This window comes from Xanthobacter sp. DMC12 (assembly GCF_056314105.1).
The window spans coordinates 280,587-330,902 of the sequence record NZ_JBQUYZ010000006.1 but is presented as its reverse complement, the minus strand read 5'-3'; the positions used below and the strand labels follow the sequence as shown (position 1 = coordinate 330,902).

Here is a 50,316-nt window from a genome sequence, read left to right as displayed (position 1 = left end):
ACCGCGGACCTGTTCGGCTTCCTCACCACCGAGCCGAGCGAGCCGGTCGCCAGCATTCACCCGAAGGCGATGCCGGTCATCCTCACGGAGCCCGAGGAAGTCGAGATCTGGATGAGGGCGCCGTGGCAAGAGGCGAAGGCACTCCAGCGCCCGCTCCCGGCCGGCGCGCTACAGATCGTGGCGCGGGGTGTTCAGCAAGACCGCGCCTAGCCTATATGAATGGCGGGCACTCTTCAGCGTCAGAGATTCTGTGTTTGCTGGCAAATTCGGCCGGCTAGCTAGCGCTGGCGGCACTGCGCACGACACGCCTCGATGCAGACCTAGTTACGGCCTTTTTCTTTTTTTGCCGTTCTCCCTTCCCGACAAGTATAATGGGTACCCAATTTGTATCAGCTTTAACCCCCCGAAACTCAGCCTCAAGTTTGTCTTGGTGCACCAATGCGTCAGTCGTATATATTACTGCAAAGAATGTCCGCCAATCATCGTGTCCGCCATACCCCTTCATATCTGCGTAGATCTCATCGAGAGCTTTTTTGACTTCCGACATCGTCTCGGCAAATTTATATTCTGCCGCAGCCATTAGAGAGCGGACACCCATGTCCGGCTTATACACTTTCAGCACCTGGGCGACCGGAATTTCGCGCACCGCATCATGGAAGGCGAACTCTAAAACTTGATATACCGCAGCGCGCACCTCCGCCTCATTGCGAGGCTCAATGTTTTTTTCTCGGATTATACTCGGTGTATTCTTAAGCAATGTCTCGAATACGCTTATACCCGTGACCGCCCCGCCTTCAGTGATCGTTGCCAAAGACTGATAGAAACCACGCGCCCTGCGGAGGGTAGAGCTATAAAGCAATGGATCGTCTGGAGAATTCTCCATACTTGATATATTTTCTACAGGAGAGCCATCAACAATACGCTTGGTAAGTAATGGTAGTTTTAAAAGCTCGGCAAGAATTGCGAGATCTGCGTATATTTTACTCACCCAATAATCTAACGTATCAGTTGCTTCTATTAATTCGTAATTATCAGGATCATCTATTGTTTCAGATGCCTGCCCGGCCATTATGTGAGCCAGTTTATGCTCGGCGACTGCAGAATTTCTAAATGATTCACTAATATATCTTGATAGCAAAAGATCTTCTCTAGCCATTTATACCACTCCCATTGCGTAGTGTAAGTAAATTTCGCAATACGAAGCAAAAATATTCATCATAATCAATAAATTTAATGTCTACACTTTCGGCTGTACCTTAAATACAGGAAGAGGAGGGAGCCTCAGTTCGGCCCCCCAATCTAAAGTAGAGAAAAGAGACCTGAAGTAAGCATAAGACGCCGGACGCGCAACGCTATCAGCGAAAGTATCAACCACGTCAGCGCAGTCTGCCGAAAAGCCATTGTAAATGACATCGTAATCTGCGACGCATTTCGCATAGCTTTTGCGTTTACACTTTATATTAACATCCCACTCTATGCGGGCAAAAAGAGCTCCCTTTTCTGCATCAAAATGCAGGCGAGAAACTTCTCCATTATACTGCATATTGAAGGATGAAAGATCTCCATCCCAGTCTACATCACGATTTGCCCCAAACTTCACCGAAGTCAGCAGAATTGCAACAAGTCTCGCCTGTCTGACGGCCTTGTTATAGCGCCGACGCCTCGCCTCGCCATCATCTGGATCGGAGGCTGTGGGGGCGGAAATATTGGTGCCTTTCGGTTCCATCAGGCTACCTGCAAATCACTGCGGCGCTTATCGCTGTAGTCGTCGTTGCACGACGGGGCAATCTCAACTCCCCTCTCAACTTTGACGCACAGGAGCCTGCTCAGATGGCGAACCTGCCCCTTGGCGAAGGACGAGGCAAAAACGGATTTTTGTTCGGGAGCAGGTTCAAGGCCCCACCCCCCCCTCTGCCGATATGGCAGACTGGGAGCGCTCCAAGCGGCAAACATCGATGGGCTCCCCGAGAGCGTAGAAGAGCCCCGCAATGGTCCGCAGGGTAGGGTTGGCCTCAGCGCGCAGCAACTGCGACAGACGCGCCCGGCTAAGTCCGGCGCGGCGCGCGAGCTCGGCCTGCGTCACGCCTTTTTCAGACATCACATCCAAAAGAAGGAACTGGGCATTCAGCACCAGGTCTTGCTCAGCCTCCGCCCTTTCCCGAACGCCCTTTGCGGCCTTGCTTTCCATCGCTCTTGTCTCCCACTCCCCGCCCGCCCTGCTGACCCGGGTAGATCGACAAGGCCCCCACTTCCTTCGCGGCCAGCTCCAGAAATTGCTGGTTGGCTCGGTCCTGCTTCTTGTCAGGATCCACCCTTACGCCCACAAAGGTTTTTGTTCCGTTGACATTCAATGCCGACCCATACAGGCGCCACGCGAAGGCTTTAAATTCCCAGATATCTACCTTTCCTCCGACGCCGTCAGAGTAGGTTCCGAGCTTCTTGAATTGCTGATTTGAGAGATTGTGGCGCTCTATATCGCAATATCTTCGAATATAGCGATTGATCGAACGCGCACGCTGCACGTCTCTCTCTTGATCACTATCGCAAATCCTTCGATATTCCTCATGGGCACGCGGGGTCACCAAGACCCAAGCTGCCGCTCCAGATCCCACCTCAATCAGTTCTCGTTTCGGCTGCGGCACGAAGCCTATCCCCGCGCCGACGCCACGTTGTTAATATATATGTTAACACCGCTGCAAGAAAAGGGTTGCAGGAGGCATTTCGCGTTTTGGTTACTGGAGTGCGACAAAATTGCCCCCTCAAGCGATTCGGTTGCATTCTACGAAGCCGGCTCGACCATGGGAATGGTTCCAGCGCAAACCCAGTGACATTAGGGGCGCTGGAGGTACAACCGGGGGGGCACTGATTGGCCGTTGCTTTCGATGGCATCTTGGCGCGTTCGCCCTTGCCCTGACACTGAGGCGGACGAGAGTCGGGCGATCTGCCACCCATAGATCGCCCGGCCCATCCCTCATTTGAGGGGTATTCCAATGCCACGCTCCCGCTAGAAGCAAAACGTCTGCCTCGACCTCCATTCGGTCAGACCCAGAGCCGGGCGCCACCTTCCCGCATGTGCGCCCGGATCTTGCTGCTCTGCTTTAGGTTGCGCTAGCGTACCGCGCCTACCACTGTCCAAGTTTCACACCGGGGGGCGGTGGACCGCAATCGCCGTCCGGCCCTCCCTCAGCAGCTTCGCCGTCGCGGACTGAGAGCGGCCTCGCGCTAATGGCTCGGGCCGACGGTGTCGGCCATCTCTGCGTCGCGAGCACCCAAGGGAAGCGGTGCACCAGTCGTGGTGTCGCGGGCCGTTTGTTGCTCAATTTCGGCGTTCAGCTCCGCGCCAAGCAGGATGACGCTGAACGATAGCCACAGCCACGTCATGAACCCGATGACCGCGCCGAGCGAGCCATAGGTCTCGTTGTAGCTGCCGAAGCGGCTCACATACCAGGAGAAGCCAGCGGACATGGCGAGCCACAGGACTGATGCCGCCATACTGCCCAAGCTGAGCCACTTCCACCGCGCTGGCGCCCGGCAAGGGCCGTAGCGATATATAACGGCGACGAGCGCAGCCACGATCAGCGCGAGGATGGGCCAGCGCAGCAGCGAGACGAACCATTCCGCAGCAGCATCGAGATAGAGTGCCTTCAGCAGCAGCGGCAGCGCCACCACCGCCGCGAGCGCAATGCAGGCGAACACCACAGCCGCAAGCGTAAAGCCGAGCGTCAGGAGCGTGAGCCCGACCAGGGAGCGGGTCTCCTCTTCTTCATAGGCGATATTGAGCGCCTCGATCATCGCTTTGGTGCCCGCGTTGGCGCTCCACAGGGCCACCCCGAAGCTCAGAACGAAACCGAAGCCTAGGGTCGCCGAGCCTTGCGACATGACGCGCAGCGCCTGATCCTTCATGACGTCGATTGCTCCCGACGGAAGGAACCACGATGCCGCGTCGAGCTGGTCCCGCAGTGCCGCGGGGTCGAGGAACAGGCCATACAGGGAGACGAGGGCGCTGATAGCCGGAAAGATCGCGAGCAGCGCGTAGAAGGCAACGCCTGCCGACAGGCTCAGGACCCGGTCGTCAAAGAATTCGTGGAGGACCCGTATTAGGATGTCGCGCCAGCCCCGGCGCTGGATTTGAAGTGGGCTGTCGGCCTCCCGGCCGCGGTCATGCCCCCATTGATCCGTATGGGTGTCCACCGCAGCGCCCTCCACATCTTGCCGCTTCGTCCCCGTCGGCGGGAACGTGCTGCCTCCGCACCTGACAACCCATCAGCAGGGCGGCGGTTTCAGCACCCTCTCGTCTTAATTCAACGAAGTTGGCGCAGCAGCCATGGCCTCTCGATCGGCGCAATCGACCGGCGCGCGGCAGACGAGATCAATACCGATTGCCGTCCATCATTATGGCCCGGGCTAGCTCGTCGCGGCTCACGGCCGCGGCGCGCTGCGCAGCGTTGGGCGACGGAACGGCCGCCGCGCGGGTGCCGCCGGCGCGGATAATGCGAACAAGCTCGTCGGCGTTCTGCGCAGTCATGCGGTCAGCTGAGCGCTTCGCAGCCCAGCCGACTGCAGGCACGACCACCGCGCCGAGCCCGGCGCCCACCGGGCCGCCGATCATGCCGCCGAGCTGGCCACCCACGCCGAGCCCCATACCGCTGCTGACGACGCCCGTCGGCGCGAAGGCGCCCACGGCCCGCAGGGTGTTCTGCGTGGCGCTGGGCATGATGACCCGCCGGAGCGCCTCGAGTTCATCGGCCGTGAAGCCCCGCGGGTTCTGCGATAGCCGCAGCATCTCCTGCCGCGTGGCGTTGTCGACGTTGCCGCCCTTGCCCGTCACTGCGGCCCGGTCCCGTGCGTGATCTATGGCCCGCGCTGCCGTCTCCGACTTCGCCAGCCGCCCCCATAGCCCGCGAGCTTCCTGGAGCGCCGACAAGCCGCGCGTAGCGTCGCCAGCGAGCACGTCGCCGGCCTGCGGATTGGCAATCGCGTCGTCCAGTGCCCCGATCAGCATGTTGACGACGCTGTTGTTGGACCGGTTATCGGGCCGATAGCCGTTGCTGGCGATCTTGCGTAGCTGATCGAGCCCTTTCAGCGAGACATTCTGACCGGCGAGCGCATCCAATTCGCCGAGGGCCACCCGCGCGCCCGGCTGCAGCTCGGGATGGTAGCCGTAATTCGCAAGCTCTCCCGTCACGCGTTGGCGGATGCGATCGACCATCTGCGGCGTGAAGACGACGCCGGCGTTCTCCGACGCGTGGTAGGCCGCGTCCGCGGCCTGGCGGAGTTGATCGGGCGTCGGAATGTTCGGCGGGCGGTTGAGCGCGCCGAACATGTTGCCCACCAATCCGGTGGCCGCCTGGGCGACGGGCTGCGCCGCTGCGCCGAAGATCGCGCCGGCGATGGCCCCGTCCGACAGGTTCTGGTCGTGACCGGCCGCACTCAACGCGCCGTAGCCAGCGCCCTCAGCGGCGCCGAGCCCCATGCGCGCCGCCAGCCCGCCGGCGCCCTGCATCGCGCCGGTGCCGAAGCGGCCCACCAGCGTGGCGCCCGCGCCCATCGGCACGGCCATGGAACCGCCGACTTCGGCGGCCGTGCCGGCCCAGCCCGACCGGTCGCGCGCTTCCTGCGTGCGGGCGCGCTCGGCGTCGGCGCCCTGCCCGCCCATCGCACCGGCCAGCTTGTCGGCATAGCCGAAGGTCATCCCGTTCGCGAGCAACCGCACGACGTCGTCCGCCGCCTGCCCGGCCTTGGCGTACCACGGCTTGGCGTCGTACTCGGCCTGGACCGTGGCGGCCGGGCGCGGGCCGGCCGGGGCCGGCGCAGGGGCCGGGGTGTCGAACTGATCGAAGACATTCGCGGCGGGCGCGGTGGACTGCGCTGGCCGAGCGGAGGCCCGCGGCTGCTGGACGAAATGCAGAAAGGGGTTCGGCTCCGCTGCGCCCACCGGCAGCGCAGGGGCTGGAGTATCGAACTGGTCGAAGACATTTGCCGGCGCCCGCACGGGAGCGGACGGAGGTGCGTCCAAAACGAACCCGGGCGGCAGCGCCGCGGAGGGCGCCGGGACGGCCGCGCGGCGCGGCTGCTCGACGAATTGCGCGAATGGGTTCGGCTGCGTGGCCGGAGGCGGATCTAGGACAAAACCGGGCGGAAGCAGCGCGGGGCCGGACGCGGGGGCCGACGGCCGGGGCTGCGGCCCAGACAGCAGGTACGGATCGGGCGCGCCCGTTCCCGTCCGCGGCGGGTCAAACTGATCGAACGGGTTCGGGTCAGCCGGCGGCCGCCGTGGCGGAAGAGGCGCGAACGGTGCAAAGGGGTTCGTCGTTGCTGCCGAACTCGGCTGCGTCATGGCTGCTTCCCCTCTTCAGGCCGCGAAGCGCGGCGACGCTCCTCACGGCGCTCCATTTCGTGAATGATGATGAAATTGCGGGCGGTGTTCTGGCCGAGTCGCATGATTGCGATCAAATCGGCCTCGTCATCCGATGCCCGGACACGACATTCGCGAGGCAGAGCGAAATGGACGACAAGTTCCTGGATCGAGCGAACGGCAGGAATGAAGAACTCCCGCGCGCGCCCTGAACAGTTCAAATTGACGCTGAGGTGGGCCGCGCTGAGCCCCTTCAGCAAGGCATCGCGTTGCGCATTGGTGAACTGCAGACGGCCCTTGCTCGCGTTCCGAAGCTTCTGGAAACTTTCAATCGCTTCGTTGAGATAATAGGCGATGTCAATCTCACGATGCATCTTGAGAGCGTTCCCGAAGTGGATCGCACACCACTCCGCCTCTTCATCGAAGTCGAATTCCGGGTTGGGGTAAGCGCTCACGCGGCTGGCCTCTTTCATTCTCCGATGCAAACATAGCCCATAATTCTCGAAATCGGAATTGAATTCGCGGCGGGGCACGTTCATTTTATTGAATTTTGCCGTGTATTTATTAGAACACATGACCTAACTGGTGACATACATACAGTGTATGTCGCTTTTATGGGGTCGCACGTCGGACGATTTGTCCGAAAAGTTGGGAAGGGCGCAAATTTGTACGAGCGTCGCCAGCTGCTGCCGAACAGGCCGGCGGAGTGCCCCCGGGGGGCGGGCCGGGGGTGGCTTCGCCGAGTTTCGCGCCAACGCCACGGGGGAGGATCGACATGCTCGCCGATATCGATCTTGGGCCGGCGACCTCGAGCGGTCGAAGCGGCGCCGCGGACGTTTCGGAAGGGCTGTCCGGTTCGGTTTTTCGGGCGGAAATTTGTACGGGCGTCGGCAGCTGCTTCTGCCGCAGCGCGCGGACTGACCCCAGGGGGCGGGGGCGGCCGGGTGCGGCACCGGGTGGCGACGCGCGTCACCCCACCACCACCACCACCACCACCACCACCACCACCACCACCACAGGGAAAGACTGACATGCGCGCTGATATCAACCTTGAAACGAACCGCCGTTGCGCCCTGGCCGCGCTCGCTGTCCTGGCGGACGAAGTGAAGAGCGCCGGCTGCACGCCCGCGAAGGCGGAGCGCCTGCGCCTCCTCGCCGAGATGGCACGGGACCATGTCGCAGCCCCGGTGGCGGAGAAGAGCCGCCGGGCACCGCTACCGCAGCAAATGGCCCGGCCGAGCGGATCGGCGGTCGTGATCCCGTTCCCCGTCCGGCCCCGGTGACGCTTCGATGGGGCCCGGCACGGGCGGCTTCGGCTGGCGTCCTACATGCCGCGGCGCCCGTCCATCCCCGGTTCGATTTGGGTATGCCCATATCAAACCGGCCCAAGTTTGGTTCACTAAATAGCCCTTGATAATTCAAAGTGAACCAGTCATATATGAACCATCCAAAATGAACCATTGGGTGGCCCAGTGCTCGCTCGCCTCTACCTTCGCGCCTCCACCGATGAACAGGACGCATCGCGCGCCCGTGCGGATCTGGAGGCATTCGCCGCCGACAAGGGGCTTCGCGTCGCCGCGGCCTATGTCGAGAACGAGAGCGGCGCCAAGCTGGCCCGGCCGGAGCTGTTCCGGCTCCTTGGCGACTGCAAACCGGGCGACGTGCTCCTGATCGAACAGGTGGACCGTCTGTCCCGCCTGACGACGGCGGATTGGGCTCGACTTCGGTCAGAGCTGGACGCGCACCAGGTCCGGGTAGTGGCACTGGACCTGCCCACGTCGTGGATGCTGGCGGTGCCGGCCGACGACTTCACGGGCCGCATGTTCGCTGCCGTCAACGGGATGATGCTGGACGTCCTCGCCGCGGTGGCGCGCAAGGATTACGAAGACCGGCGCCGGCGGCAGGCGAAGGGCCAGGCGAAGGCCAAGGCCGAAGGGCGATATACGGGACGGCCCGAAGACGCGAAGCGGAACGCCAGCATCGCGGCGATGCTGGCAAAGGGCTTGTCATGGTCGCAGATCCAAGACGCGACCGGGTGCAGCCGGGCCACGGTGGCGAAGATCGCGAAGCGGCAGGCTGCGCCTGACGCTTCACGACAGTTGCGCAGGCCGTAGCTCTGTAGGCTACGACCTGTCCGCAACCTCGTAGATGGCGGCGATCACGTCAGGCGCCCGCTCCCTCGGCACAAGGGCCTCAACGATCGCCCATTTGTGCGTATCTGTGCCGTGCAGAATTTCCGCCTTGGTGCGAAAGCCACCCTCGGCGATCGGCATGCGCCGAATGCGGACGGTTAGCGGCTCGCGGTTCGGAAATGGAATGACTTCGCCCATTGCGTGCGCTCCTGTATGCCGTTTTCGACGGCGCTGGTCCGGGGCCGAAAAAGCCACACAGTCGGCCCCGCACGCCTTTAGGCTCGCGCCCTGGACATGCGCGTGCGGACCCCGGACAAGCCAGGAGATGGTCAATCGACCACAATTGACTATGCACTGTGATGGCTTTTCGAGCCGAAAATAAACTACTGAGCAATGACTTCTCATGTCAAACAAAGTTATTTCGACTTTGTCGGCTGACGTCGATCGACAATATAAGACATTTTCGCCGAATATTTTCTATTGACGAATCACCATACTACCTCCTCGATGTTCCCAACGATCACCGCGAGAGGGGACGCCGTGGCGGGCGAAACGCCGTCCGCCGACCAATCGACCAGTCGACGACAAATCCGGCGCCAGCCCGGACAAGGCGACCGGCAGGGCCGCTCGGCAAGCGAGACCGCGCCCGCAGGCTGGAAATCGAGCGCCCGCGCGGGCTGGCTGCAGCCAGGATCGCCGGCGAGTGCAGCCACCCCACAAGTCAATCCGGCCATCGCTACCAAGTTGTCAGTCGTTTTCAGAGACCGAAGGCGCAATTCTGTCGACATTGTCGATACCGTATGTCGACTAAGTCATTGATGACATACAGATATTTTCCATGCAAACACCTTCACTGTCCAAGTCGAAACTGTGGGCGGGACCATGGAACTAGCAAAGGCCACCACCGAGACGGAGCGGCGCTTCATCAATGAAATCGCCGCCGAGCTGAAAGAGCCCATCACGCCACGCGCGCGGCGTCAGGCGCGTGAGGAACTTCTAGCGATTGCTCTGCACACCGACAGCGCGGAAGTGCGCGCCCTCGCTCTCGACGCGATCGCCCACAGTCCTGAGGAGCCGGCGGCGCGGGAAGCGCCGCGCCCCCGGGCCGCGCGCCATGGGTAAGCTGCTCCTTGAGGCGGAGGTTGCCGACCTACTGCGATGCTCAACCGCGAAGGTGAAACGCCTCCGTCTATCGGGGCGGCTTCCATTCATCCCGGGCCGGCCCGTCCTGGTCGACGAAGACGATCTGAACGCCTTCGTGGCCGCGGAGAAGTCAAAGCGCCCGCCGGACCCGGGAACACCGGAGCACGACCAACAGCAGCTCGAGGCGGCAAAGCTCCGGGCACGGCGGATCTGGCTGGCGCGGAAACTTCGAACGCGGCACACCTAATCAGCCAGGCGGGAACGTCCCCGCCGGAGCGCGCCACTCAATCGAAGACGGCCTGTCGTCCTCTTCGCCTAGAGCCGCGGCGGCGCGCGCCGGAGCGGGTGCCTTTGGGTCTCGGCAAACCGCAATGAGCCCCGACGGCCGCGAGCACGCCGGAGCGCGCACTAGCCGGGCGGCTGGCGCGCGGCAAGCCGTAGACGTTGGGCCCGAATGGCTTCCAGCGCGCCCATCCTGCAAAGGGCAGCGCCCGCGCTTCGATAAAGCCAGCGTCGGCCTATCGACCTCGACCCAGCCCGGCGACGCGCGAGAATTTGCCGCCATTGCGCGCTGAACACACGGAGACGCCCCGAGCTTTTTTCCCTTCTTCGTGCGGGTAGCCTTCCAGCTAGCCGCCCAGCAAGCGGACGGATGGACGATAGCGATTGCCGGTGCATTGTTCGGCGGCCCGGCCGGACATCATGTCCGGCCCACGCCCTCGAAATGCCGAGGGCGACCCGGCAGATTGCTAGTTGGAGCGCGTTCGACATTCCCGTCGAGAGGCGGAGACACGCTTCCCGACGGGAGCCCCTGCACTACCGCGGAATTGGCCTCCGCCGACATAGGTTCTGCAACTGCAACCGGTTCAATTGCCTTAAGGCTCAAATGATTGGCCAACCCAAGATATAAGCGCGAATTTGGCCGTTCTCATTCGAGCGGACAATTGGTCCGCCTCTAATGCTTATCCATCCATTCAGCTCCCGTTTCCTGGGCTGGTGCTAAGCGCCATCGCTGCGCGGCGCATTGGCCTTCTCTGGGAGCGGGGTTCTCCGGCCCGGGTTGTCCTGTCGAAACCCGCGCGCGAACAAGCCGGACGATTTGTCCGCCCGCCCGCACGCGGTGTGGCCTGACGCCGTTTCCTGTCTCGCGGCCGCAGGACGCCGGCCATTACGCCCGGGGGGAACTGGGAGCGCTTGGACGCTCCCACGTGTCCCCCGTAGGGGGTCCAAGCTGTCCGAGCGTCCGAGCATTGAAATTGCAGGCGTTTTTCCCTTGGACGGACAGAGTAGCCATGTCCATCTTGTCCGAGCATGGGGAAAACTTGAATACTATTTGGAATCAATGACTTGCGCTTGGACATATAAGCTTTGTCCATGCTCGTCCGACCTGTCCGACGCGTTCGTTAGGGCATCAGACTGCCCGCCTCGATCTGCCGCCTTCGCGTAAATGCACCACGGCGCTTTCTCGCCGGTCCCGGCCTGCGCGACCGACAGATTGACAATTTGTCCGTCCCGTTCGATCGCCACGCCCTGACCAGCAAGGACCAACTTCAGCTTTTCGCGCACCCTCCTCTCGGAGGTCAGTTGCAGCAAGGCGTCCCCGGCCCGCTCCCGGACGCCTGGCCAGATCTCAGTAATTCTCGCAACTGACCGACCCGCGAGAGCATCGTAGGCAGCGTGGGCAATAACCTCGCGCTCGCCGCGCATTTTGTCCTGCCGCATCGTTTGCACAGTGCTTGTCAGCGCGCCGACGCGGACGACGACGCCGACGCTATCCCCTCCGAGAAAGCGCTCGGCGCCTTCGCCTGGTCCATTTCCAAGCGCGACGCCTTCGAGCCGCATCCAATCGTCGGACCCGCCGGCCGGAGGTCCGAGGTTCCCCTGTGCATCGGAGAAGTGGAACAGCCGCCAAGCATTGTCGGGCTCGACGCCGTAGCGTGGCGCCTGTTCTTTGCTCATTTGGGACAGGGCTCGGGCCGAACGCGCGGCCGAAATGAGCGCGCTCGCGCCGCGTCCGGCTTCGATGGTCGCTTCGGCGCCGCTCAGCTTGCGGGTGTGGTGCACCAACTCAACTGATGCGTTGCTTCGTCCCGCGATGCGGTTCCATGCCTTGACCACCTCATTGACTGCACCGTTGTCGTTCTCGGGCACCGAGTGCGAATTGACGAACGGGTCCACCACCACGACGTCGATCTCGTGTTGGCGGATCTGGTCGACAAGGGTGTCTTCGGTCTCCCTGGAGATCTCAGCGCCGGACCGGCCCGCTCTCGCCAGCATTATTTCCATGTCGCGGCCGCTGTCTCGCAGGAGGCGAGACTTGCCGTCAGTGCCGGTTAAGTCGCGCCTTGTAAGGCCATAGTGCATCATGGCCGCGGTGATGCGCCGGTCTACCTCGTCGGCGGGGTCTTCGCCGTTCCACAGCCAGACGCGATGCGGGCCTTCGTGGACGGGCACACCAAGGAGCGGCCGGCCGGAGGCCATTGCCAGCGCTTCGGCGATGATGAGCGACGTCTTTCCGACCTTGGTCGGCGCCAAGGTGGTGGACACGTAGCACCGAACGTAGTGGGTGCCGTACACTTTCCGACGCGGCGCAATTGACGGCGGGGCCGGGAACTCGAAATAGGTCGGCTGGATCCTTGCCGCGGGACTGACAGACTTCGCCTGTGGCTCTTCCGGGAAAAGCGGCTCTCCGCCAGCGGGATCGAGCCATAAGGCCGCCGATGCAGCGGCAGCGCTGAATACGCCGCCGCTGAAGCGCTCGGCCTGTTCGAAAAGCCAGGAAGCGCCGACCTTGAATGGCGGCTTCATGCGGCGCCAATCTCCGGCGACCACCTCCGGCTCGTTGTCCTGATCGCGCTCACTCTCCCACCGGGCGCACCACTCCGCGAAGATCGCGAAGCCGTCGGCCTCGTGGTTCGGGCCGCATGCCCCCCGGATGGCGTAGCCTATCTTCAGATAGTCCTCTCGGGCTTCGAACTTGCCTTCATTATTCGGGATGACGGCCACTGCAGCGCGCACCGCGTCCAGTTCACCGAGGAGGCTCCCCTGTGGTGGGGCGGCGGCCCCGCCCTCCCGATTGACCGCACTCGCGGCGGGAAGGAGGTGCCGTAGCGCTTCGAGGAAGGCCAGCAGCTGCGCCGCTGTGGCGGACGGCACATCGGCCAGCGCCGGCATACCCTCGGGCCAGTAGTAGGGCTTGTTGGTGAAGGGGTGGATGCCGTGGGCGACGAACTGCCGGCCCTCGTACAGGATCTCTACCCGATCGCGCCCGCCGCTCTGCTTGGCTGCACCGAACTCGATGCGGGCGTATTGAAACTCGTCTTCCACCCGGATCAGATAGCCGGCCTTCGGGGGGCGGCCGATGCGGGCCGGCAGATGGCCGAAGTGCTCTTTGATGGCAGCCGCGATGATGGCAGCTGCGGTCGGGTCGGTGGCGTCGGCGTCAATCAGTGCGAGCCCCCGGCCCGTCTTGACGCCTACGCCGGCGCCCATGGCTTGCCAGCGCGGCAGATCGGCGGGCGTGCTCTCGTGGGCAACGAAGTCGAAACCCGACCAGTTGCCGTCGGGCCACTTCACGCCCGGCATCTTGCCCCGGGCGTCGTCGCCCCTGGCCAGCCGACTGGAGAGCGACGACCGATTGCTGATGGGCGCGCCTGGCGGGATTATTGGACAGAGGCGATGATAACCGAGTGCCCAGATACGCGCGAAAGCGTCGCCATCTGGAAGTCTTGCCGGCAGCGGAAATGGCACAACGGCCGTGGTGGTCGCCTTTTCGCTGCGGAGGGCGGTCACAGCCTCGTCGAACGACGGCTGGACTTTCTTGTCCCTTTCGCTCATCATGATCTCACTGCTGAAGGTTTTATTTAGAAGCCGGTGCGCTTTGTCCGAGCGCGCCGGCTTCATCTTTCTCGATGCTGTAAAGCCGCAGCCCTTCCGCGCCAGGAAGGCGAGAGCATTACGCCGCGGGGCGTGCGCATTCCGCAGAATTGGCCGCGGGCCGACGGGCGTCCTGCGGCTCTGCAACGGCGTGCGGCATCTGCCGCCAGCCCGGCGCCGCAGCGATCAGGGCGGCGAGGGAGGCCGTTTCCACGAGGGTTTTCTTGCCGAGCTTGCGCAGCTGCAGCTCGCCGCTGTGCGCGAACTTGTACAGCGTCGCTCGGCTCACGCCGGCGATGCGGGGCGCCAGTCTTCACCGGCCAGCCTCCAGCAACGCGTCGAGGTCGGCGTAGCGCACGAGGGTCCGGTTCCGAAGGCGAACCTTCGCAAGCTGCCCATCCCGGAGCATCCGCCAAAGCGTCGGCTCCGAAACGCCGAGGTATTTTGCACCATCTGCGACGGAGCAGGCGCGCGCGCTGCCGGGCGCCTGGTTCGGTGGCTGCAGCGTCCGGGAGGGGGTCGAAGCGGTGGCCGGGGGCTGGACTTCACGAACGCCGAGCATGCCAAGTTCCTCCTATCAGGAAAGGTCCCTTGGCTGCTCACAAAATCCCCTGCGCGCGAACGTTAATAGCGCAAAATTTAATGTCCGCTCGCATTCTCCGGCGGATCAAGCCATATGCGCGGATATCGCCTCAGCGCCCTCCTGATGCTGGCTTCAGTAAGTGGCGCTGGAGGGCTATGCCTGTTGTGCACGCCCAAGGTGAGTAGTTTTCTCGGCGCGGCCTTTATCGCCTCTGCCCTGCTCAACCCTCGGTCCATCGCTTCGGAGACGACACGGTTGATCAGGTGATCGCGGCCGAAGTCTTCGGGCGCCCCCCTCTTTTTCGGTGGAGGTGGCGATACGGGCCGAAACTTCTGAAATCCCATCAGGCGCGCCACCGCGACGGCTAAAGGGCCACCGCGTTCAACATCGGCCTGCATTTCGGCCACGTCGACCCCGGCCAGATAGGCAAGCCAAGCAACGATTTCATCGTCGGGCGGGTGCGGGGCGACGGGGTAATCGAATAGCGACGCCAAGCTCCCCGCGCCCGCCTTCTCTGCCCCGCTCATGGCTGACCACCCTTCAGCCGGTCGAGATGGTCGGCCCACCACTGCATAAGTTCGACGCGTTCCGGCCAATACTGCGCCCGGTTGTAGGCGCGGCGGATTTCGTTGTCGTCCTTGTGCCCGAGCGAGGCCTCGATCACATCGGAGCGGAAGCCGGTCTCGTTCAAGATGGAGCTGGCACTGGACCGGAAGCCGTGCGCGGTCATTTCCGCTTGGGTGTAGCCCATGCGACGGAGAGCAGCGTTCATCGCATTCTCGGACAGCGGCCGGGCATTCGAGCGGATGGACGGAAAAACCAGCGAACTCGTGCGGGCGACCAGCTTCACCTCGCGCAGCACCTCGATGGCCTGTCGGGAAAGCGGGACGTCGTGCGGCCGGCGGACCTTCGTTCGCCTGCCGTCGATGTGCCAGACGGCATCCTCGACGTCGATTTCATCCCAAATTGCACCTCTTACCTCGCCGGGCCGGGCGAACGTGAGGGCCACGAACTGGAGAGCACAGCGCAACGTCGGCCAGCCATCATAGGCGTCGATCCCCGCCAGGAGCGCGCCGAGGCGCTTTTCGTCAGTGATCGCAGCTCGGTGCTGCACCTTGGGCGCCTTGAGGGCGCCACGGAGCGCGAACGTGGGATCGCCGCTCGCGCGCAAGGTGGCAACCGCCAGCCGAAACACCGCGCCGATCATGCTGCGCAACCGGCGAGCTGTTTCCCTCCGGCCGCTGCGCTCGATCTGCTGGAGAACCGACAACACTTCGGCGGGAGTGATTTCAGCAATGGGCCGCAGCCCTAGCGACGGCCCAGCCAGGTCAACAAGCATCCACTGGCTTTTCTTGATCGTGGCGGCAGCCGCTCCCTCATCCTCGAGCCGAGCCAGATATTCCGCCGCCAGGGTCCCGAAGGTATGTTCCGCGGACATCACCGCAGCGAGCTTGTTGGCCTTTTTAGTGACCTGGGGGTCAACGCCCGAGGCCAACAGCTTCTTGGCCTCCTCCCGCCGTTCCCGCGCATCAGCGAGTGAGACGGTGGGATATGATCCGTGCGAGAGCTTCTTCTGCTTACCGGCGAAGCGATAGGCCTGATTCCAAAGGCGGGCGCCGTTCGGCTTCACCAGCAGATAAAGCCCGCCGCCATCGGAGAGCTTGTAATCGCGCTCTCGCCCTTTGGCGGTCCGGCACGCGGTATCGGAAAGAGGCATGTCGAGCGCCTGATTGTTGGCCTCGGAGGAGCTGATTCTCCGATGAGGCCAACGTCAAGGCCAACAAATTAGCGATATGGCCTGATCGGAATAGCACCTGCCAAGCACCCACAGATGGGGAGACGCACGAAATTCCGACGTGATTTCAACGCCGTTATATGCTACAAGATCGCGGGTGATTGGAGCTGACAGGAGGCAAATGGTGCCCAGGGGCGGAATCGAACCACCGACACTGCGATTTTCAGTCGCATGCTCTACCAACTGAGCTACCTGGGCATCCGCCGGGCCTAGGCCCGGGTCCGGAAGGCGTCAGCGCTTCCGGAGCGGCGAGTGTATAGGGAGGAAATCGGGCCGTGTCCAGAGCCGGCGCGCTGTCGCGGCGGCGGTGGGCGGGGGCTGTGGACAAACAGCTCCGGCGGTCGGCGCGAACCCTGCGGGGCAAAGGGTTTGTCCGTGCCGAGCGGAAGCCGCGGACGCGGGTTTGCGGCGGAACGGCCGGTTGGCAGGGCGCCGGGCGCGGCGTCTTTTTCCCCTTCCGCTTGCCATGGCGTGCGCCGCCAACGGCGCGGTGCATTCTTGCGCGGAAACTGGCACAATGGCCGGCAAAGCACCGTCAGGGCGCAGATCGCGGCCGTCGGGAGCAGCCGGGACTGACGGGGGGTGGCGTGGCCGAGCGGAAGATGAAGAGCGTCGCCGAGGTGAAGAGCACCGAACAGGAGGCCGCGGACTACGCCACCGGCTCCGGGGCGCCGGCGGCCGAGGCGGTCACGCTGGAAGAGGCGCTGGGCGTGCAGGTGCGCTCCATCCGCCGCGAACTGGACCTCACGGTTTCCGATCTCGCGGGCGCGGCCGGCATCTCGGTGGGCATGCTGTCGAAGATCGAGAACGGGCAGATCTCGCCCTCCCTCGCCACGCTGCAATCCATCTCCAAGGCGCTCAACGTGCCGCTCACCACGCTCTTCTCCGCCTTCGAGGAGCGGCGCGACTGCTCTTTCGTGAAGGCGCAGCAGGGCGTCATCATCGAGCGGCGAGGCACCAAGGTCGGGCACCAGTACGAGCTGCTGGGCCACGGCCTCGGCGGGGACATCGTGGTGGAGCCCTATCTCATCACCCTCACCGAGGAGGCGGCGCCCTATACCGGCTTCCGGCATGCGGGCGTGGAGTTCATCTACATGCTCTCCGGCGAGGTGCTCTACCGCCACGCGGACCGCACCTATCACCTGCGCCCCGGCGATGCGCTGATGTTCGATTCCGGCGCGGCCCATGGCCCGGAAGACCTCATCAAGGCGCCCATGACCTACCTCTCCATCATCGTCTACGGCCGCGACCGGCACTGAGCCGGCGGGTCCGTGCCCCTGGCGATCGCGAAAGTTTTCCTCCAGAGAAAATTATATTCCCTTCCAATTGACGCCCCCGGCGAACGGGCGTACTCCTTGTGACAAGGCCGCAGCGGCGGCCCGCAATGGAGTAAAATCGAACGCCATGTGCGGCATCGTCGGACTTTTCCTCAAGGACCCGAAGCTCGAGGGCGAGCTGGGTGCCATGCTCGCGTCCATGCTCTGCGTGATGACAGATCGCGGCCCCGACAGCGCGGGCTTCGCGGTCTACGGCGCAGGTGGCAAGGACAGTGTGAAGCTCTCCCTGCGCGCCGCACGGGGCTATGATTTCGAGGGCCTCGCCGCCGGCCTGTCCGGCCCGGCGAACGGCATGCCCGGCCTCGTTCTCCATGGCACCCACGCGGTGGTGGAGATCCCGCAGGTGCGCGAGGCCGCCGTGCGCGCCTTCCTCGCCGAGCGCCATCCCGAGGTGGCGGTGGTGGGCACCGGCTCGCGCATGGAAATCTTCAAGGAAGTCGGCCTGCCCTCCTCCGTGGCGCAGACCTTCGGCCTGGCACAGATGCGGGGCACCCACGGCATCGGCCATACCCGCATGGCCACCGAGAGCGCAGTGACCACCGCCGGCGCCCATCCCTTCTCCACCGGCGCCGACCAGTGCCTCGTGCACAACGGCTCGCTTTCCAATCACAATGCCCTGCGCCGTCAGCTGAAGCGCGAGGGCATCGCCATCGAGACCGAGAACGACAGCGAGGTGGCCGCCGGCTATCTCACCTGGCGGATGCGGGAAGGCGCCTCCCTCGGGCAGGCTCTGGAAGCCGGCCTCAAGGACCTCGACGGTTTCTTCACCTTCGTGGTGGGCACCGAGAGCGGCTTCGGCGTGCTGCGCGATCCCATCGCCTGCAAGCCCGCCGTGATGGCCGAGACCGACCAGTATGTGGCCTTCGGCTCGGAGTATCGGGCTCTGGTTGACCTGCCCGGCATCTCCAAGGCCAAAGTTTTCGAGCCCGAGCCCGCCACCGTGTACTTCTGGGAGCGCGCACAGTGAACGCCATTGCGCCGGACGTGACCTTCGACCTCGCCACCACGCCGCTGCGCGAGCTGAACGAGGCCCTCCACAAGGCCACCGCCGAATCCAACGCCCGCCGCTGGCGGGTGCTGAACCCCAACGGCCGCCACGCGGTGGCAGTGGGGCTGGCCATGCCCCTGACCGTCGAGATCGAGGGCAACGTCGGCTATTACTGCGCCGGCATGAATGCGGAAGCCTCCGTCATCATCCATGGCAATGCCGGACAGGGCGTCGCTGAGAACATGATGAGCGGCTTCGTGCATGTGCGCGGCGATGCCAGCCAGTCGGCCGGTGCCACGGCCCACGGCGGCATGCTCGTGGTGGATGGCAATGCCTCCGCTCGCTGCGGCATCTCCATGAAGGGCGTGGACATCGTGGTGAAGGGCTCCATCGGCCACATGAGCGCGTTCATGGGCCAGTCCGGCTCCCTGGTGGTGCTGGGCGATGCCGGCGAGGCGCTGGGCGACAGCCTCTATGAGGCGAAGCTCTTCGTGCGCGGCACGGTGAAGAGCCTCGGCGCGGACTGCATCGAGAAGGAGCTGCGGGACGAGCACAAGGCGCTCCTCGCCCAGAAGCTGAAGGCCGCCGGCCTCGAAGGCACGGTCGATGTCTCGGAGTTCAAGCGCTACGGCTCCGCCCGCCAGCTCTACAACTTCCACGTGGACAACGCGTCCGCCTACTGACGCGCGCCGCCGTCGCCCCCGCCACGGGCGGGACGCACCGACCGCATTCGAACTTTTCCGGGTGAGGACCCCATGACCGCCCACAACAATACGCCGCGCACCCCGCCGCGCTTCTCCTCGACCTTCGATCCGGCGACGCTGGCCGAAATCCGCCGGGCCGCGGCGACCGGCATCTATGACATCCGTGGCGGTGGCACCAAGCGCAAGCTGCCCCACTTCGACGACCTGCTCTTCCTCGGCGCCTCCATGTCGCGCTACCCGCTGGAGGGCTATCGCGAGAAGTGCGGCACCGAGGTCACCCTCGGCACCCGCTTCGCCAAGAAGCCGATCACGCTGAAGACCCCCGTCACCATCGCCGGCATGAGCTTCGGTGCGCTCTCCGCGCAGGCCAAGGAAGCGCTGGGACGCGGCGCGTCCACGGTGGGCACCTCCACCACCACCGGCGACGGCGGCATGACGCCGGAAGAGCGCGGGCAGTCCAAGACCCTCGTCTACCAGTACCTGCCGTCCCGCTACGGCATGAACCCGGTGGACCTGCGCAAGGCCGACGCCATCGAGATCGTCATCGGCCAGGGCGCCAAGCCCGGCGGCGGCGGCATGCTGCTCGGCCAGAAGATCTCCGATCGTGTGGCCGCCATGCGCACCCTGCCCAAGGGCATCGACCAGCGCTCGGCGTGCCGCCATCCCGACTGGACCGGCCCGGACGACCTTGAGATCAAGATCGAGGAGCTGCGCGAGATCACCGATTGGGAGAAGCCGATCTATGTGAAGGTCGGTGCCTCGCGGCCCTATTATGACACCGCGCTGGCGGTTAAGGCGGGCGCCGATGTGGTGGTGCTCGACGGCATGCAGGGCGGCACCGCGGCGACGCAGGACGTGTTCATCGAGCACGTGGGCATCCCGATCCTCGCCGCCATCCGCCCGGCCGTGCAGGCGCTCCAGGACCTCGACATGCACCGCAAGGTGCAGCTCATCGTCTCCGGCGGCATCCGCACCGGCGCGGACGTGGCCAAGGCGCTGGCGCTCGGTGCGGACGCGGTCGCCATCGGCACGGCCGCCCTCGTCGCGCTCGGCGACAACGATCCCCAGTGGGAAGACGAATACCAGGCGCTGGGCTCCACCGCCGGGGCCTATGACGACTGGCACGAGGGCCGCGACCCCGCGGGCATCACCACCCAGGATCCCGAGCTGTCCAAGCGGCTCGATCCGGTGAAGGCCGGCCGCCGCCTCGCCAACTATCTCTCGGTGATGACGCTGGAGGCGCAGACCATCGCCCGCGCCTGCGGCAAGAGCCACCTGCACAATCTGGAGCCGGAAGACCTCGTGGCGCTGACCGTAGAGGCCGCCGCCATGGCCGGCGTGCCGCTGGCGGGCACCACCTGGGTGCCCGGCAAGACCGGCGGATACTGATCCGAACCCTCAGGCCGCGCCGCTCGACCGGCGCGGCCTTTTTCAAAGAATACCGCTTCCAAATTCCGGGGACTTTCGCATGGACCACTTCCGCTATCCGCTCCGCGAGGCCGAAGGCCGCGCTTCCGCCGCCGCGCAGATCGACCTCGCCAAGGTCGCCAAGGAACGCGGCATCAAGTATTTCCTGATTTCCTACGTGGACCTCTTCGGCGGCCTGCGCGCCAAGCTGGTGCCCGCCGCCGCCATCGGCCCCATGCAGAAGGAAGGCGCGGGCTTTGCCGGCTTCGCCACCTGGCTCGACATGTCCCCGGCCGATCCGGACCTTTTCGCCGTGCCGGACCCGACCAGCCTCATCCAGCTGCCCTGGAAGGAGGAAATCGGCTGGCTCGCCGCCGACCTTTACATGGACGGCAAGGAAGTGGAGCAGGCGCCCCGCACGCTGCTGAAGCGGCAGCTCGCCGCCGCGGCGCGCCTCGGCTACGAGATCAAGACCGGCGTCGAGTGCGAATACTTCCTCATCACCCCGGACGGCAAGGGCATCTCGGACACCGCCGACACCGCTGAGAAGCCCTGCTACGACCAGTCCGCCCTCATGCGCCGCTACGATGTCATCAAGGACATCTGCGACGCCATGCTGAAACTCGGCTGGGGCGCCTACCAGAACGACCATGAGGACGCCAACGGCCAGTTCGAGATGAACTGGAACTACGACAACGCGCTCCTCACCGCCGATCGGCACGTCTTCTTCAAATACATGGTGAAGACCATCGCCGAGCAGCACGGCCTGCGCGCGACCTTCATGCCGAAGCCCTTCATCAACCTCACCGGCTCGGGCTGCCACGCCCATGTGTCCATGTGGCAGAAGGGCAAGAATGCCTTCTCCGATCCCAAGGGCGAGCTGGGCGTCTCGGAGCTCGGCTACCACTTCATCGGCGGCCTCATCCACAATGCGGACGCACTCTGCGCCCTCACCAACCCGACGGTGAATTCCTACAAGCGCATCAACGCCCCGCGCACCATCTCGGGTGCCACCTGGGCGCCGAACACCGTCACCTACACCGGCAACAACCGCACCCACATGATCCGCATCCCCGATGCGGGCCGGTTCGAGTTCCGCCTCGCCGACGGCGCGGCCAACCCTTACCTGCTGCAGGCGGGCCTCGCGGCCGCCGGCCTCGACGGCATCGAGAACAAGCGCGATCCGGGCAAGCGCCTCGACATCAACATGTACACCGAGGGGCATAAGGTGAAGGGCGCCAAGCGCCTGCCGCTCAACCTGCTCGATGCCATGCGCGCGCTGGAGAAGTCCAAGGTGCTGACGGAACGCCTCGGCAAGCCGTTCGTGGACGGCTACCTGAAGCTGAAAAACGAGGAGTGGAACGCCTTCTCGCGCCACCTCACCCAATGGGAAAGGGACAACACCCTCGACATCTGAGCCCTGCTCTGTCGGTTGTCCCCGGGAGCCCGGCGCATTCCCCGCGCCGGGCTCTCACCTTTTTTGAGCACCTCACTCCGGCGCGGGCGTCGCCAGCGGCTTGTCCTTCTCGACGATGTAGGTGATGGCAAGCTTGGTCTTTTCGCCGCCCACCTGGAAGGCGTGCGGCACCTCCGGCGGGATCTGGAAGCCGTCGCCCGGCGCCAGCGTGCGGTCGGGCTGGCCCTTCACCGAGAGCACGCCGCCGCCGGCGATGAGATAAGTGCTCTCGATGCCGGGATGGGTGTGACGCGCCACCTTCAGGCCGCCGTCGAACTCCGCCTCCATGAGGATGGCGACGTATTTGTCCCCCGGCACGTCGGTGCGGCCGAGCACCTTGCGCGTGATTCCGGTTGGGGCGGGAGCGGGGGCGGCTTGTCCCTGTGCCATGGCCTGCGTGCCGCCGACCTCAATCGCGGCGAACCCCGCCAGCGAGCAGATGGCGCAGGAGATGAACCGGCGTCGAGCGAGCATGATTTGTCCTCCCAGCTTTGGCCCGCGCGCCGCGCAGGCGCTTCAGGATAGTGGGATTTCCGCCCGCGGCGAGAGACGCGATCACCGCCAACAAAAAAAGGCGCCGCCCCACGGGACGGCGCCCCTCTCCAAGGGGTATTGGCGTGCGTCAGCGCTGGGCGACGTAGGGCGCGAGGCGGCCCACGGTGAAGATCTGGACGCGCCGGTTGATGGGATCGGTCGGCTTCTTCGGATCGAGCAGCACTTCTTCGCCGAGGCCCACCGCCTCCAGCCGCGTGGGATTGATGTTGAACACGCTGACCAGCGCGCTCACCACCGCGTCGGCGCGGGCCTGGCTGAGCTTCAGGTTCACGTCACGCGGGCCGGTGACATCCGTGTTGCCGGTGACGATGAACTTGTAGCCGTGCAGGATGGGGTTGTGCATGGCGTCTGCGATGGCGCCGAGCGTGCCGTAGGACGACGGCTCGATGATCGCCGAGCCGAGGCGGAACTGGATCTGCACGTTGATCTGCGGCAGCTGGTCCAGCTTCAGGGCCAGCGACGGGCGGGAAAGCTGCTCACCCGGATTCTGAGCCATGTGGGTCTGGACCATGCTGCGCAGCTGCTGCGCGGTGATGGTCGGGGCCTTTTCGCTCAGGCCTTGCAGACCCTGGAGGATCTGGCCATCGGAGAGCGCGGTCTGGGCATGAGCGGGGGTGATCGCCGGCACGGCGGCAGCGAGCAGCGCGACCAGTGCAAGGCGGGTCAGAGGCGAGGTCATCGCGAAGCGTCCTTCGTTCGGGTGCGAGGATGTGGAGAGGACGCTCAGCGGTAGCCGGCGTTGGTGATGGCGGCGTTGCACTTGTCGCTCACGACCCGCGTCGCCTGAAGCAGGCAGGAGAGCAGATTGCCGTCCTGCGGCACCATGCCGGGGCACAGGCGGGCCGTGTCGGCCGAACAGACCTCCTGAATGGAATCCTGCGCCGCATCCCGCTCGGCGATGGAGGCCTTTGCGGTCGCGTAGTCGGCTTTGCACTTGGCGCTGACCTGATTGATCTTGCCGTCCATGCAGGCGAGCAGCTTGCCCTCGCCCAGATTCACGTTGGAGCAGAACTTGTTGATGTCCGCCCCGCAGCTGCGTGCCAGGAGCGCGCCGGCCTGCGCATAGCTCATGGTCTGGGCGCCTGCCGCAGAGGCAGACCCAGCCAGGATTACCGCTGCAAATAGAACCCTGCCGATCTTCATGATTTTCCCCAGCCCGTCTCAAGTGAAGTCTTCAAGACGACGTAGGGGTATCATCAAACGGTATCGGCCGACAGCGGGCATGGACATGACCGGCACCGGACTTTTCGGGACAAACTTAACGGCATGAGGAAAGCTTGACTGTTTCCGTACAAACGGGATGGCGTCATTGAGCTTGGCCTTGAGCGTTGGAAAGCACGCCTGCGCGGCTACTCGAGCGTCTCGCCGAGCCACGGCAGCTCGGCACGCAGGGCCGGCAGCACATCGTTCTCCAGCGTCTGCCGGCAGAAGCGCGCCACGTCGTGCGGCAGGCGGCCGAGTTCCTGCCGCCGGCCGATCAGCGTCAGGCTGCGGGAAAAGGCCGGCCCCGGCAGCGGCGCGTACTGGAGCCGGTCGCGATCGAGCCCCGCCTCGAAGATGCAGAGCGGCGTCGTCACCGCGAACCCCTCCCCCGCCGCCACCGTGGCGGAGACGCCGAATGGCGTGTCGAACTCGAGGCGCCGCGGCAGGTCGAGCTTGAGACGGCGCAGATGCCGGTCCACCTCGATTCCGGTGCGCGAGCGGGCGGAGAAGCGCACCAATGGCAGGCGCTGCGCGAGGCGCCCCATCTCCTCCACCCGCTCGGGCGCCCTCTCGCCGGCGGGCAGCAGCAGCACATAGGGCTCGGTGAGGAGCGGGAAACGCTCCAGCCCCTCGATGTCGGCCAGTTCGTCCACGCCCACCAGCAGATCGAGCTGGCGCGAGAGCAGCGCGCTGGCGTGGGCCGCCGTGAGGCCGGCGAGGAGCGACACTTCCTCCGCCACCGCGCACAGCCGCCCGGCGAGGGGCGCGGAGAGCGCGCGGGAGAGGGAATCGACGAGGCCGGCGCGGATCAGCGGCAGGCGGCCGTGCTCGGTCTCCTTCAACGCTGGCACGATCTGCCGGGCCTCGGAGAGCAGCGCGCTCGCCTTCTGCCGCAATACGCCGCCCGCCGCCGTGAGCCCCAGCGGGCGGACGCTCCGGTCGAACAGCGCGACGCCCATGCGCGTCTCCAGCTCCGCCACCGCCTGCGACACCGCCGGCTGGGTGAGGCCGAGCCGCCGCGCCGCGCCGGCCATGGCACCAGCCTCGCAGACGGCGAGGAAGATCTCCAGCGCCTTCAAATCGAACGGCAGAAGCTCGCGCACCGGCACCCCCGCAGAATAAGCAGGATTTATATTACCTGTGGTTTCGGGCGGGGCTATATCTTTTCCAAAGGGGTGCATCGGCGTCCGCGCCGAGGGGTTCCCAAGGGTCCCGAGGGGTTCAATGTCCCGCTATTCCGTATTCAGCCTGATCGCCAACGCGCTCAACGGCCAGAAGGGCTGGACGCCCGCCTGGCGCGATGCGGTGCCGAAGCCCTCTTATGACGTCATCATCGTCGGCGGCGGCGGTCATGGCCTCGCAACGGCCTATTACCTCGCCAAGGAGCACGGCATTCGCAACGTGGCGGTGCTGGAGAAGGGGCATATCGGCTCCGGCAACGCGGGGCGCAACACCACCATCATCCGCTCCAACTACCTGCTGCCGGGCAACGAGCCCTTCTACGAGTGGTCCATGAAATTGTGGGAGGGCCTGGAGCAGGACCTCAACTACAACGCCATGGTCTCCCAGCGCGGCATCATCAATCTCTACCACTCGGACGGACAGCGCGACGCCTATGCCCGGCGCGGCAATGCCATGCGCCTCGCCGGCGCCGATTCCGAACTGCTCGACCGCGAGCAGGTGAAGGCGCTCTGCCCCTTCCTCGATTTCGACAACTCCCGCTTCCCCATCAAGGGCGGGCTCATGCAGGCCCGCGCCGGCACCGCGCGCCACGATGCCGTGGTGTGGGGCTATGCCCGCGCCGCCGACCAGCTGGGCGTGGACATCGTGCAGAATTGCGAGGTCACCGGCTTCATCCGCGAGGGTGACGCGGTGGTGGGCGTGGAGACCAATCGCGGGCCCATCCGCGCCGGCAAGGTCGGCCTCGCGGTGGCCGGCTCCACCTCGCGGCTGACGAAGCATCTCGGCTTGCGCCTGCCCATCGAGAGCCACGTGCTGCAGGCCTTCGTCTCGGAAGGGCTGAAGCCGCTGGTGCCGGGCGTCATCACCTTCGGCATGGGGCATTTCTACGTCAGCCAGTCGGACAAGGGCGGCCTCGTCTTCGGCGGCGACATCGACGGCTACAATTCCTACGCCCAGCGCGGGAATCTCCCTGTGGTCGAGGACGTGGCCGAGGGCGGCATGGCGCTGATGCCGCTCATCGGGCGGCTGCGCATGCTGCGCTCGTGGGGCGGCCTCGTGGACATGTCCATGGACGGCTCGCCCATCATCGATGTGGGGCCCCTGCCCGGCCTGTTCCTCAACACCGCGTGGAACTACGGGGGCTTCAAGGCGACGCCCGCCTCCGGCTGGTGCTTCGCCTGGACCATCGCCAAGGAAGAGGCCCACCGCTTCAACGCCGCCTTCCGGCTGGACCGCTTCCGCACCGGCCATGTGATCGACGAAAAGGGAGTCGGCGCCCAGCCGAACTTGCACTGATGGGCGCGAAGACAACATCGGTCGTCGTGCTCCGGCTTGACCGGAGCACCCATCTCTCCGCCAGGCACAGCGCCCGGCCCCAGCATGGACCCTCCGGTCAAGCCGGAGGGCGACGGCGGAAGGCGGGCGCAACGCCGGCTCTGCCGCTCCCCCCTCACCCCTCCACCCGGACCTGACCCATGCGCATCACCTGTCCCTATTGCGGCGCGAGGTCGTCCCATGAGTTCGCCTATCTCGGCGATGCCGCGCCCACCCGGCCGGACCCGGCCGCGCCCGACGCCCCGGATGCCTTCAACACCTACGTCTACGAGCGCGACAACGTGGCCGGCGTGATGGACGAGCTCTGGTACCACTCCGGCGGCTGCCGCCGCTGGCTCACCGTGACGCGCGACACCCGCACCCACGCCATCACGGCCGTGCGCTTTACCCGGACGGAGGCGGCCGAATGACCCGGCTTTCCGCAGGCGGGCTGATCGACCGCAGCCGCACCCTCGCCTTCAGCTTCGACGGCAAGCGCTACACCGGCCATCCCGGCGACACGCTGGCGTCCGCGCTGCTCGCCAACGGCGTGCGGCTAGTCGGCCGCTCCTTCAAGTATCACCGGCCGCGCGGCATCGTCACCGCCGGCTCGGAGGAGCCGAACGCGCTGGTGGAACTGCGCTCCGGCGCCCGGCGCGAGCCCAACACCCGCGCCACCACGGTGGAGCTGTTCGACGCGCTGGAGGCCACCAGCCAGAACCGCTGGCCCTCCCTCGACCACGACCTGCTGAGCATCAACCAGCTCGTGTCGCCCTTCCTCGGCGCGGGCTTCTACTACAAGACCTTCATGTGGCCGGCCGCCTTCTGGGAGAAGGTGTACGAGCCCATGATCCGCCGCGCGGCCGGCCTCGGCCGCGCCGCCGATGCGGCGGACCCGGACCATTACGAGAAGGCCACCCATTTCTGCGACGTGCTGGTCATCGGCTCCGGCGCGGCGGGGCTCGCGGCGGCACTCGCGGCCGGGCGGAGCGGCGCGCGGGTGGTGCTGGCGGACGAGGACTTCCGCCTCGGCGGCCGCCTCCTCTCCGAGCAGGCGGAGATCGACGGCGGCAGCGCGGCGGATTTCGTGGCGCGGGCGTTGGCCGAACTTTCGAGCCTGCCCAACGTCCGCCTCATGCCGCGCACCACCGTGTTCGGGGCCTATGACGGCGGCGAATTCGGCGCGGTGGAGCGCGTGAGCGACCATCTTGCCGTCCCCGCCCCCTTCCAGCCCCGCCAGCGGCTGTGGCGCTTCATCGCCAAGCGCTCCGTGCTGGCGGCAGGCGCCTTCGACCGGCCCATCGTCTTCCCCGGCAATGACCGGCCCGGCGTCATGTCGGCGCTGGCGCTCGCCACCTACGCCACGCGCTTCGGTGTCGGCGCAGGGCCGCGCACGGCGGGCTTCACCAACAACGACCACGCCGTCGCCGCCCTCCTTGATGCGGCCGCGGCGGGCGTCAAGCTGGAAGCCATCGCCGACGTGCGCGACGCCGTGGCCCCGGCCCTCGCGGCGCGGGCGAAGGCGCTGGGCGTCGATCTCCTCGCCGGCAGCGAGGTCATCGCCACCTCGGGCAAGTGTTTGTCGGGCATCACGGTGCGCACGCCCAAGGGCATCCGCACGCTCTCCGTGGAGGCGCTGGGCGTCTCCGGCGGGGCGACGCCGAATGTGAACCTCACCTGCCACCAGGGCGGCAAGCCCATCTGGCGTGAGGAGATCGCCGCTTTCGTGCCCGGCGCCGTGCCTGTGGGCATGGCGGTGGCGGGCGCCGCGGCCGGGCACCTCACCCTCGCCGAATGCCTCGCGGACGGAACGGCGCTGGGCGCCGCAGCGGCGGAAGATGCGGGCTTTGCCCCCGTCGCCGCGCCCGCTCCCGTCGCAGCCGATGCACCGAACGGGCTCAAGGCCTTCTGGCAGGTGCACGCCAAGGGCGCCGCCTTCGTGGACCAGCAGAACGACGTCACGGCCAAGGACGTGGCCCTCGCCCATCGTGAAGGCTTCCGCGCGGTGGAATTGCTGAAGCGCTACACCACGATGGGCATGGCCACCGACCAGGGCAAGACCTCCAACATGGCGGGCCTCGCCATCATGGCGGCGCTCACCGGCAAGGGCATTCCCGAGACCGGCACCACCGTGTTCCGCCCGCCCTACACGCCCGTGGCCCTCGGCGTGCTCGCCGGCCACCATCGCGGCGTGGACTTCAAGCCCACCCGCCCGACACCCACCCACAAGTGGGCCGAGGAGCAGGGCGCGGTCTTCGTCGAGACCGGACAGTGGCTGCGCGCGGCGTGGTTCCCCAAGGCCGGCGAGGACTGGCAGGCGGCGGTGAACCGCGAGGTGAAGGCGACGCGCGAGAGCGTCGGCGTTATCGACGTGTCCACCTTCGGCAAGATCGACCTTCAGGGGCCGGATGCCGGCGTGCTGCTGGATCGCGTCTACATCAACATGTTCTCCACCCTCGGCGTGGGCAAGGCGCGCTACGGCGTGATGCTGCGCGAGGATGGGATCGTGATGGACGACGGCACCACCGCCCGTCTCGCCGACGACCACTATGTGATGACCACGACCACTGCCAACGCCGCCAAGGTGTTCCAGCATCTGGAATTCTGCCTGCAGGTGCTGTGGCCGGAACTGGACGTGTGCCTCGCCTCCATCACCGAGCAATGGGCGCAGATCGCCGTTTCCGGCCCGCGCTCCCGCGATGTGCTGGCGAAGCTGGTGGACGGCGCGGATGTCTCGAATGCCGGCCTGCCCTTCATGGGCGCGCTCCAGACGACCGTGATGGGCGGCGTCGAGGCGCGCATCTTCCGCCTCTCCTTCTCCGGCGAACTCGGCTACGAGATCGCGGTGCCCGCCCGCCACGGCGACAAGCTGATGCGGGCGATCATGGCGGCCGGCGCGCCCTATGGCATCACGCCCTACGGCGTCGAGACGCTGGCCGTGCTGCGCATCGAGAAGGGCCATGTCTCCGGCAGCGAGCTGAACGGGCAGACCTCCGCCCGCGATCTCGGCCTCGGGCGCATGGCCTCCACCAAGAAGGACTTCATCGGCCGCGTGATGGCGGGACGCCCCGCCTTCACCGATCCCGAGCGGCCCACCTTCGTCGGCTTCCGCCCGGTGGACCGGAGCGCGCGGCTCAAGGCCGGGGCGCATTTCCTGGCGCTTGGCGCGGCCGCGACCACCGAGAATGACGAGGGCTACATGACCTCCGTCGCCTGGTCGCCCATCCTCGGCCACTCCATCGGCCTCGGTCTCCTCAAGCGCGGCCCGGAGCGCATCGGCGAGAAGCTGCGCGCCTATGACCCGGTGCGCGGCGGTGACATCGAGGTCGAGGTGTGCTCTCCCCACTTTGTCGATCCCGAAGGGGAGAAGCAGCGTGTCTGACCTCTTCCAGTCCCTCTCCCCCGCCCACCTCGTTCCGGCCGGGCATTATGGCGTTGCAGGCGCCACCGGCGTGACCGCGCAGGTGGTGACGAGCCTTGCCGCCGCGACGCTGGTCGCCCGCAAGGGCAAGACCGGCACGCTGATCGCCGCCGTCACCGCCGCCGGCCTGCCGCTGGTGGATGCACCGAAGGCGAGCGTTGGCGCCGGCCTTGAAGCCGTCGGCACTGGCCCCGGCAAGTGGCTGGTGTTCGCCGAAGGATCGGACGGCGCCGCGCTGCGCCGGCGTCTGGAAGAACTGGCGGCCGGCCTTGGCGCCGTGACCGATCAGAGCGACGCCAATCTCGTGCTCGACATCTCCGGCCCCATGGCGCGCGAAGCGCTGGCGAAGGGCGTGGCGGTGGACCTCGATCCCCGCGCCTTCCAGCCGGGCGATGCGGCGACCACGCCGGTCTCCCACGTGGGCGTCACCTTCTGGCAGCGCGACGACGCGCCGACCTATCGCTTCGCGGTGGGCAACACCTTCGCCCCGGCCTTCCTGCGCTGGCTGGCGGCGAGTGCGGCGGAATACGGCTTCGCCCTTTCCGGCACCGACCGAGGTTGACGGCAGCGCGGCGCGCGCCTCCTCTCCGCACCGAATTCATCTGAGACCGGCGCCCGGCTGCGTCACACGCGCGGCGCCATAAAAGGACCCATCATGACCAGCCCCAACGAGCCGTTCATTCTCGCCTTCTCCTGCCCCAACCGGCCGGGCATCGTCGCTGGCGTCTCGACCTTCCTGTTCGAGAAGGGCTGCAACATCCTTGAGGCGCAACAGTTCGACGACACCGAGACCCGGCGCTTCTTCATGCGCGTGGTGTTCAACGTGGTGGAGGGCGAGGCCAGCCTCGCCGAGATCCGCTCCGGCTTCGCGGCGGTGGCGCAGACCTTCTCGCTGAGCTTCACGCTCCGGCCGGTGGCCGAGAAGCGCAAGGTGCTGCTGCTCGCTTCCAAGTTCGACCACTGCCTCGCGGACCTGCTCTATCGCTGGCGCATCGGCGAGATTCCCATGGAAATCGCCGGCATCGTCTCCAACCATCCGCGCGAGACCTATGCCCATCTGGATTTCGACGGCATCCCCTTCCACCATCTGCCGGTGACCAAGGCCACCAAGCTGGAGCAGGAAACGCAGGTCTGGGAAATCTTCCAGTCCTCCGGTTCGGAGCTCGCCGTGCTCGCGCGCTACATGCAGGTGCTGTCGGACGGGCTGTCGGCCAAGCTCTCGGGCAAGTGCATCAACATCCACCACTCGTTCCTGCCCGGCTTCAAGGGCGCCAAGCCCTACCATCAGGCCCATGCGCGGGGAGTGAAGCTCATCGGCGCCACCGCCCATTACGTGACTTCTGACCTCGATGAAGGCCCGATCATCGAGCAGGACGTGGAGCGCATCTCCCACCAGGATTCGCCCGAGGATCTCGTCCGCAAGGGCCGCGACATCGAGCGCCGCGTGCTGGCCCGGGCCATCTCCTGGCACCTTCAGGACCGGGTGCTGCTGAACGGTTCCCGCACGGTGGTGTTCCGCGACTAACCTCAAATAAGGGAACCCGGCACCGGGGCCGGGGCGTTGAGGGGGCGATATCCACGACAAGGAGAGCCCCATGCAACGCCAGGGCATGCTCATCGCCGCGGCCTTCGTGCTGGTCCTCGCGCTGGTCGCGGCGAACATGTTTTCCAACCGCGGCACGCCCGCGCCGAGCGAGACCGCGCCGGAGAACATCACCGTGCCGCGCGGCAATCCCCCGCCGCTGACCACGGCGCCCGATGCCCCTCCCGGCCGCACGCTCGCGCCGGCGGAGCAGAATGGGACCCGCCCGTGAACGACGCCTAATTTCTAGGCATTGATCCCATTTCCTGCGCCCCGCTGCGGCAAATCCAGCCGCAGCGGGGCGCAGTTCGTTCAAGCCAAATATTTGATAAAAATGCAAATATCAGAAATTGCATACAAGTGGCGCGCTTCCTGCTAGACCCCTGCCATCAGGCGCGTGGAGCGCCGTCCATCAGGGTAGACCATGCAGACCGTCGCCAGCCTCCTCGAAGCCCACAGGTCCGGCCTCCGCTCCGTCTCGGAAACGGTGCGCGGCGTCTATGCCCGGCTTGCGGTGCATGACGACCCGGCCATGTTCATCACCCTGCGCGAAGAAGCCGATGTGCTGGCCGAGGCCGCCGCGCTGGAGGCCGCCGGCAACACGGGGCTGCCGCTCTACGGCATCCCGGTGGCGGTAAAGGACAATATCGACGTTGCCGGCCTCCCGACCACCGCCGCCTGCCCGGCCTTCGCCTATGTGCCGGAGCGCGACGCCACCGCCGTGGCGCGGCTCAAGGCGGCGGGCGCGCTCATCATCGGCAAGACCAATCTCGACCAGTTCGCCACCGGCCTCGTGGGCGTGCGCTCGCCCTATGGCATCCCGCGCAACTCGGTGAACCCGGAACTGGTGCCAGGCGGCTCCTCCTCCGGCTCGGCGGTGGCGGTGGGCGCGGGCATCGTGCCGGTGTCGCTGGGCACCGACACCGCCGGCTCCGGCCGCGTGCCGGCCATGCTGAACAACATCGTGGGCCTCAAGCCCTCCCTCGGTCTCGTGCCCAACACTGGCCTCGTGCCCGCCTGCAAGACGCTGGACTGCATCTCCATCTTCGCCCTGACCGTGGACGATGCCATGGCGGTGTTGAACGTGATCTCCGGCTTCGACGCGGAGGATGCCTATTCCCGCGACCTGCCCGTCGCCCCGCTCGCGGCCGCGCCTCCTGCGCCCGTGCTCGGCATCCTGCCGCCGGCGCAGCGGGAGTTCTTCGGTGATGCCGAGTCGGCCGCGGCCTATGAGGAGGCTCTGGCACGGTTCGCGTCGATGGGCGCGGTGCTGAAGGAGATCGATTTCTCCGCCTTCGCCGAGACGGCGCGCCTGCTCTATGAAGGGCCGTGGGTGGCCGAGCGCTGGATCGTCGCCGAGCCCCTGCTCACCACCGATCCCGATGCCGTGCATCCGGTGACGCGCGCCATCACCGAGCCCGGCGGCAAGGCGAGCGCGGCGGATGCCTTCCGCGCCATTTACAAGCTGAAGGAATTGCGCGCCCGCGTGGCGCCCATCCTCGCCGGCATCGATGGCCTGCTGTTGCCCACCGCGCCCTCCGCCTACACGGTGGAGGAGGTTCTGGCGGACCCCATCCGCCTCAATTCGCGCAATGGCACCTACACCAATTTCGTCAACCTGATGGACCTGTGCGGCATCGCCGTGCCGACCAAGATCACCGCTGGCGGCGTGCCCTATGGCGTCACCCTCCTCGCGCCCGCCGGGAAGGATGCTGAGATGGCGGCGCTGGGCCGGGCCTTCGTGGCGGCGGGCACCCTGCCGCTGGGCTGCGGCCATGCGCCGGCGCCCGCCCTTCCGCCGCTTGCGCCGGCGCAGGAGCCGGGTCGGCTCGATGTCTGCGTGTTCGGCGCCCATCTCTCCGGCATGCCGCTCAATGGCGACCTCAAGGCCATGGGCGGACGCTTCGTGCGCGCCGCCAAGACGGTGCCGTCCTATCGCATGAAGCTCCTCCCCGGCGCCCTGCCCCGCCCCGGCGTGGTGCGGGTCAATGCGGACGGCGCGGCGGTGGAGGGCGAGGTATGGTCCATGCCGTTCGAGGGCGTCGGCCGCTTGCTGGCCACCATCCCGTCGCCGCTGGGCCTCGGGCAGGTGGAACTGGACGACGGCACCCGCGTCACCGGCTTCCTCGCCGAGGCGGCGGCGCTCGACGGGGCACGCGACATCACCGCGTTCGGCAGCTTCCGGGCGTTCACCACAGCGGCCGAATGAGCCACCCGACTGACTGAAGGGAACCGCACAAAAGCGTGCGGAGGGGCCTCGACGGGCTGGACAAGGCTGAGCGATACACTGTATCAACTAGCCATCGAAACCAGCCCGCCGGGTCCCATGTCCCTGTCCCTCTCCCCCTCCGCAGCGACGCCGCCGGCCACCGGCCGGCAGGACCGCGCCGCGCCCCTGGGCGCCGCCGGGGCCGCGGGGGAACACGAGCATGGCGACCACGGGCACGGGTATCATGCCCATGCCGCCGCTCCAGCCGGCCGCCGCCCACCCGTGCGCATCAGTGCTTCGGTACTGCGCATGTCCCTCGGTGGGCGTCTCGCGCTGGTGTCCGTGCTGCTCCTCATCCTGTGGGGCGCGGTGGCCCTGGTGACGGGAGGCGGCGCATGACCGTGCAGATTTCCTTCCGCAACCTGACCCTCGGCTATGAGCGCCACCCGGCCGTCCACCACCTGTCCGGCGACGTGGAGAAGGGCGCGCTGCTCGCCATCTGCGGCGCCAACGGCGCCGGCAAGTCCACCCTCCTCAAGGGCATCGGCGGCGCGCTGAAGCCGCTCGGCGGCACCATCGACCGCCATGGCCTCGACCCGCGCGAGATCGCCTACCTTCCGCAGGGCGCCGAGATCGACCGCAGCTTTCCCATCCATGTCTATGACATGGTGTCCATGGGCCTGTGGCGGCGCGCCGGCCTGTTCGGCGGCATCGGCCGAGCCGATCGCGCGAAGATCGAGCACGCCATCGCTGCCGTCGGCCTCGAAGGGTTCGAGAACCGCCCCATCGGCACCCTCTCCGGCGGGCAGATGCAGCGCACCCTGTTCGCCCGCCTGCTGCTGCAGGACGCCCGCGTGATCCTGCTCGACGAGCCGTTCACCGCCCTCGACGCCAAGACGGTGTCGGACCTCGTGGACCTCGTTCGCCGCTGGCATGGCGAGAAGCGCACCGTGATCGCGGTGCTGCATGATTTCGACCTGGTGCGCGCGACCTTCCCGCAGACGCTCCTCCTCGCCCGCACGCCGGTCGCCTGGGGGCCGACGGCGGAAGCGCTCGGCCCCGAGAACCTGCTCAAGGCCCGCCGCATGGGCGAAGCGTGGCGGGACGACGCCATCCCCTGCCCCGACGCAGCCTGACCAAACATTCACCGACCGGCCCCGCGCCGGTCTGATCCTGACCACGCATTCACGACCGGCTGACGCCGGTCTTCTGGACGCACCATCGCTGCTCTTGCGCTTGGCCGGGGACCACGGGCCCCGGCCAAGGCCGGTCCGGTTCCTCCAACCCACCGGATCGGCTCCCCGGCCAAGCGCAAGGGCAGGACGATGACAAATCCGGCCGGCCGCCCACGCGCGGCACCGGCGCCCGGGATTGATCGATGAACATCTATGACACCCTCATTTCTCCCTTCGTGGAGTTCGAGTTCATGCGTCGCGCCCTCGCCGGCGTGTTCGCGCTGTCGCTCGGCGCGGGGCCGGTGGGCGCCTTCCTGATGCTGCGGCGCATGTCGCTGACGGGCGACGCCATGGCCCACGCCATCCTGCCCGGCGCGGCCATCGGCTTCCTGTTCGCCGGGCTCAACCTCTACGCCATGACGGCCGGCGGCCTCGCGGCCGGCCTTCTGGTGGCGGTGGGCGCGGGTGTGGTGGCGCGGGCGACGGGGATGAAGGAGGACGCCTCCCTCGCGGCCTTCTATCTCATCTCGCTGGCGCTGGGCGTGCTCATCGTCTCGCTGCGCGGCTCCAATGTGGACCTGCTGCATGTCCTGTTCGGCACCGTGCTGGGCATCGACGACGCGACGCTGATGCTGATCGCCGGCATCACCACCGTCACGCTCCTCACCCTCGCCGTGGTGTGGCGGCCGCTGGTGCTGGAATGCGTGGACCCGACCTTCCTCGCCTCGGTGAGCCGCAGCGGCGGGGTCAGCCACATCGCCTTCCTGTCGCTGGTGGTGCTGAACCTCGTGGGCGGCTTCCATGCGCTGGGCACGCTGCTCGCGGTGGGGCTGATGATGCTGCCGGCAGCCACCGCCCGCTTCTTCGTGCGGGACCTCACCGCCCTCGTCACCACCTCGACGCTGATCGCCTTCGCGTCCGGCGTCGCGGGGCTGCTCGTGTCCTACCACCTCGGCACGCCGTCCGGCCCGTCCATCATCCTGGTCGCCGGGCTGGCCTATGCGTTCGCCGTCATCTTCGGGCCGATCGGCGGGCTTGCCGGCCGCTTCGTCCCGCGCCGTCACCTTGAAGCCTGAAGAGGACTTTCATGATCTCCCGACGTCTCCTCCTCGCCGCCGGCGTTGCCGGCTCCCTGGCCGCCGGCCTCACCCTGCCGCTCGCCGGCCCGGCCCTCGCGCAGGCGCCTGCCCAGAAGATGCCCGTGGTGGCCTCCTTCTCCATCCTCGGCGATTTCGTGAAGCAGGTGGGCGGCGACCGCGTGGCCGTCACCACCATCGTCGGCACCAACGGCGATGCCCACGTCTACCAGCCCACCCCGGCCGACGCGAAGGCGGTGGCGGCGGCCAAGGTGGTGTTCGTGAACGGCCTCGGCTTCGAGGGCTGGATGGACCGCCTCATCAAGGCCTCCGGCACCAAGGCGCCGATCGTCGTCGCCACCAAGGGCATCACGCCCCGCGTCCGCACCGCCACCGAGCCGCAGGACGACGACGAGAAGGACGCCGGCCACGGCAAAAAGGGCAAGGAGGCCCATGCCGGTCATGACCACGGCCCCATCGATCCTCACGCCTGGCAGTCCATCGCCAACGCCAAGATCTACGTGGCCAACGTGCGCGACGGCCTGATCGCCGCCGATCCGGACGGCCGCGACGTGTACACCGCCAACGCCGCCGCCTACACCGCGAAGCTGGATGCGCTGGAGACGGAAGTGAAGTCCGCCCTCGCCAAGATCCCGGCCGAGCAGCGTCGCATCATCACCTCCCACGACGCCTTCGGCTATTTCGGCGAGGCCTATGGCCTGGTGCTCGTCGCCCCCGAGGGTGTCTCGACCGAGAGCGAGGCCTCGGCCAAGGACGTGGGCCGCATCATCCGCCAGATCAAGGCGCAGAAGATCCCGGCCGTGTTCGTCGAGAACGTCACCGACCCGCGCCTCATCCAGCGCATCGCCAAGGAAAGCGGCGCCAAGGTGGGCGGAACGCTCTATTCCGACGCCCTGTCCGATGACAAAGGCCCCGCGAGCACCTACATCGACATGATGCACTCCAACGTGCGCGAACTCTCGTCCGCTCTGTCGAGCTGAGAGGCGCCCGTTTCCTTCCGGCGGCCGCCTCGCGCGGCCGCCGCCGTACCAAGGTGAAGCCATGGCTGAAACGCAGGCCGAGAAGATCCCCGTCACCGTGCTGACCGGCTACCTGGGCGCCGGCAAGACCACGCTGCTCAACCGCATCCTGTCGCAGCCGCACGGCAAGAAATTCGCCGTCATCGTCAACGAGTTCGGCGAGATCGGTATCGACAACGACCTCGTGGTGGGCGCCGACGAGGAAGTGTTCGAGATGAACAACGGGTGCATCTGCTGCACCGTGCGCGGCGACCTCATCCGCATCATCGACGGCCTGCTGCGCCGCAAGGGCGGCTTCGACGGCATCATCGTCGAGACCACCGGCCTCGCCGACCCCGCCCCCGTGGCCCAGACCTTCTTCGTGGACGAGGAAGTGCAGGCCAAGACCAAGCTCGATGCGGTGGTCACGGTGGCCGATGCGAAGTGGCTCTCCGACCGCCTGAAGGACGCCCCCGAGGCGAAGAATCAGGTGGCCTTCGCCGACGTGATCCTCCTCAACAAGACCGACCTCGTGACCGGCCCGGAACTGGACGCGGTGGAAGCCCGCATCCGCGGCATCAACCCCTATGCCAAGCTCTACCGCACCCAGAAGTCCGAGATCGACATCGCCAAGGTGCTGAACCAGGGCGCCTTCGACCTGGAGCGCGTGCTGGAGCTGGAGCCCGCCTTCCTCGAGGAGGACGAGCACCATCACCACCACCACGCCCATGGCGAGGCCTGCGGACCCGACTGCGGTCATGATCACGGCCACGACCACGATCATGACCATGACCACCATCACGGGTTGAAGGCGGTGCATGACGAGGAGATCCAGTCGGTCTCCTTCTCCACCGACAAGCCGCTGGACCCGGACAAGTTCTTCCCCTGGGTGCAGAACATCGTTCAGGTCGAGGGGCCGAACATCCTGCGCTCCAAGGGCATCCTGTCGTTCAAGGACGACCCCGACCGCTTCGTGTTCCAGGGCGTCCACATGATCCTCGACGGCGATCACCAGCGCCCGTGGAAGGCCGACGAGAAGCGGCTGAGCCGCATCGTCTTCATCGGCCGCCAATTGAAGCGCGACCTGCTTGAAGAGGGCTTCCTCGCCTGCGTTGCGTGAGGTCTGGCGGAACGAGGGCGCTGTCGTCCCCACGCCGCCCTCCCTGTCCCAACCGTCGCCCTCCGGCTCGACCGGAGGGCGGATCAACGAAAGACCGCCGTCCTCTCCCTCAGGCCACCAGCCCGCGCACCAGCAGGTCGTGATACTCCAGCGCGACCTCTTCCGCCGACTTGTCGCCGCCGGGCTTGAACCAGCGCACCATCCAGCTCAAGAGCGAGAGCACCGCGCGCCCGGTCATGGCCGCGCCGACCTCCCGGAACGAACCGTCCGCCACGCCATCCGCGATGATCCGGCGCAAGAGGCCCTCATGGGCGTCGCGCAGCGCGAGGGCATCGTCCTTCAGCCCGGTGTTGGCCATGCCGGAGAAGCCCACGAGCATGGTGACGAAGCAATCGTAATTGTCGGCAAGGAAGCGGGCGTGGGCGACCATGAACTGCTTCAGCTGCTCGGCCGGCGGGTCCTCCCGCCGCACCGCGGCGGATGACGCATCGTTGAGGCCGGACAGCGTGAAGATGATGATGGCGTCGTAGATCTCCTGCTTCGAGGAGAAATAGTTATAGATGGCGCCCTTGGAGTAATTGAGCGACCGCGCGACCTCGCTGAGCGACGACTCCACATAGCCCTTCTGCGCGAACATCTGCGCCGCCTGCCGCAGGATTTCCGCGCGCGGGTCGCTCATCATGGGCGGACGGCCGAGGCGCGTGCCATCGCCCTCCGCCGCGACGCGCAGCGCCGCCGACTTCGGCGGACGGCCGCGCCGCCGGGCGGGGGCCGGGCGGGCCGGCGCATCCTGTTCGTGGTCGCCTCGATCCTGCAGCGTCGTGCTCCTTGACGATTGGCTTTTATTTATATACCGACTGGTAGGAATGTAAATGCCCGCCGCCACCCGGCGGGCCAGCGAGCGAGAGAGCGGGAGACGCACCATGGCCGCATCCGGTAAGCCGACCTTCGACTGGGCCGACCCCTTCGATCTCAACAGCCAGCTCACCGAGGACGAGCGGCTGGTGCGCGACACCGCCCGCGACTATGCGCAGGAAAAGCTGCTGCCGCGCGTGACCTCCGCCTATCTCGACGAGCGGTTCGACCGCGAAATCATGAACGAGATGGGCGAGCTCGGCCTGCTCGGCCCCACCATCCCGGCGGAATACGGCGGCGCCGGCCTCGGCTACGTGGCCTACGGCCTCGCCGCGCGCGAGGTGGAGCGGGTGGATAGTGGCTACCGCTCGGCCATGAGCGTGCAGTCCTCCCTCGTCATGCACCCCATCTACGCCTACGGCACCGAGGAGCAGCGCAAGAAGTACCTGCCCAAGCTCGCCACCGGCGAGTGGGTCGGCTGCTTCGGCCTGACCGAGCCGGACGCCGGCTCCGACCCCGCCGGCATGCGCACCCGCGCCGAGAAGATCGACGGCGGCTATCGCCTCAACGGCGCGAAGATGTGGATCACCAATTCGCCCATCGCCGACCTCGCGGTGGTGTGGGCGAAGTCCGCGGCGCACGACAATGCCATCAAGGGCTTCGTCGTGGAGCGCGGCATGAAGGGCTTCTCCACCCCCAAGATCGAGGGCAAGCTCTCGCTGCGCGCCTCCATCACCGGCGAGGTGGTGCTGGAAGACGTGGAGATTCCGGAAGAGAACCTCCTGCCCAACGCCGCCGGCTTGCCCGGCCCCTTCGGCTGCCTCAACCGTGCCCGCTACGGCATCGGCTGGGGCGCCATGGGTGCAGCGGAGGCCTGTTATGCGGCCGCGCGCCAGTACACGCTGGACCGCAAGCAGTTCGGCAAGCCCCTCGCCGCCACCCAGCTGGTGCAGAAGAAGCTGGCGGACATGGCCACCGAGATCGCGCTGGGCCTCCAGCTCGCGCTGCGCGCCGGGCGGATGTTCGATGAGGGCACGCTGCCCATCGAAGCCATCTCCTTCCTCAAGCGCAACAATTGCGGCAAGGCGCTGGATATCGCGCGGGTCGCCCGCGACATGCACGGCGGCAACGGCATCTCGGCCGAATTCCACGTCATCCGCCACGCGGCGAACCTCGAGACGGTGAACACCTACGAGGGCACCCACGACATCCACGCGCTGATCCTCGGCCGCGCGATCACCGGGATCCAGGCGTTCTTTTGATTGTCTCCCTCTCCCCTTGCGGGAGAGGGTGGATCGCGGCAAAGCCGCGAGACGGGTGAGGGGTTGAAGCCGCCCCCCTCACCCCCAGCCCCTCTCCCGCAAGGGGAGAGGGGAGCCAAAGCCGCCAAGCGAGTCTCCCCCATGACCTCCCCTGCCTCCCCTCCCCTCGCCGGCCTCCGCGTCCTCGAACTCGCCCGCATCCTTGCCGGGCCATGGTGTGGGCAGCTGCTCGCCGATCTCGGGGCGGAGGTCATCAAGGTGGAGCGGCCGGGCGGCGGGGACGATACCCGCACCTGGGGCCCGCCCTTCCTGAAAGGCGCGGACGGGGCCGACCTCGGCGCCGCCTATTTCCATGCGACCAATCGCGGCAAGCGCTCGGTGGCGGTGGATTTCGAGACGGAAGAGGGCCAGCAGATCATCCGTAATCTCGCCCGGCAAAGCGATGTGCTCATCGAGAACTTCAAGGTCGGCGGGCTGAAGAAATACGGGCTCGACTATGAGAGCCTCAGAAAAGAAAACCCCCGCCTCGTCTATTGCTCCGTTACCGGCTTCGGCCAGGACGGCCCCTATGCGCCGCGCGCGGGCTATGACTTCCTGGTGCAGGGCATGGGCGGCATCATGGACCTCACCGGCGCGCCGGATGGCGAGCCGCAGAAGGTGGGCGTCGCCTTCGCCGACATCTTCACCGGCCTCTATGCCACCGTGGGCATTCTCGCGGCGCTGCGGCGGCGGGACGAGACCGGCACGGGCGGGCATGTGGACATGGCGCTGCTCGACACGCAGGTGGGCGTGCTCGCCAACCAGGCCATGAACTACCTCACCTCCGGCAAGGCGCCGAAGCGCATGGGCAATGCCCATCCCAACATCGTGCCCTATCAGGTCTTCCCCTGCGCGGACGGCTATTTCATCGCCGCCATCGGCAATGACGGCCAGTTCGCCCGCTTCTGCGCCGTGCTCGGCGCGCCGGAGCTGGCGCAGGCGGCCGACTACGCCACCAATCCCGCCCGCGTCGCCAACCGCGCCGTGCTGGTGCCGAAGCTCACGGCGCTGACCATGGCCTTCGCCCGCGACGATCTCCTCGCGGCGCTGGAGGCGAAGGGCGTTCCGGCGGGGCCGATCAACACCGTCTCGCAGGTGTTCGAGGACCCGCAGGTGAAGGCGCGCGGCCTGCGCGTGGACCTGGCGGAGGCCGGCGGCGGAACCATTCCGGCCGTGGCCAGCCCCATCGTGCTCGACGGCGTGCGGCAGGTGGCGAAAAGCGCGAGCCCGCGGCTCGGTGCAGATACGGAAAAGGTGCTCGCGGCGCTGAAAGCGCTGGCGCAGGGCTGAAAAGAAAAGGCCGGGCATTCGCTGCCCGGCCCTTCTGCATTTCGCCTCGCGAGCCTGTCAGGCCGCCACCGCCTTTGTATGGTTCAGCGGCAATTCGAAGAGGCCGAAGACGCTGGGATTGCGCTTCCAGGCATCGAGCGCGACCGCCAGCGAGGCGATGGCCCAGAACACCAGATATTCGATGCCGTGCCCGGCCCAGTACCAGCCGAGGCCATGGACCGCCACGGTGGCATAGGCGGCGACCGCCATCACCCCCGCCGAGATAATGCCCACATATTTCGTGAACAGCCCGAAGGTGAGGCCGATTCCGCAAACCAGCTCCATCGTGATGGAAAGCACCACGAAGGCTTCCGGCGGCGTAAGGCCCGCCTTGGAAAAGAATCCAACGGCCCCCGAGAAACCGATGATCTTGGAAATGGCGTGGGGGAAGTAGAAGAGCCCGCACAGGATCCGCGTTATCACCATCGGATCGGAGACATCGAAGCGGGATTGAACGTTGGACATGACCAAGCTCCCGATATGCGCAGGCCCTGAATGCCTGCAAGCTCGCAATCAAGCTTGGACGAAAGCTTAGGCCCGGTAGCCGGGTAGACATTGATTTCAGACAATCTCCCCGCGCGCTGCTGCAAACCGCGCTTGCAGCAGCGCATGGGAGAGCGCGCGAGTCAGGCTGGCGCGCCTTCCTTCAAGAGCTTCCAGGTGATGGAATCGAGCAGCGCCTCGAAGGAGGCGTCGATGATGTTGGGGGAGACGCCCACCGTGGTCCAGCGATCGCCGGTCTCGTCCGCACTCTCGATGAGCACCCGCGTCACCGCCTCCGTGCCGCCGTTCAGCACGCGCACGCGGTAGTCGGTGAGGTGAAGGCCGGAAATGAACGGCTGGTACTTGCCGAGGTCCTTGCGCAGGGCCACGTCTAGCGCGTTCACCGGGCCGTTGCCCTCGGCGGCGGAGATGAGGGTCTCGTCGTCCACCTTCACCTTCACGATGGCCTCGGCCACGGTGACAAGCTCGCCCTGCGCGTTGTAGCGGCGCTCCACGTTCACCTTGAAGCGCTCGACGGAAAAGAAGTCCGGCACCGAGCCCAGCATCCGCCGCGCCAGCAGGGCGAAGGAAGCGTCCGCCGCCTCGTAGGAATAGCCCAGCGCCTCACGCTCCTTCACCACCTCCAGCAGCCGGGAGATGCGGGGGTCCTTCTTGTCCACCGGCACGCCAAGGCGTTCCAACTCGGACAGCACGTTGGAGCGGCCCGCCTGGTCGGAGACCATCACCCGGCGACGGTTGCCCACCTTCTCCGGCGCGACATGCTCGTAGGTGGCGGGGTCCTTCAGGATGGCCGAGGCATGGATACCGGCCTTGGTGGCGAAGGCGCTCTCGCCCACATAGGGCGCGTGCCGGTCCGGGGCGCGGTTCAGCATCTCGTCCAGCGTGCGGGAGACGTGGACCAGCTCGCCCAGCGCCTCTTGGCCGACGCCGATGTCGAAGCGCTCGGCGAAGTCCTTTTTCAGCAGCAGGGTGGGGATGAGCGAGCAGAGATTGGCATTGCCGCAGCGCTCGCCGAGGCCGTTCAGCGTGCCCTGGATCTGCCGCGCGCCGGCCCGCACGGCGGCCAGCGAATTCGCCACCGCCTGCTCGGTGTCGTTATGGGCATGGATGCCGACATTGGTGCCCGGCACCACTTTCACCACCTCGGCGACGATGGCCTCCACCTCGTGGGGCAGTGTGCCGCCGTTGGTGTCGCACAGCACCACCCAGCGCGCGCCGGCCTCATAGGCGGTGCGGGCGCAGGCGAGGGCAAAGTCGCGGTCTTCCTTGAAGCCGTCGAAGAAATGCTCGCAATCCACCAGCGCCTCGCGCCCGGCACCAATCGCCGCCTCGACGCTCTCGCGGATGGAGGCGAGGTTCTCCTCCTTGGTGGTCTCCAGCGCCACCCGCACCTGATAGGCGGAGGATTTCGCGACGAAGCAGATGGCATCGGACTGCGCCGCCAGCAGCGCCGTCACGCCGGGATCGTTGGACGCCGAGCGCCCGGGGCGCTTGGTCATGCCGAAGGCGGTGAGGCGCGCCTTCGCCTCATGCTTCTCCGCGAACAGCTGCGTGTCGGTGGGATTGGCGCCGGGATAGCCGGCCTCCACATAGTCCACGCCCAGCCGGTCCAGCAGGGAGAGCACGCGCAGCTTGTCGGCCACGGTGAAATCGACGCCATTGGTCTGCGCTCCGTCGCGCAGGGTGGTGTCGAAGAGATAGAGGCGTTCACGCCCCTCGGCGGCTGATGCCGTCATTGCCCGGCCCCCTCCCCCAGCGTCTTCGTCATCGCCGTGTTGGCGAGCCAGGTGTCGGCCAACGGCACCATGTTGCGGCGCTGGGGTTCGTAGCCGCGCTTCTGGAAGAAGCCGAGCGCGGTGTCGCTGGCATCCACCGTGAGCTTGCGGGTGCCGCGCGCCTTGGCCAGCGTCTCGGCGGCATCGCACAGGGCCTTGGCGACGCCAGTGCCGACGGCGTCGGGCGCCACGTAGAGCATGTCGATGTGGGCATTGTCCTTGAGCGAGACGAACCCGGCCACGTCCTTGCCGCGCAGCGCCACCAAGGTGAGGCTCGCGGCGAGGCGGGCGGCGAAGGCCTCGGCGTCGTCAGCCCTGGCGGCCCACGCCTCCTGTTGCTCGCTGTCGTAATCCTCGCCGGTCAGTTCGGCGATGGAGGCGCGGAACAGGTCGGCCAGCGCCGGCGCATCGGCGGGGAGGTAGGGGCGCAAAGCGATGGCGCTCATCGCGACACCTCCCAGCTGGTGGTCCCATCCTTGTTGTCCATCAGCACGATGCCCTTGGCGGCCAGCTCCTCGCGGATCTGGTCGGCGCGCTTGAAGTCCTTCGCCTTGCGGGCGGCGAGCCGCTCGGCGATGAGGCCGGAGATGACCCCTTCATCCAGCGCAATGGCCTCCTTCTGCCGCGCGCGCCACCCGGTTTCGGTATCGCCGAGCAGGCCGAGGAGATTGGCCGCGCCCTTGAAGCGGCGGCGGAGCGCGGAGGACGTGTCCTCATGCTCGGCCACCTCGGCGAGGTGGTGCAGGTGGGCGATGACGGAGGGGGTGTTGAGGTCGTCGGCGAGGCGGTCGGCGATCTCCGTCTCGAACGGGTTGCCTTCGCCCGTCTCCGCCTCCACGTCGCCGATGACGCGATACCACTTGTCCAGCGTCTTGGCGGCAAAGCCGAGGCCCTGGCGGGTCCAGTTGATGGGCTGGCGGTAATGGGTGGAGAGCATGGCGAGGCGCAGCACCTCGCCGGGCCACTCGTCCAAAAGCTCGCGGATGGTGACGAAGTTGCCGAGCGACTTCGACATCTTCTCGCCTTCCAGCATCAGGAAGCCGTTGTGCATCCAGGTCTGCGCCATCACCCCCGAATGGAAGGCGCAGCGCGACTGGGCGATCTCGTTCTCGTGGTGCGGGAAGACGAGATCGATGCCGCCGCCGTGGATGTCGAAGGTCTCGCCCAGGTGCTTCCAGCTCATGGCCGAGCACTCGATGTGCCAGCCGGGGCGACCGGGGGTGGCGATGCCGCAGGGCGAGGGCCAGCCGGGCACGCCCTCGGCGCTCGGCTTCCACAGCACGAAGTCCATGGCGTCGCGCTTGTAGGGGGCGACGTCCACGCGGGCGCCGGCCATCATCTCATCCAGCGAGCGACGGGAGAGGCGGCCGTAATCCGGCATGGAGGGCACGTGGAACAGCACGTGCTCCTCCGCCACATAGGCGTGGCCCGAGGCGACGAGCCGCTCGATGAGCACGCGCATCTCCTCGATATGCTCGGTGGCGCGCGGCTCCACGGTGGGCGGCAGGCAGTTCAGCGCCGCCGTGTCCTCGCGGAACCACCGGTAGGTCTCTTCGGTGAGATCGCGGATGGAGATGGAGCGGTCGGCGGCGCGGGCGTTGATCTTGTCGTCCACGTCCGTGATGTTGCGGACGTATTTGACATGGCCTTCACCATAGAGACGCCGCAGCAGGCGGAACAGCACGTCGAAGACGATGACCGGGCGCGCATTGCCGATATGGGCGTGGTCGTAGACCGTCGGCCCGCACACGTACATGCGCACGTTCAAGGGATCGAGCGGACGCAGGAGGTCCTTCGAGCGGGTCAGCGTATTGTAGAGCCTGAGCTCCATGGATCGTTCCCCCGAATGGCGCACAAGCGCCAAGCCGGTCCACCGGCCGGGGCGTCCAGATCCTTGTCTAACGAGATGAGCAAAGGACGGCCGCGGCCAGCTTTTCGGCTAACCGCAAATAATCGCCGCGATGGCGCAGATGGTGATGAAACCGCCGTTCATGGCGCGGGACAATGGTTCGGGCGCGGGCGCTCGTCAAGATGTTTCACGCCGTCCGGCAAAGCTCCGCACCTCCGGATATCGTTATCTTCCCCAGCTTGACCTGCCCCTTCGTGAGCGTCTATCCCCGGATCAGTTGCGCCGGGCGGGGGTCGGGGCGCATCCGATGATCCCGCCCGTGACCCGAAAGCGCACTGCCGCGTTCGGGACGCGCCTGCCGAAGAGGTGCCAACCTGTCCATACCGCTGATCCGAACCCTCGCCGCCGTCGCCGTGGCGAGCCTGTCGCTGATGGCGCCGGCCATGGCGGAGACGCGCATCTTTCTCATCGACAATTCCGACGGGTCCAGCATCGATTCCTGCCTCGCCTCCGGCGCGCCCTGCGGGCAGAAGGTGGCGGAAGCCTGGTGCCGGTCGCGCGCCTACAGCCAGGTCATCGATTTCGGCCGCGTGGCGGCGCCCGCCTCCGCGTTCACCCCCTCGAGCGTCGCCTCCCCCGCCGTGACCTGCACCGGCCCGCTATGCCCGGAGACGGTGGCCATCACCTGCTCGCGGTAGCGGGGACGATCGGACCGGCAGAGAAATCGCATTTTATAGAAAAGCTTCAGGTCCGCGTTTTGTGATCGCGGTATTTCAGTCTTCCGCGCCGGATCGGCTATGTTCAGCCCCGGCCTGCCCCAGCGACATGCTTCGGGCGGGTCCAACAGGCCTGAAACACAGTGACCGGGAGAGGATCGCCCATGTGCGAGACGTGCTCATCACCATCCATCGGACGCCGACGCCTGCTTGCCGGCGGACTGGCGGGCGGACTGGCCCTTGCGGCCGCGCCGCTCTTCGCCGCCTCCGCCTTCGCCCAGTCGGGCGGCTATGGCACCGCCGCACCGGTGAACCCCGATGAGGCCTTGAAGCGCCTCGTGGACGGCAATGCCCGTTACGTCGCCGGCACACAGCAGAATGCCGACTATTCCGCCGGCCGCCTGAAGCGCGCCACGGGACAGCAGCCGTTCGCCGCCATCGTCGCCTGCTCGGATTCGCGCGTGGTGCCTGAACTGGTGTTCGACCAGGGGCCCGGCGAACTGTTCATCGTTCGAGTGGCCGGCAACTTCATCGATGAAAACGGGCTGGCGAGCCTCGAATTCGCCACCGCCGTGCTTGGCGTGAAGCTCATCCTCGTGCTCGGCCACGCCTCGTGCGGCGCGGTGCAGGCGACGATCACGTCCATCAAGGACAACACTTTGCCGCCCGGCCACCTGCCGAGCCTCGTCAACGCCATACGCCCGGCGGTCTACGAGGCCATGCGGAGCAACCCGCCCGACCTTCTCGCCGCCGCCAGCGACATGAACGTGAAGATGAATGCCAAGCTGGCGCAGACCGCGACGCCGATCCTGTCGGAGCGGGCGGCGGCCGGTCAGCTCAAGTCGGCGAGCGCCATGTACGATATCGGCACCGGCAAGGTGACGTTCCTCTGAGCCCTGCGCCGCGCGTGGGCAAGACCGCCCCGGCGCGCGGCGCTTCTCTTTCCGCTACTTCAGGAAGTCCGCGCACTTCGGCACGTCGGCGGCGGTGCCCCACGGCATGATCGGCACGGTGGAGGTGGAATTCTTCGGGCTGCCATCGATCAACTTGTCCGAATAGACGAGATAGACGAGCACGTTCCTCTTGGTGTCGCAGCCGCGCACGATCTGCATCTTCTTGAAGAAGAAGGAGCGGCTCTCGCGGAACACCACGTCGCCCTGCTCGAACTTCGACTTGAAGGAGATCGGCCCCACCTGCCGGCAGGCAAGGGAAATGTCCGAGACTTCCTCGGCGAGGCCCACCATGCCCTTCACGCCGCCCTTCTCGGGGGTCGTATAGTGGCAGGCGACGCCCTCCACCACCGGATCATCGATGCCGTAGACGGCGAGCTTGTCGTCGGGGGTCAGGAACTTCCAGACCGTGGACTTCCGGAAGATGAGGTTGGGCTCCTGCGCCAGCGCCGGCCCGCCCGCGAGCGCAGCGACGCCGATCGCGCACACGAGCGCGAGGCGGCCCAGCCGGCGGGTGAGGGTGGGACGGTCGGTCGAGACAGCGTGCGTCATGGAATTCCCCGGAAAGCTGCCGCAGGCAGGCGCCCGAACGGGCGGGCCACCGACATATGGGATGTGCCGCCCCCAGCGGAAGAGCGACGCAATATCGCTTGGCCGGCGACCGACGACATTGACGGCCGCCGCGCCGCGTGACACCCCTTTCGCCCCATCGCAGGTTTCGCCCAACCCCACAGAGCCCGATCAACGGCCGAGGAGCCATCCATGGAGATCAAGCGCCGCCATTTCATTGGCGCGTCCGCCACAGCGCTCGCCACCGGCGCGGTCGCCGGCCCCGCCCTCGCGCAGACCCAGCCCGAGGTGAAGTGGCGCCTCACCTCCTCCTTCCCGCGCTCCCTCGACACCATCTTCGGCACCGCGCAGATCTTCGCCAAGTACGTGGCCGAGGCCACCGACGGCCGCTTCCAGATCCAGACCTTCCCGGCCGGCGAGCTGGTGCCCGGCCTGCAGGCGCTCGATGCGGTCTCCACCGGCTCGGTGGAGTGCGCCCAGACCGCCACCTATTTCTATACCGGCAAGGACACCGCGCTGGCCTTCGGCACCGGCGTGCCGTTCGGCTTCAACTCCCGCCAGCAGCACTCGTGGTGGTTCTTCGGCGGCGGTGAGCAGATCATCAACGGCGTGCTCGCCAAGTACAACGTCACCTCCATGCCGCTCGGCAATTCGGGCTGCCAGATGGGCGGCTTCTTCCGAAAGGAGCTGAACGACGTCGCCGACCTCAAGGGCCTGAAGTTCCGCATCGGCGGCATCGGCGGGCAGGTGCTGGCGAAGCTCGGCGTGGTGCCGCAGCAGATCGCCCCGAGCGACGTCTATCCAGCGCTGGAGCGCGGCTCCATCGACGCGGCGGAGTTCGTCGGCCCCTATGACGACGAGAAGCTCGGCCTCGTGAAGGTGGCCAAGTATTACTATTACCCCGGCTGGTGGGAGGGCGGCGCCATGCTGCACCTCGTCATCAACAACGCCCAGTGGAACGCGCTCCCGAAGCACTACCAGGCCATCGTCCGCAACGCCGCCGAGGCGGCCAACAACTGGATGCTGGCCAAGTACGATTCGGTGAATCCCCCGGCGCTGCGCCGGCTGGTGCAGCAGGGCGTGGAGCTGAAGCCCTTCCCGGCGTCCATCATGGAGGCGGGCTACAAGGCGTCCTTCGAGCTTTACAACGAGCTGGCCGCCACCAACCCGGCGTTCAAGCAGGCGCTCGATTCCATGCTCGCCATCCGCGCCGACCAGCTGGTGTGGTGGCAGATCGCGGAATACGCCTACGACAGCTACAACATCCGCTCGCGCGGGCGCGGCTGAGCGCGGGCCGGCGCACCTGAGCCGGCTCTCCTCACCTTCCAGCGAGGGGCCACAGTTTCGTCACCATTGCCCCGCGCTGTCGGTCTATAGAGGGGCGCCGGTCCGGTGAAGGTTCGGCACGGCGCCAGTGGAGAGAAGAGCTGAGGATGGAGTCCGCGCGAGGGAACGGCGCCGGAAGTCCGGTTGCCCTGAAGGGTGCGAGCGGCACGACACGCCAGCTGGCGATGGGTTCGCTCCGTCGTATGGCGCTCGGCCTCCTGGTCGCCGTCACCACCGCGGGCACCGCTCTGGCGCAGGCCGGCAGCCCCGCCTGCCAGCAGCTCGAAGGCTCCCTGATGGCCCTCGACCGCAGCGCCGGTGGCGTCGCCAACCAGCAGGCGCAGGCCGCCAAGCTCCGCGGCGATCTCGACCGCCTCTCGGCGCAGGCGCGCGGCATGGGCTGCGATGCGCCGCGCGGCTTCCTCATCTTCCAGGGGCCGCCCCGTCCGCCCCAGTGCGACCAGATCGACGACCAGGTCTCGCGCCTCAGGTCGCAGATCGCGGGCCTTGAGCGCGGCGGCGCCGACACCGGCGGCCAGCGCCGGGCGCTCATCATCGCCCTCGCCCAGAACAATTGCGGCCCGCAATACACCGCCGCCGTGCAGGCCGCCCGCCGCGCCAACGAGCCGGCGAAGCCGAAGAACTTCTTCGAAGCCATCTTCGGCACCCAGCAGACCCAGCCCGAGGAATCCTCGCCCGACCTCGACCTGATGCCGCTGGAGACGCCCAAGAGCTATTCCTCGCGCACCGTGTGCGTCAGGACCTGCGACGGCTATTTCTTCCCCATGGCGAATTCCACCAACGCCAGCCGCTACGCGCAGGACGACCAGCTCTGCAAGCGCCTGTGCCCGGGCTCGGACGCGCAGCTCTTCACCTACAGCGGCGACATCAAGTCGGCGGTGAGCATCTCCGGCCAGTCCTACATGTCGCTGCCGAATGCGCTGCGCTACCGCAAGGAGCTGGTGCCCTCCTGCACGTGCAAGCCGGCCGGCCAGTCGTGGGCGCAGGCGCTCGCGGGGCTGGAGGATGAGACCACCCTGCGCAAGGGCGACATCCTGGTGACCGAGGAGCAGGCCCGCGAAATGTCCGCCCCGCGCCCCGCCGAGCCGACCAAGGGCGGCAAGCCGGTGGCCGGCAAGCCCCCGGCCGGCAGCACCGCCGCCGCCGAAGCGGTCGCCGGCGGTCCGGTCGCCGCCACCGTCGCCGCGCCGCTTGCCCCTGCGTCGGAGCAGCCCGGCCAGCGCAAGGTGCGCGTCATCCCCCTGCCCCGCTCCCAGAACGCCTCAAGCCAGCAGGGCACCGCCGGTCAGGGCACGGCGCAGTAAGGCTCAGCGCGGACGTCTGACCCGCCTTCAACGCGCATCATCGCCCGGACAAGCCGGGCGATGATGGCGGGACTTTAGCTCCGCAGGTCCAAGACAACTCGTTCCGTTCTCAGGCCGTGCGGAATTCGCTGCGGCTGTAGCCCTGCATGTAGAGCAGCGCGGTGAGGTCGCCGTGGTCAATGCG

Annotated in this window: 52 protein-coding genes, 1 tRNA gene and 1 pseudogene (1 of these 54 cut by a window edge); 29 read left to right on the top strand and 25 right to left on the bottom strand. The window is 66.7% G+C overall.

Translation table 11 applies throughout. From position 1 onward, the window contains the following. Nucleotides 1-210 (top strand): annotated as a pseudogene (locus ACT535_RS21600) (SOS response-associated peptidase); the annotation flags it as partial. Between the two features lie 64 nt (nt 211-274). Here the strand turns inward: ACT535_RS21600 and ACT535_RS21595 are convergent. The 7 genes from ACT535_RS21595 to ACT535_RS21565 all read right to left on the bottom strand — a co-directional run bounded on the left by ACT535_RS21595 (nt 275) and on the right by ACT535_RS21565 (nt 6,894). Beyond that, nucleotides 275-1,156 (bottom strand): PD-(D/E)XK nuclease domain-containing protein, encoded by an 882-nt coding sequence (locus ACT535_RS21595; RefSeq protein WP_476365961.1) that lies wholly within the window; start codon nt 1,154-1,156, stop codon nt 275-277. 81 nt (nt 1,157-1,237) lie between these two features. After that, nucleotides 1,238-1,726 carry a hypothetical protein gene (locus tag ACT535_RS21590; protein WP_476365960.1) on the bottom strand — a complete coding sequence of 163 codons (489 nt, stop codon included), beginning with the start codon at nt 1,724-1,726 and terminating at the stop codon, nt 1,238-1,240. A 165-nt stretch (nt 1,727-1,891) separates the two neighbouring features. Further along, complete coding sequence (locus tag ACT535_RS21585; protein ID WP_476365971.1) at nt 1,892-2,098, bottom strand: helix-turn-helix domain-containing protein; 207 nt, start codon at nt 2,096-2,098, stop codon at nt 1,892-1,894. 43 nt (nt 2,099-2,141) lie between these two features. Beyond that, complete coding sequence (locus tag ACT535_RS21580; RefSeq protein ID WP_476365959.1) at nt 2,142-2,642, bottom strand: hypothetical protein; 501 nt, start codon at nt 2,640-2,642, stop codon at nt 2,142-2,144. A 580-nt stretch (nt 2,643-3,222) separates the two neighbouring features. Further along, on the bottom strand, nt 3,223-4,191 hold the full coding sequence (locus tag ACT535_RS21575; protein ID WP_476365958.1) for a YihY/virulence factor BrkB family protein: 969 nt from the start codon (nt 4,189-4,191) through the stop codon (nt 3,223-3,225). A gap of 178 nt (nt 4,192-4,369) precedes the next feature. Continuing rightward, a complete protein-coding gene (locus ACT535_RS21570; protein ID WP_476365957.1) occupies nt 4,370-6,337 on the bottom strand; it encodes a hypothetical protein in 1,968 nt (655 codons plus the stop codon). After that, nucleotides 6,334-6,894: a hypothetical protein gene (locus ACT535_RS21565; RefSeq protein WP_476365956.1), complete on the bottom strand. Its 561-nt coding sequence runs from the start codon at nt 6,892-6,894 to the stop codon at nt 6,334-6,336. The genes ACT535_RS21570 and ACT535_RS21565 overlap by 4 nt, the downstream gene beginning before the upstream one ends. Nucleotides 6,895-7,130: 236 nt before the next feature. On the opposite strand from ACT535_RS21565, the gene ACT535_RS21560 reads away from it, so the two are divergent. The 3 genes from ACT535_RS21560 to ACT535_RS21550 all read left to right on the top strand — a co-directional run bounded on the left by ACT535_RS21560 (nt 7,131) and on the right by ACT535_RS21550 (nt 8,469). After that, nucleotides 7,131-7,385, top strand: coding sequence for a hypothetical protein (locus ACT535_RS21560; RefSeq protein ID WP_476365955.1), 255 nt, complete (start codon nt 7,131-7,133; stop codon nt 7,383-7,385). 1 nt (nt 7,386) lies between these two features. After that, nucleotides 7,387-7,638 carry a hypothetical protein gene (locus tag ACT535_RS21555; protein ID WP_476365954.1) on the top strand — a complete coding sequence of 84 codons (252 nt, stop codon included), beginning with the start codon at nt 7,387-7,389 and terminating at the stop codon, nt 7,636-7,638. A 189-nt stretch (nt 7,639-7,827) separates the two neighbouring features. Then, complete coding sequence (locus tag ACT535_RS21550) at nt 7,828-8,469, top strand: recombinase family protein (protein ID WP_476365953.1); 642 nt, start codon at nt 7,828-7,830, stop codon at nt 8,467-8,469. Between the two features lie 9 nt (nt 8,470-8,478). On the opposite strand, the gene ACT535_RS21545 is transcribed toward ACT535_RS21550, so the two are convergent. Next, on the bottom strand, nt 8,479-8,685 hold the full coding sequence (locus ACT535_RS21545) for a hypothetical protein (protein WP_168462374.1): 207 nt from the start codon (nt 8,683-8,685) through the stop codon (nt 8,479-8,481). 684 nt (nt 8,686-9,369) lie between these two features. Between ACT535_RS21545 and ACT535_RS21540 the strand changes: the two genes are divergently transcribed. Then, a complete protein-coding gene (locus tag ACT535_RS21540; RefSeq protein ID WP_476365952.1) occupies nt 9,370-9,609 on the top strand; it encodes a hypothetical protein in 240 nt (79 codons plus the stop codon). Beyond that, nucleotides 9,602-9,877, top strand: a complete 276-nt coding sequence (locus tag ACT535_RS21535) for a helix-turn-helix domain-containing protein (protein WP_476365951.1) — start codon at nt 9,602-9,604, stop codon at nt 9,875-9,877. The genes ACT535_RS21540 and ACT535_RS21535 overlap by 8 nt, the downstream gene beginning before the upstream one ends. 1,082 nt (nt 9,878-10,959) lie before the next feature. Here the strand turns inward: ACT535_RS21535 and ACT535_RS21530 are convergent. The 6 genes from ACT535_RS21530 to ACT535_RS21505 form a co-directional block, all read right to left on the bottom strand. Beyond that, entirely contained in the window at nt 10,960-13,533 is a 2,574-nt protein-coding gene (locus ACT535_RS21530; RefSeq protein WP_476365950.1) for an AAA family ATPase, read from the bottom strand. 52 nt (nt 13,534-13,585) lie between these two features. Further along, entirely contained in the window at nt 13,586-13,795 is a 210-nt protein-coding gene (locus tag ACT535_RS21525) for a hypothetical protein (protein ID WP_476365949.1), read from the bottom strand. A 24-nt stretch (nt 13,796-13,819) separates the two neighbouring features. Further along, nucleotides 13,820-14,068, bottom strand: coding sequence for a helix-turn-helix domain-containing protein (locus ACT535_RS21520; protein ID WP_476365948.1), 249 nt, complete (start codon nt 14,066-14,068; stop codon nt 13,820-13,822). Between the two features lie 77 nt (nt 14,069-14,145). Beyond that, a complete protein-coding gene (locus ACT535_RS21515; RefSeq protein ID WP_476365947.1) occupies nt 14,146-14,616 on the bottom strand; it encodes a hypothetical protein in 471 nt (156 codons plus the stop codon). Continuing rightward, nucleotides 14,613-15,806, bottom strand: a complete 1,194-nt coding sequence (locus ACT535_RS21510; protein WP_476365946.1) for a tyrosine-type recombinase/integrase — start codon at nt 15,804-15,806, stop codon at nt 14,613-14,615. Before ACT535_RS21510 ends, ACT535_RS21515 begins: the two co-directional genes overlap by 4 nt. A 200-nt stretch (nt 15,807-16,006) precedes the next feature. After that, a tRNA-Phe gene (locus tag ACT535_RS21505) sits at nt 16,007-16,082 on the bottom strand. A gap of 404 nt (nt 16,083-16,486) precedes the next feature. On the opposite strand from ACT535_RS21505, the gene ACT535_RS21500 reads away from it, so the two are divergent. The 5 genes from ACT535_RS21500 to glnT all read left to right on the top strand — a co-directional run bounded on the left by ACT535_RS21500 (nt 16,487) and on the right by glnT (nt 21,737). Then, nucleotides 16,487-17,143: a helix-turn-helix domain-containing protein gene (locus tag ACT535_RS21500; protein WP_476365970.1), complete on the top strand. Its 657-nt coding sequence runs from the start codon at nt 16,487-16,489 to the stop codon at nt 17,141-17,143. 145 nt (nt 17,144-17,288) lie between these two features. Further along, nucleotides 17,289-18,188 carry a class II glutamine amidotransferase gene (locus tag ACT535_RS21495; RefSeq protein WP_168456548.1) on the top strand — a complete coding sequence of 300 codons (900 nt, stop codon included), beginning with the start codon at nt 17,289-17,291 and terminating at the stop codon, nt 18,186-18,188. Continuing rightward, on the top strand, nt 18,185-18,892 hold the full coding sequence (locus ACT535_RS21490; RefSeq protein WP_476365945.1) for a protein glxC: 708 nt from the start codon (nt 18,185-18,187) through the stop codon (nt 18,890-18,892). The genes ACT535_RS21495 and ACT535_RS21490 overlap by 4 nt, the downstream gene beginning before the upstream one ends. 72 nt (nt 18,893-18,964) lie before the next feature. Continuing rightward, nucleotides 18,965-20,302, top strand: a complete 1,338-nt coding sequence (locus ACT535_RS21485) for an FMN-binding glutamate synthase family protein (protein WP_168456546.1) — start codon at nt 18,965-18,967, stop codon at nt 20,300-20,302. A 79-nt stretch (nt 20,303-20,381) separates the two neighbouring features. Further along, nucleotides 20,382-21,737: a type III glutamate--ammonia ligase gene (gene glnT, locus ACT535_RS21480; RefSeq protein WP_476365944.1), complete on the top strand. Its 1,356-nt coding sequence runs from the start codon at nt 20,382-20,384 to the stop codon at nt 21,735-21,737. A 72-nt stretch (nt 21,738-21,809) separates the two neighbouring features. Here the strand turns inward: glnT and ACT535_RS21475 are convergent, their stop codons facing one another. The 4 genes from ACT535_RS21475 to ACT535_RS21460 form a co-directional block, all read right to left on the bottom strand. Beyond that, entirely contained in the window at nt 21,810-22,250 is a 441-nt protein-coding gene (locus ACT535_RS21475) for a cupin domain-containing protein (protein ID WP_476365943.1), read from the bottom strand. A 148-nt stretch (nt 22,251-22,398) separates the two neighbouring features. Continuing rightward, nucleotides 22,399-23,010 (bottom strand): OmpA family protein, encoded by a 612-nt coding sequence (locus ACT535_RS21470; RefSeq protein ID WP_476365942.1) that lies wholly within the window; start codon nt 23,008-23,010, stop codon nt 22,399-22,401. A gap of 44 nt (nt 23,011-23,054) precedes the next feature. Beyond that, nucleotides 23,055-23,402, bottom strand: a complete 348-nt coding sequence (locus tag ACT535_RS21465) for a cysteine rich repeat-containing protein (protein WP_051460615.1) — start codon at nt 23,400-23,402, stop codon at nt 23,055-23,057. A gap of 278 nt (nt 23,403-23,680) precedes the next feature. Continuing rightward, nucleotides 23,681-24,637: a LysR family transcriptional regulator gene (locus tag ACT535_RS21460; protein WP_476365941.1), complete on the bottom strand. Its 957-nt coding sequence runs from the start codon at nt 24,635-24,637 to the stop codon at nt 23,681-23,683. A 121-nt stretch (nt 24,638-24,758) separates the two neighbouring features. Between ACT535_RS21460 and ACT535_RS21455 the strand changes: the two genes are divergently transcribed. The 12 genes from ACT535_RS21455 to ACT535_RS21400 all read left to right on the top strand — a co-directional run bounded on the left by ACT535_RS21455 (nt 24,759) and on the right by ACT535_RS21400 (nt 37,632). After that, on the top strand, nt 24,759-26,012 hold the full coding sequence (locus ACT535_RS21455; protein ID WP_476365940.1) for a sarcosine oxidase subunit beta family protein: 1,254 nt from the start codon (nt 24,759-24,761) through the stop codon (nt 26,010-26,012). A 179-nt stretch (nt 26,013-26,191) separates the two neighbouring features. Then, nucleotides 26,192-26,461, top strand: coding sequence for a sarcosine oxidase subunit delta (locus ACT535_RS21450; RefSeq protein WP_476365939.1), 270 nt, complete (start codon nt 26,192-26,194; stop codon nt 26,459-26,461). Then, on the top strand, nt 26,458-29,412 hold the full coding sequence (locus tag ACT535_RS21445; RefSeq protein ID WP_476365938.1) for a sarcosine oxidase subunit alpha family protein: 2,955 nt from the start codon (nt 26,458-26,460) through the stop codon (nt 29,410-29,412). Before ACT535_RS21450 ends, ACT535_RS21445 begins: the two co-directional genes overlap by 4 nt. Beyond that, entirely contained in the window at nt 29,405-30,013 is a 609-nt protein-coding gene (locus tag ACT535_RS21440; protein WP_476365937.1) for a sarcosine oxidase subunit gamma, read from the top strand. Before ACT535_RS21445 ends, ACT535_RS21440 begins: the two co-directional genes overlap by 8 nt. Nucleotides 30,014-30,106: 93 nt before the next feature. Further along, nucleotides 30,107-30,976 carry a formyltetrahydrofolate deformylase gene (gene purU / locus ACT535_RS21435; RefSeq protein WP_476327248.1) on the top strand — a complete coding sequence of 290 codons (870 nt, stop codon included), beginning with the start codon at nt 30,107-30,109 and terminating at the stop codon, nt 30,974-30,976. Nucleotides 30,977-31,046: 70 nt separating this feature from the next. Further along, nucleotides 31,047-31,265, top strand: coding sequence for a hypothetical protein (locus ACT535_RS21430; RefSeq protein ID WP_476365936.1), 219 nt, complete (start codon nt 31,047-31,049; stop codon nt 31,263-31,265). Between the two features lie 192 nt (nt 31,266-31,457). Beyond that, on the top strand, nt 31,458-33,242 hold the full coding sequence (gene atzF, locus ACT535_RS21425) for an allophanate hydrolase (protein ID WP_476365935.1): 1,785 nt from the start codon (nt 31,458-31,460) through the stop codon (nt 33,240-33,242). A gap of 117 nt (nt 33,243-33,359) precedes the next feature. After that, nucleotides 33,360-33,641: a hypothetical protein gene (locus tag ACT535_RS21420; RefSeq protein ID WP_476365934.1), complete on the top strand. Its 282-nt coding sequence runs from the start codon at nt 33,360-33,362 to the stop codon at nt 33,639-33,641. Next, nucleotides 33,638-34,378, top strand: coding sequence for a zinc ABC transporter ATP-binding protein AztA (gene aztA / locus ACT535_RS21415; RefSeq protein ID WP_168456536.1), 741 nt, complete (start codon nt 33,638-33,640; stop codon nt 34,376-34,378). Before ACT535_RS21420 ends, aztA begins: the two co-directional genes overlap by 4 nt. A gap of 242 nt (nt 34,379-34,620) precedes the next feature. Next, a complete protein-coding gene (locus ACT535_RS21410) occupies nt 34,621-35,493 on the top strand; it encodes a metal ABC transporter permease (protein WP_210254256.1) in 873 nt (290 codons plus the stop codon). An 11-nt stretch (nt 35,494-35,504) separates the two neighbouring features. Beyond that, nucleotides 35,505-36,494, top strand: a complete 990-nt coding sequence (locus tag ACT535_RS21405) for a metal ABC transporter solute-binding protein, Zn/Mn family (RefSeq protein ID WP_476365933.1) — start codon at nt 35,505-35,507, stop codon at nt 36,492-36,494. A gap of 61 nt (nt 36,495-36,555) precedes the next feature. Beyond that, nucleotides 36,556-37,632 (top strand): CobW family GTP-binding protein, encoded by a 1,077-nt coding sequence (locus ACT535_RS21400; RefSeq protein WP_476365932.1) that lies wholly within the window; start codon nt 36,556-36,558, stop codon nt 37,630-37,632. A 109-nt stretch (nt 37,633-37,741) separates the two neighbouring features. Here the strand turns inward: ACT535_RS21400 and ACT535_RS21395 are convergent, their stop codons facing one another. After that, nucleotides 37,742-38,557 carry a TetR/AcrR family transcriptional regulator gene (locus ACT535_RS21395; RefSeq protein ID WP_210254255.1) on the bottom strand — a complete coding sequence of 272 codons (816 nt, stop codon included), beginning with the start codon at nt 38,555-38,557 and terminating at the stop codon, nt 37,742-37,744. Here ACT535_RS21395 and ACT535_RS21390 point away from each other — a divergent pair. Next, entirely contained in the window at nt 38,556-39,749 is a 1,194-nt protein-coding gene (locus ACT535_RS21390; protein ID WP_476365931.1) for an acyl-CoA dehydrogenase, read from the top strand. The two genes, ACT535_RS21395 and ACT535_RS21390, sit on opposite strands and share 2 nt — an antisense overlap. 141 nt (nt 39,750-39,890) lie before the next feature. After that, a complete protein-coding gene (locus ACT535_RS21385) occupies nt 39,891-41,078 on the top strand; it encodes a CaiB/BaiF CoA transferase family protein (RefSeq protein ID WP_476365930.1) in 1,188 nt (395 codons plus the stop codon). 57 nt (nt 41,079-41,135) lie between these two features. Here ACT535_RS21385 and ACT535_RS21380 read toward each other — a convergent pair whose 3' ends face one another. The 4 genes from ACT535_RS21380 to cysS all read right to left on the bottom strand — a co-directional run bounded on the left by ACT535_RS21380 (nt 41,136) and on the right by cysS (nt 45,227). Beyond that, on the bottom strand, nt 41,136-41,582 hold the full coding sequence (locus tag ACT535_RS21380) for a DoxX family protein (protein ID WP_476327269.1): 447 nt from the start codon (nt 41,580-41,582) through the stop codon (nt 41,136-41,138). Nucleotides 41,583-41,743: 161 nt separating this feature from the next. Then, complete coding sequence (gene cimA, locus ACT535_RS21375; protein WP_476365929.1) at nt 41,744-43,357, bottom strand: citramalate synthase; 1,614 nt, start codon at nt 43,355-43,357, stop codon at nt 41,744-41,746. Continuing rightward, a complete protein-coding gene (locus ACT535_RS21370) occupies nt 43,354-43,842 on the bottom strand; it encodes a GNAT family N-acetyltransferase (RefSeq protein WP_476365928.1) in 489 nt (162 codons plus the stop codon). Before ACT535_RS21370 ends, cimA begins: the two co-directional genes overlap by 4 nt. Next, nucleotides 43,839-45,227: a cysteine--tRNA ligase gene (gene cysS, locus ACT535_RS21365; RefSeq protein ID WP_476365927.1), complete on the bottom strand. Its 1,389-nt coding sequence runs from the start codon at nt 45,225-45,227 to the stop codon at nt 43,839-43,841. Before cysS ends, ACT535_RS21370 begins: the two co-directional genes overlap by 4 nt. A gap of 431 nt (nt 45,228-45,658) precedes the next feature. Here cysS and ACT535_RS21360 point away from each other — a divergent pair, with 431 nt between their 5' ends. Continuing rightward, entirely contained in the window at nt 45,659-45,943 is a 285-nt protein-coding gene (locus ACT535_RS21360) for a hypothetical protein (RefSeq protein WP_476327275.1), read from the top strand. Between the two features lie 182 nt (nt 45,944-46,125). After that, complete coding sequence (locus ACT535_RS21355) at nt 46,126-46,854, top strand: carbonic anhydrase (RefSeq protein WP_168456527.1); 729 nt, start codon at nt 46,126-46,128, stop codon at nt 46,852-46,854. A 54-nt stretch (nt 46,855-46,908) separates the two neighbouring features. On the opposite strand, the gene ACT535_RS21350 is transcribed toward ACT535_RS21355, so the two are convergent. Beyond that, a complete protein-coding gene (locus ACT535_RS21350; RefSeq protein WP_476365926.1) occupies nt 46,909-47,463 on the bottom strand; it encodes a CreA family protein in 555 nt (184 codons plus the stop codon). Nucleotides 47,464-47,679: 216 nt separating this feature from the next. On the opposite strand from ACT535_RS21350, the gene ACT535_RS21345 reads away from it, so the two are divergent. Both ACT535_RS21345 and ACT535_RS21340 read left to right on the top strand, forming a co-directional pair. Further along, the gene (locus ACT535_RS21345; protein WP_476365969.1) at nt 47,680-48,768 is read left to right on the top strand and encodes a TRAP transporter substrate-binding protein; all 1,089 of its coding nucleotides are present in this window, start codon (nt 47,680-47,682) and stop codon (nt 48,766-48,768) included. A 224-nt stretch (nt 48,769-48,992) separates the two neighbouring features. Continuing rightward, nucleotides 48,993-50,132 (top strand): DUF2865 domain-containing protein, encoded by a 1,140-nt coding sequence (locus ACT535_RS21340; protein ID WP_168456525.1) that lies wholly within the window; start codon nt 48,993-48,995, stop codon nt 50,130-50,132. 109 nt (nt 50,133-50,241) lie between these two features. Here ACT535_RS21340 and serB read toward each other — a convergent pair whose 3' ends face one another. Further along, on the bottom strand, nt 50,242-50,316 hold the end of the coding sequence (serB, locus tag ACT535_RS21335; RefSeq protein WP_476365925.1) for a phosphoserine phosphatase SerB. It continues 825 nt past the right edge of the window; 75 of the gene's 900 nt are visible here — the last part of the coding sequence; the start codon falls outside the window, past its right edge — the gene reads right to left on this strand; its stop codon occupies nt 50,242-50,244.

What these genes read in the sequence shown, in the direction of transcription:
- ACT535_RS21340 (WP_168456525.1), top strand. Translation starts at nt 48,993, where the DNA reads ATGGGTTCGCTCCGTCGTATGGCGCTCGGCCTCCTGGTCGCCGTCACC.
- purU (WP_476327248.1), top strand. Translation starts at nt 30,107, where the DNA reads ATGACCAGCCCCAACGAGCCGTTCATTCTCGCCTTCTCCTGCCCCAAC.
- ACT535_RS21355 (WP_168456527.1), top strand. Translation starts at nt 46,126, where the DNA reads ATGTGCGAGACGTGCTCATCACCATCCATCGGACGCCGACGCCTGCTT.
- ACT535_RS21390 (WP_476365931.1), top strand. Translation starts at nt 38,556, where the DNA reads ATGGCCGCATCCGGTAAGCCGACCTTCGACTGGGCCGACCCCTTCGAT.
- ACT535_RS21530 (WP_476365950.1), bottom strand. Translation starts at nt 13,533, where the DNA reads ATGAAGCCGGCGCGCTCGGACAAAGCGCACCGGCTTCTAAATAAAACC.
- ACT535_RS21385 (WP_476365930.1), top strand. Translation starts at nt 39,891, where the DNA reads ATGACCTCCCCTGCCTCCCCTCCCCTCGCCGGCCTCCGCGTCCTCGAA.
- ACT535_RS21395 (WP_210254255.1), bottom strand. Translation starts at nt 38,557, where the DNA reads ATGGTGCGTCTCCCGCTCTCTCGCTCGCTGGCCCGCCGGGTGGCGGCG.
- ACT535_RS21370 (WP_476365928.1), bottom strand. Translation starts at nt 43,842, where the DNA reads ATGAGCGCCATCGCTTTGCGCCCCTACCTCCCCGCCGATGCGCCGGCG.
- ACT535_RS21535 (WP_476365951.1), top strand. Translation starts at nt 9,602, where the DNA reads ATGGGTAAGCTGCTCCTTGAGGCGGAGGTTGCCGACCTACTGCGATGC.
- ACT535_RS21570 (WP_476365957.1), bottom strand. Translation starts at nt 6,337, where the DNA reads ATGACGCAGCCGAGTTCGGCAGCAACGACGAACCCCTTTGCACCGTTC.
- ACT535_RS21400 (WP_476365932.1), top strand. Translation starts at nt 36,556, where the DNA reads ATGGCTGAAACGCAGGCCGAGAAGATCCCCGTCACCGTGCTGACCGGC.
- ACT535_RS21485 (WP_168456546.1), top strand. Translation starts at nt 18,965, where the DNA reads ATGACCGCCCACAACAATACGCCGCGCACCCCGCCGCGCTTCTCCTCG.
- ACT535_RS21590 (WP_476365960.1), bottom strand. Translation starts at nt 1,726, where the DNA reads ATGGAACCGAAAGGCACCAATATTTCCGCCCCCACAGCCTCCGATCCA.
- cysS (WP_476365927.1), bottom strand. Translation starts at nt 45,227, where the DNA reads ATGGAGCTCAGGCTCTACAATACGCTGACCCGCTCGAAGGACCTCCTG.
- ACT535_RS21380 (WP_476327269.1), bottom strand. Translation starts at nt 41,582, where the DNA reads ATGTCCAACGTTCAATCCCGCTTCGATGTCTCCGATCCGATGGTGATA.
- ACT535_RS21420 (WP_476365934.1), top strand. Translation starts at nt 33,360, where the DNA reads ATGTCCCTGTCCCTCTCCCCCTCCGCAGCGACGCCGCCGGCCACCGGC.
- ACT535_RS21565 (WP_476365956.1), bottom strand. Translation starts at nt 6,894, where the DNA reads ATGAACGTGCCCCGCCGCGAATTCAATTCCGATTTCGAGAATTATGGG.
- ACT535_RS21515 (WP_476365947.1), bottom strand. Translation starts at nt 14,616, where the DNA reads ATGAGCGGGGCAGAGAAGGCGGGCGCGGGGAGCTTGGCGTCGCTATTC.
- ACT535_RS21405 (WP_476365933.1), top strand. Translation starts at nt 35,505, where the DNA reads ATGATCTCCCGACGTCTCCTCCTCGCCGCCGGCGTTGCCGGCTCCCTG.
- aztA (WP_168456536.1), top strand. Translation starts at nt 33,638, where the DNA reads ATGACCGTGCAGATTTCCTTCCGCAACCTGACCCTCGGCTATGAGCGC.
- ACT535_RS21510 (WP_476365946.1), bottom strand. Translation starts at nt 15,806, where the DNA reads ATGCCTCTTTCCGATACCGCGTGCCGGACCGCCAAAGGGCGAGAGCGC.
- ACT535_RS21450 (WP_476365939.1), top strand. Translation starts at nt 26,192, where the DNA reads ATGCGCATCACCTGTCCCTATTGCGGCGCGAGGTCGTCCCATGAGTTC.
- ACT535_RS21545 (WP_168462374.1), bottom strand. Translation starts at nt 8,685, where the DNA reads ATGGGCGAAGTCATTCCATTTCCGAACCGCGAGCCGCTAACCGTCCGC.
- ACT535_RS21560 (WP_476365955.1), top strand. Translation starts at nt 7,131, where the DNA reads ATGCTCGCCGATATCGATCTTGGGCCGGCGACCTCGAGCGGTCGAAGC.
- ACT535_RS21500 (WP_476365970.1), top strand. Translation starts at nt 16,487, where the DNA reads ATGAAGAGCGTCGCCGAGGTGAAGAGCACCGAACAGGAGGCCGCGGAC.
- ACT535_RS21350 (WP_476365926.1), bottom strand. Translation starts at nt 47,463, where the DNA reads ATGACGCACGCTGTCTCGACCGACCGTCCCACCCTCACCCGCCGGCTG.
- ACT535_RS21445 (WP_476365938.1), top strand. Translation starts at nt 26,458, where the DNA reads ATGACCCGGCTTTCCGCAGGCGGGCTGATCGACCGCAGCCGCACCCTC.
- ACT535_RS21465 (WP_051460615.1), bottom strand. Translation starts at nt 23,402, where the DNA reads ATGAGCTATGCGCAGGCCGGCGCGCTCCTGGCACGCAGCTGCGGGGCG.
- ACT535_RS21585 (WP_476365971.1), bottom strand. Translation starts at nt 2,098, where the DNA reads ATGTCTGAAAAAGGCGTGACGCAGGCCGAGCTCGCGCGCCGCGCCGGA.
- ACT535_RS21455 (WP_476365940.1), top strand. Translation starts at nt 24,759, where the DNA reads ATGTCCCGCTATTCCGTATTCAGCCTGATCGCCAACGCGCTCAACGGC.
- ACT535_RS21410 (WP_210254256.1), top strand. Translation starts at nt 34,621, where the DNA reads ATGAACATCTATGACACCCTCATTTCTCCCTTCGTGGAGTTCGAGTTC.
- glnT (WP_476365944.1), top strand. Translation starts at nt 20,382, where the DNA reads ATGGACCACTTCCGCTATCCGCTCCGCGAGGCCGAAGGCCGCGCTTCC.
- ACT535_RS21495 (WP_168456548.1), top strand. Translation starts at nt 17,289, where the DNA reads ATGTGCGGCATCGTCGGACTTTTCCTCAAGGACCCGAAGCTCGAGGGC.
- ACT535_RS21470 (WP_476365942.1), bottom strand. Translation starts at nt 23,010, where the DNA reads ATGACCTCGCCTCTGACCCGCCTTGCACTGGTCGCGCTGCTCGCTGCC.
- cimA (WP_476365929.1), bottom strand. Translation starts at nt 43,357, where the DNA reads ATGACGGCATCAGCCGCCGAGGGGCGTGAACGCCTCTATCTCTTCGAC.
- atzF (WP_476365935.1), top strand. Translation starts at nt 31,458, where the DNA reads ATGCAGACCGTCGCCAGCCTCCTCGAAGCCCACAGGTCCGGCCTCCGC.
- ACT535_RS21540 (WP_476365952.1), top strand. Translation starts at nt 9,370, where the DNA reads ATGGAACTAGCAAAGGCCACCACCGAGACGGAGCGGCGCTTCATCAAT.
- ACT535_RS21430 (WP_476365936.1), top strand. Translation starts at nt 31,047, where the DNA reads ATGCAACGCCAGGGCATGCTCATCGCCGCGGCCTTCGTGCTGGTCCTC.
- ACT535_RS21555 (WP_476365954.1), top strand. Translation starts at nt 7,387, where the DNA reads ATGCGCGCTGATATCAACCTTGAAACGAACCGCCGTTGCGCCCTGGCC.
- ACT535_RS21520 (WP_476365948.1), bottom strand. Translation starts at nt 14,068, where the DNA reads ATGCTCGGCGTTCGTGAAGTCCAGCCCCCGGCCACCGCTTCGACCCCC.
- ACT535_RS21595 (WP_476365961.1), bottom strand. Translation starts at nt 1,156, where the DNA reads ATGGCTAGAGAAGATCTTTTGCTATCAAGATATATTAGTGAATCATTT.
- ACT535_RS21475 (WP_476365943.1), bottom strand. Translation starts at nt 22,250, where the DNA reads ATGCTCGCTCGACGCCGGTTCATCTCCTGCGCCATCTGCTCGCTGGCG.